The organism is Pseudomonas sp. GM49, from assembly GCF_000282355.1.
GTDB lineage: Bacteria > Pseudomonadota > Gammaproteobacteria > Pseudomonadales > Pseudomonadaceae > Aquipseudomonas.
This window is the reverse complement of record NZ_AKJL01000225.1, coordinates 1-55277: the sequence shown is the minus strand read 5'-3', so window position 1 is coordinate 55277 and position 55277 is coordinate 1. Positions and strand designations below refer to the sequence as shown.

Genomic DNA, 55277 nt, shown 5'->3' with positions numbered 1-55277 from the left:
CGTCAGCAGCGCCAGGGTAGCGGTCAGGATCGGGAACGAAGCCACGATCAGGACGTTGGCCCAGGTGCAGGTCCAGGTGAAGATCGGCATGTCCATCAGCTTCATGCCAGGGGTACGCATTTTCAGCACGGTGGCCAGGAAGTTGACCCCCGTCAGCGTCGTACCCAGACCCGATAGCTGTAGCGCCCAGATGTAGTAGTCCATCCCCACGCCAGGGCTGTATTGCAGGCCCGACAGTGGTGGGTAAGCAACCCAGCCGGTCTTGGCGAATTCGCCGACGCCCAGGGACAGGTTGATCAGTACCACACCGGAAACCAGCAGCCAGAAGCTCAGGGAGTTCAGGAACGGGAAGGCAACGTCACGCGCGCCGATCTGCAGCGGCACTGCAAGGTTCATCAGGCCGGTGAAGAATGGCATCGCCATGAAGATGATCATGATCACACCGTGAGCGGTGAAGATCTGGTCATAGTGTTCAGGTGGCAGGTAGCCAGGCGAACCCTCGGTGGCCATGGCCAACTGGGTACGCATCATGATGGCGTCGGCAAAGCCGCGCAGCAGCATGACCATGGCGACGATGATGTACATCACGCCGATTTTCTTGTGGTCGACCGACGTCAGCCACTCGGTCCACAGGTAGGTCCACTTCTTGAAGTAGGTGATTGCAGCGAACAACGCCAGACCACCGAGCGCGATCATGGAGATGGTCACCATGACAATCGGCTCGTGGAACGGGATCGCTTCCCAACTTAATTTACCAAACATCGTTTACTCCTCTGCCCCGGCAGCTGAATGCGAGTTCATGTCCGTAGCGGCCACTTCTTTCTCTTTCTTCTCGTGGTGCACCTTAGGACCCGGTTTCATGCCTTCGTACTTGTCAACGATGGTCTGGAACAGGTTCGGCGTCACCGAGGAGTAGAGCTCGACTGGGTTGTTCTGGCTTGGCTTGGAAAGGGCTGCGTATTCAGCTTGTTCAAGCTGTTTAGGTGCCTTTTTGACTTCGCTTACCCAGGCGTCGAATTCTTCCTGAGTCGTTGCGATCGCTTTGAATTTCATGCCGGTGAAACCAGCGCCGCTGTAGTTGGCGGAGATACCGTCCATTTCAGCGTTCTCGTTGGCGATCAGGTGCAGCTTGGTCTGCATGCCCGCCATCGCGTAGATCTGGCCGCCCAGAGCAGGGATGAAGAACGAGTTCATCACGGCGTCGGAAGTGATCTTGAAGTTGACCGGGGTGTGTGCCGGGAACACGATCTTGTTGACCGTGGCGATGCCTTGTTCCGGGTAGATGAACAGCCACTTCCAGTCCAGCGCGACCACTTCGATGGTCACCGGCTTCACGTCGGATTCCAGCGGCTTGTACGGGTCAAGGGCGTGGGTCGACTTGTAGGTGACGTAACCCAGGGCAATGATGATCAGCACTGGAACGGCCCACACCGCGATCTCGATCTTGGTGGAGTGGTTCCATTTCGGGGTGTAGGTGGCGTTGGTGTTGGACGCGCGGTATTTCCAGGCGAACAGGAAGGTCATGACGATGACCGGAACCACGACCAACAGCATCAGCAGCGTTGCGGTGATGATCAGGTTTCGCTCGTCCAGACCAACCTGGCCCTTGGGATTGAGCAAGGTCATGTTGCAGCCTGACAGCAACAACGTGCCGATCAGCGGCAATAAGCCTAGTAGTCTGGGGTACCTGTTTTTACTCATCTCACGACCTCTAAAGCAGCTTGCGCAATGCAGTTGGGTTTTGATCGCCAACACTTCACCCTGCCAAGGGTTGGCATTTTTCTTGGATTGAATAAGGGCATGCCCGTCGTGCGTCAGACGCTTTACGACAAATCCCGGGCCTGCGGTGAGTTCTTATTCGAATTCGTGGTCAAAGGCCTTGTTACAGACCAATTCCATTTGGTGCGGGTAGTTGGAGGCTCCGACACCTGGGCATCGCATGAAGCCACCAGACCTCTCGACACCCTGTTTCTGCTCACGCCTGGTTAAGATTTGAGCAGTGCCGGGAATTCAGTGCGGGCGATTGTAGATATGTAACGTTTTATAAACCATGTCTCATCCCGAAATAATTTTTATCCGTACCGGCAACAATCATTAACCGTTTTCGCAAAAGTGGCGCATCTTATCGAAATTCATTCTCAACAAAAACACCAAAATAAGTAGGTCTTCCACCCACAGTTCAGACAGTATCGGGTCCCTCTTCACCGCCCTTGAGCGTGCCCGAGGCCCGATATGACGGGGGCTCTGGCTATTCGCCAGACCGTGTTAAAACTGCCTGCTTGTGCTCGGAACGGAAAAAACCGGAAGCCTGCAAAACAGCCCAATTTCGTTACGTTTCCATGCACCAATCCGGCCTCCTCGAACGCCCTGCGACACCGACTCTGTGACAACATGTCGCACATGTGTCGCACCCTTGGCTGTCGCACATCACGGTCATTTTACCTGGCCCCTGAAATGCGCTCCGCAAGACAAAAAAAGCCCCGGTCCTCTCTGCGAGGACCGGGGCTTTTTTGTCCGACAATGCGTGGCGGCAGATGACCTCAGCGCAGCGCTTTGCGGTTACGCGACGTCAGCAAAGGCACCAGCACCACGATCAGCACGAAGGCGACCAGCGCCCACTGCGCCAGCGACAGGCCGAGGATCGGCGGATACGGCGTGGAGCAGAAACCATCGACCTGGAAGCCCAGCGGGAAGATCTTCGCCAGCGGCAGACCATCGACAATCGGTTGCAGCACATCGATGCCGCAGCTGACCGCCGGGTAGAACTGCGTATAGACGTGATGCCCGGCAACGCCGACGCCGGCCAGTGCGCAGATCACCACCAGGGTTTCGAACACTGTGATGCTGCGACGGTTGCGCATGGCCGCGCCGATGAAGGCGAAGATCGCGATCAGCAGCAACGCATATCGTTGCAGGATGCACAGCGGGCAAGGCGCCTCACCCAGGACAATTTGCATGTACAGCGCACCGCCGATCAGCGCCAGGCAAATGATGCCCAGCAACACCAGATAGCGCCGCTCACGCCCCAACCGCATGGTTTCCTCGCTCATCGCGTTTCCCTTCAAAATATCGATTGCCCGCCAGTCTACACGCTGACCCGAACCTTTGAGAGTCTGGAGCATGTCAGGGGGATTCGGGGGGAATAGACGACAGGGCGGTTAAGAAGGGATTAACTTTCCAGTCTTTTTCAAGAATTGAAACCGGGGTGCGCCCATCGCGAGCAAGCTCGCTCCCACATTGGCCCGTGTCGTTCACAGATCAAATGTGGGAGCGAGCTTGCTCGCGATGAAGGCGACTCGGTCTCCAGTACTGTTTATTCCAGCGCCGCTGCCGGCCCGAAGAACTCATAGCGGCTTTGCTTCTCCGGCACGCCCAGTGCCTTGAGGTGACGCTTGATGGATGCCATGAAACCTTTCGGCCCCAGGAAATAAACATCCAGGTCACGCTGCTCCGGCAGCCATGCATGCAACTGCTGTTGGCTCAACAAGCCGATCTTGTGTGCCGCCGGGCTCACGCCGTCGTCCTCGGAATAGCAGTAAAAGCGCTTGAGTTGCGGGTGACGCTCGGCCAGGCCGTCGATCCAGTCGCGGAAGGCGTGAACGCTGCCGTTGCGCGCGCAGTGGATGAAATGCACCGGCCGCCGGGTTTCCAGTGCCGCTTCGAGCATCGCCAGGGTCGGGGTAATACCGACGCCGCCACTGATCAGCACCAGCGGTTTGTCGCTGGCGGTCAGGGTGAACTCGCCCGATGGCGGGAACAACTGGATGCTGGCGCCGACATGCATCTGGTCATGCAGGTAGTTGGACGCGCGACCACCGGCTTCACGCTTGACGCTGATGCGGTACCGGCCTTTGTTCGCCAGCGCCGACAGCGAGTAGTTGCGACGGATCTCTTCACCGTCGAGGATCAGTTTCATGCCGATGTACTGGCCGGGTTCTGCCGCCAGGATCGGGCCTTTGTCGGCGGGTTCGAAGTAGAACGACGTGATCTCGGCGCTCTCCTCGACCTTGTCCACCACGATGAACTCCCGCGCCCCGCGCCAGCCGCCGTGGGCCTGTTCTTTTTGGTCGTAGACGCTGGCTTCGGCACCGATCAGGATGTCCGCCAGTTGCCCGTAAGCCGCGCCCCAGGCCGCGATCACTTCAGGAGTGGCGATCTCCTCGCCCAGAACTTCGGCGATGGCCCGCAGCAGGCAGGTACCGACAATCGGATAGTGTTCCGGCAGAATCTGCAGGGCCACGTGCTTGTTGATGATCTTGGCCACCAGGTCGCCCAACTGGTCGAGTTGGTCGATATGGCGCGCATACATCAAAACGCCGTTGGCCAAGGCACGCGGCTGGTCACCGCTGGCCTGGTGGGCCTGGTTGAACAACGGGCGAACTTGCGGGTATTCCGAGAGCATCATGCGGTAGAAGTGCGTGATCAGCGCTTCACCACCGCTTTCGAGCAGCGGTACGGTGGATTTGACGATGGCACGGTCTTGAGCGCTCAGCATAAGGTAACTCCTGGTCTTCTTGAGTTGCTAACGGACTACCCTATGCTTATCAGCTTCCATGCCAACTAATTAATCGTTATAAATCAATATGTTAATAACAAGATAGTCATTTAGACACTACCTGATTTATAGTCATATCGACTACACGGAGTCACTATGACTGCAAAACCCCTGCTCACCGCCCTGCTGCCCCTGGTCGCCGATCTGTCCCGCGAACTGCCCGAGGGCGAGCGATATCGCCGCCTGCTGGAAGCCATGCGCGCCCTGCTCCCGTGCGATGCCGCCGCCCTGCTACGCCTCGATGGCGAATGGCTGGTGCCGCTGGCCGTCGACGGCTTGAGTACCGACACCCTCGGTCGGCGCTTCAAGGTCAGTGAGCACCCGCGTTTCGAAGCGCTGCTCAGCAGCCCCGGTCCGACCCGTTTCGCTGTCGACTGCGACTTGCCTGATCCCTATGACGGTCTGGTCGATGGCCTGGATGATCATCTGGAAGTCCACGACTGCATGGGTTGCCCGTTGTTCATCGACGAGCGTCCATGGGGTCTGCTGACCCTCGACGCCCTCGATCCGGAGCGCTTCGAACCGATCGAACTGGATGCCCTGCAAGCCTTCGCCAGCCTCGCCGCCGCCACGGTCAACGCCGCCGAACGCATCGAGCGGTTGAACAACCGGGTCGAAGATGAACATCAACGCGCCGAAGTCTACCGCCAGGCCAGCGGCCAGCAGAATCGCGAGATGATTGGCCAGAGCAAGGCCCACAAGCGTCTGGTCGAAGAAATCAGTCTGGTGGGCGGCAGCGACCTGACCGTGTTGATCACCGGCGAAACCGGGGTCGGCAAGGAGTTGGTGGCCCAGGCCATCCATGCCGCCTCGCCCCGCGCCGACAAACCGATCATCAGCCTCAACTGCGCCGCGTTGCCCGATACCTTGGTGGAAAGCGAGTTGTTCGGCCATGTCCGCGGCGCCTTCACCGGGGCGATGAACGACCGCCGTGGCAAGTTCGAGCTGGCCAATGGCGGCACGCTGTTTCTCGATGAGGTCGGTGAGCTGTCGTTGACGGTGCAGGCCAAGTTGCTGCGGGTGTTGCAGAGCGGTCAATTGCAGCGACTGGGGTCGGACCAGGAGCATCAGGTCGACGTGCGCCTGATCGCGGCGACGAACCGCGACCTCGCCGAAGAAGTGCGCAGCGGTCGTTACCGTGCCGACTTCTACCATCGCCTCAGCGTTTATCCGCTGCTGGTGCCGGCCCTGCGCGATCGCGGGCGCGACGTGCTGCTGCTCAGCGGTTACTTCCTGGAGCAGAACCGCTCGCGCATGGGCCTCAACAGCCTGCGCCTGAACAGCGACGCCCAGGCCGCGCTATTGGCCTACGACTGGCCCGGCAATGTGCGCGAACTTGAGCATTTGATCGGCCGCAGCGCCTTGAAAGCGCTGGGCAATTGCAAGGAACGGCCAAAGATACTCAGCTTGAGCGCGGCTGATCTGGACCTGCCCAACGCCAGCGCTGAATCCGTCGTGGAGCAACCCGCAGTCGTCGCGACAGAATTGGTGACGGGCGATTTGCGCGAGGCCACCGAGCGCTATCAGCGTCAATTGATCGGTGCCTGCCTGGAGCGGCATAACAACAACTGGGCCAGCGCGGCGCGTGAGCTAGGCCTGGATCGGGCGAACCTGGGGCGGATGGCCAAAAGGCTCGGCATGAAGTGATGGCCCCTTCGTCGGAACGCCGCCCGGAGCAAGCTCGCTCCCACAAAGGCAGCGACAATCCCTGTGGGAGCGAGCTTGCTCGCGATGGCGTCTTACTGTTCGCCGCTATAGTTAAAGCCTGCTGCAAACAAGTCGATAACCCGGCATCGAAGTCATGGCGATCCCGAGATTGCCGTCACCTTTTTCCAGAGAAGGTTCATATGTCCTCCAACAAAGCCCGCGCAGACTCACTTTCGCTTCTGCTGTTTACCTTGCGCAGCGGCAAGCTGATGGCGATCAACCTGCTCAAGGTCAGTGAAATCATTCCCTGCCCGCCGCTGACCAGGCTGCCGGAGTCACACCCTCACGTAAAAGGCATCGCCACCCTGCGCGGGGCCTCGCTGTCGGTGATCGACCTCAGCCGTGCCATTGGCGAGCGCCCGCTGGAAGATCCGAACGGCGGCTGCCTGATCGTCACCGACGTCAGCCGTTCCAAGCAGGGCCTGCACGTGCAGGCCGTGAGCAAGATCGTCCATTGCCTGACCACCGACATCCGCCCGCCGCCCTTCGGCTCCGGTGGTTTGCGCGCCTACATTACCGGCGTGACTTCGGTCGATGGCACCCTGGTGCAAGTGCTGGACATCGAAAAAGTGATTCACGGCATCGCCCCGGCACAAATCGAAATGGCGCCGACCGAACTGAGCATGGAAGACGCCGAATTGCTCGGCAACGCGCGCATTCTGGTGGTCGATGACAGCCAGGTCGCCTTGCAGCAATCGGTGCACACCCTGCGTAACCTTGGCCTGCAATGCCATACGGCCCGCAGCGCCAAGGAAGCCATCGACTGCCTGCTGGACCTGCAAGGCACCGCGCAGCAGATCAACCTGATTGTCTCGGACATCGAGATGTCGGAAATGGACGGCTACGCCTTCACCCGCACCCTGCGGGAAACCCCGGATTTCGCGCATCTTTATGTACTGCTGCACACGTCGCTGGACAGTGCGATGAACGCTGAAAAAGCACAACTCGCGGGAGCGAACGCGGTGCTGACCAAATTCTCTTCGCCTGAATTGACCCAGTGTCTGATCACCGCCGCCAAGGCTGTCGCCGAACAGGGTTACTGAGTGTTGACCGGAGAATTCTGCTGGCTGATGCGGCGCGACCTATCCATCGTCCTGCCGTCTCCCGAATGGCCAGCCGGCCTGCAACTGTGTGAATACCGTCCCGAACTGGGTGCCGCCGTGCACCGGCTGATGGAGCTCGGTTATCTCGACGGCGGCGGTCGCGTCGCCGCGCTGGACATGTGGCAACGGCAGTTCGAAACCGACCCGGAATATGACCCGGCCCTGTGCTTGATTGCCCTGGATGCCGGAGAAGTGGTGGGCGTATGTCAGTGCTGGACCAGTGCCTATATCAAGAACCTGGTGGTGCATCCGCGGTTTCAAGGCCGTGGATTGGGGCGTGCCTTGTTGTTGCAGGCATTCAAGGTGTTCCAGCAACGGCGTGAAGGCTTCGTGGACCTGAAGGTACTGGAGGACAACCTTCGGGCGCGGCGGCTGTATGAAAGCGTCGGGATGCGCGCAGTCCGCCGGGAGCCGGTTCCGCTCTGATACGCCGCCTTCGCGGGCAAGCCCGCTCCCACAGTGACCGAGTACGACCACAAACTCTGTGCACGATACATAACCTGTGGGAGCGGCGGTGCGGCGATCCGACTTGCCCGCGAAAGGGCCGGCACAACCGCCCCAAATCCTTCAGGCATACTCCACCCTTGGCCACTGCATATCCAAGGACGCCTGACCAATGAAAGCCACAACCCTGACCCTCCTCTGCCTCACCGCCCTCACCTCTCAGGCCCACGCCTCAAGCCCTGACGCCTGGGCCGCCTACGACAAAGCCGTACTCGCCAGTTGCACCAAAGCCAGCGGCCTGAAAGACGCCAAACCAGTGAGCAACGCCGCGCAGTTCGATGACCGGGTCGGCTACACCGCGTTACTGCTGCAAGGCCAGTACCCGCAAAAGCACATGAAAGGTGCGCAAGGCACCGAGCTGTGCCTCTACAACAAAAAGAGCAAAACCGCGTACGTCAGCGAATGGGACTCCATCCGCCCGGTCGGCAAGACAAACTGAGTGGCACATAACTTGCCTCGGTAGCGGCCTTTGCGGCGGCATTCTGTCGCTGCTTCATGCCCTGTGATGCGAGTGAACGCTCAATGAATACGACGTTTTCCTGCGTAGGCTGCGGCAAATGCTGCAACGACCACCATGTACCCCTGACCCTGAGCGAAACCCGGATGTGGGCAGCCGATGGCGGTCAGGTGATCGTGCTGGTGGAGGCGTTTCTGGACAACGGCCTGGGTCTGCCGGTGCAACAACGGGAACACGCAGAACGCCGTTCGGCGGCCGTGCGCAGCGGCGAATCCGAGGCGTACGTGGCCATCACCTTCGCCGCCTACAATGCCGGCCCCTGCCGGAATCTTGACGAAGACAACCTCTGCCGCATCTACGAACGCCGGCCGCTGGTGTGCCGTATCTATCCGATGGAAATCAATCCGCACATTCCCCTGAACATCACTCTGAAGGAATGTCCGCCCGAGTCGTGGGAAAAAGGACCGGATCTGATTGTAGGCGGTGAACTGGTAGACCGGGAGCTATCGGAATTGATCCAGCGTTCCCGTCAGGCCGATCGCAATGACATTCACATGAAGGATGCGATTTGCGCGTTGCTGGGGATTCGGACAACCGCGCTGAAGGGCGATGGCTTCACCGCTTATCTGCCGGACATGAACGAGTTCGCCACGATCGTCGATGAATTGACCGGGCAGGCCCTGCCGCAATGGAGCAGCGAATGGCTGTTCCATGTCTCGACTGAGGATGTCGCCGGGCAGGTACTTGCGGCCGGTGCGCAAGTGGCGACGGATACGCCGGCGAACTATGCGTTTATTTCATTACGCACGGCCTGAACGCCTGACTCTGACGCAAACCCGATCTGCGTCAGAGCGATTCCAGCGTTATGTCAGCGGGTAGCAACCGCCATGCATTCGACTTCCACCCGCGCATTCATTACCAGTTTTTTCGCACCGAACGTTGTCCGGGCAGGCAGTCGATCTGTCGGGAAGTAACGCTTGTAGACTTCGTTCATCGCACCAAAGTCCTTCATGTCCGCAAGAATGACCGTGCATTTGGCAACGTTCTCCAAAGACGAACCACTGCGTTGCAGGGCGCTGCTCAGATTCTCCATGGTTTGGACCATCTGCGGGCCGAAGCCACCCTTGACGAGTTCGTCACCGGCGCTGACGCCAATCACACCTGACAGATGGATCATCTCGCCGACCTGTACCGCATCGGCAAACGGCAGGCCTTCTCCACCTGGGAAGTACCGAGGGAAATCGGGGGCTGTTGCTGGCAAGTACCGCTGGGTAATCGCCTGATACCGGCCATCTTGCTTCAGCCGCTCAAGGGCCAGATTCAGGTTGTCGCGCAATTGGGTATCGGTTTTGCGCAAGGCCATGGCCACGCTGCTGCCCAGCATGGGGTCCTCGAGGGCCGGACCGGAAAAATCGAACGCCTTACCTTGGGGCTGGCTGAGTAATGCGTAAGTGATTTCGATGGAGTCTTGCAGGGTGGCATCGATCCCCCCCGCAAGCAGGCTCTCGATCAATTGTTGGTTGAAATCGAAACTGCGTACCGTTACCCCGGCCGGAGCCCAACGGGCCTTGGCGAACGCCTCGCGGCTGGTACCCGCGAGGACGCCGACTGTTTTCCCCTTGAGCGATTGCGCATCCGCTTGCAGATTCGCCCCTTTGCGCGCCACAAGGCGGCTGCTCAGGGGGTAGAGATCGTTGGTGAAATCAACCCGTTCTTTACGCGCCGATGTGGCGGTCATCGGCAGGATCACATCAAAGCGGCCAGCTTCAAGGGCTTGAATATTGGAGGCGTAATCCTGATCTATCCAGACACAGCGGGTGTTGAGTTCGGCGCAGAGCGCATGAACCAACTCAACGTTCAATCCCACCAACTCACCCTTGTCGTCACGGCTTTCAAACGGTGGAACAATGGCTTCGATACCGAAACGAATCTGTGGCTCTGGTGCGGACGACACGCAACCAGCGGTCATGACCAGTAGCGACAGTAGCGAAAAAGATTTCACCAGAGACATATTGACGGCCTTCATCAGGAATTCATGAGCCTGGAATGCTCAACGAATAGCCATTGCATTTCCCAGCAGCGTAATCGCCAACTCTTGTGGGAAACATCTTGATGAATGAGAGAAAAAAACCGCCAGCAATCTCGGAGGGTCAGCGCTTGCCCATCGAACGACGAGTCCCCGGCGGCGCCATGCCTGGGGTTTTGGTGTGGCCGTTCTTGGCGCCATTCTTATACCACGGCTGGTTGGAGCCCTTGGCTGACGCCAGTTCGCCCGGCTTGAACGGGAACTTGAAAGCCGGAATCTCGGCTTTGGTTTCGCCTTCGGCACTGGACTCGAGACTGTCTGGCAGTGCGGCCGGCTCGTCGCGCATGGCGTCGGCGACCGGCGGTTGTTTCGGGGAAGTCATGAAAGCTCCGGGTGATGCATGAAGTGTCGGGCCCGGTGAGCGAGCCGCATGCCACAGTATAAGAAGTGCGGCAGTATAGCGGAACGGCACCTACAAGCTTCAAGCGGCTAGCTTCAAGTTAAAAACGATGGGGGCGACTTTTAAACTTGCAGCTTGCCTCTTGAAACTTGTAGCTTGCTAAGCATTCTTCACCGCCCGACGAGCCCGCCTCTCATGAAAAAGACTGTCCTGGCTTTCAGCCGCGTCACCCCGGCAATGGTCGAACGCCTGCAACAGGATTTCGATGTCATCGTGCCGAATCCGAAAAACGGCGACATCAACGCCCAGTTCAACGAAGCCCTGCCCCATGCCCACGGCCTGATCGGCGTCGGTCGCAAACTCGGCCGCGCCCAATTGGAAAACGCTGCCAGGCTGGAAGTGGTGTCCAGCGTCTCGGTGGGCTACGACAACTATGACCTCGGCTACTTCAACGAACGCGGGATCATGCTGACCAACACGCCGGATGTGCTCACCGAAAGCACCGCCGACCTGGCGTTTGCGCTGTTGATGAGCAGCGCGCGCCGCGTTGCCGAACTGGATGCCTGGACCAAGGCCGGACAATGGCAAGCGACCGTCGGTGCGCCGTTGTTCGGTTGCGATGTCCACGGCAAGACCCTGGGCATCGTCGGCATGGGCAACATCGGTGCCGCCATCGCCCGCCGTGGTCGCCTGGGGTTCAACATGCCGGTCATCTACAGCGGTAACAGCCGCAAGACCGAGCTGGAACAGGAACTCGGCGCACAGTTGCGCAGCCTGGATGAATTGCTGGCCGAAGCCGACTTCGTCTGTCTGGTGGTGCCGCTCAGCGAAAAAACCAGGCACCTGATCAGTCATCGCGAACTGGCGCTGATGAAGCCAAGCGCCATCCTGGTGAACATTGCTCGCGGCCCGGTGGTGGATGAACCGGCGCTGATCGAAGCACTGCAAAACAACCGCATTCGCGGTGCCGGGCTGGACGTATACGAAAAAGAGCCGCTGGCCGAATCGCCACTGTTCCAGCTGAAAAACGCCGTGACCTTGCCGCACATCGGCTCGGCCACCCATGAGACCCGCGATGCCATGGCCAACCGTGCCCTGGCCAACTTGCGTAGTGCCCTGTTGGGCGAACGACCGCAGGACCTGGTCAACCCGCAAGTCTGGAAGGGTTAAAAAAAACGGGCAGGTGCCAAAAGCGCCTGCCCGTTTAATACAAAAAAGTCACTCTCAACGTCTTAAACAGCTCTCTGAATACACACCCTGCAATTCAGTCAACAACCAAATAACAAAACCACTCGATAGACTCTCCTTCCTACCCAGACACTAAGGGAACAGCAACGGAGATCACCAGCTTGAGCCAACTCACAACAAGTCGAGTCATTCGATTCAGCAAAGCCACATTGATGTTATTTGTCAGCTTCTTTGGATTGCTGATGCTATACAACAACTTCACGGACTACTCGACAAGCTATGAATACATCAGCCACATCCTGAGCATGGACACCACCAATGGTCGCAAAAAATACAGCTACAGGGCTATTACTTCTGCCATGCTGCACCACCGTATTTACTGGCTGATCATTACACTTGAAGTGGTTTACACCATATGTTGCCTACTCGGAACCTATTACCTTTACAAAAATATCAACACCAGCCCCGAACAATTTCACGAAGCCAAGAAACCTGCACTTATAGGATTACTGATCGCCCTGTTTCTTTATTACGTTGGTTTTCAAGTGATCGGCATCGAATGGTTCAACATGGACGAATCGAAAACTTGGAGTTACAAGGACAGGTCTCAACATATTATTGATTTCATCTTTCCGCTATTGATATACATCGCGATAAAAATCGAGCACTGAATCACTCAGCACTCGACGCCCCCCTCAGGCCAGCTTGCCGTTGCCCAGCACCTGCGGCACTTTGGGTTTGCGAAACACCAGTACGTTCCCCGACATCACCAACACCAGCCCCAACAGGGCCGGCATCGTCCACTGATAACCCTCGGCGAACGCCGATACGTTGAGCGCCACCACCGGAAACAGCACTGTGCAGTACGCTGCCCGCTCAGGCCCCATGCGGCCGACCAGGGTCAGGTAGGCGGTGAAACCGATCACCGATCCCGGAATCACCAGGTACAGCAGCGACCCGATGTAACGCGCGCTCATTTCCATCTCGAAGGGAATGCCTTTGACCAGACACCACACCGAGAGCATCGCCGCACCGTAAGCCATGCCCCAGGCATTGGTGGTCAGCGGCTTGAGGCCGGCCTTCTGTTGCAGGCTTGAGAGCATGTTGCCCGCCGAGAAGCACAAGGTGCCGCACAGGGCCAGACCAAGACCGAGCAAGGTTTCCGGGCTGGCGGTATGCCCGGCCAGTTCCGGCCAGAACAGCAGCCCCAGCCCAAGCAGGCCCAGCGCACCGCCCATCAGCACGTTGCGGGCGATTTTCTGACCGAAGAACACCCGCGCATTGAGGGCATTCCACAGGGTGGCGGTGGAAAACACCACGGCCACCAGACCGCTGGGGATCCATTGGCTCGCGGTGAGGAAGCACATGAAGTTGACACAGAACAGACACAAACCTTGAGCCAGGCAGATCAGGTGCCCGCGACGGTTCATCACTTGCAGGCGTCGGCTGAGCAGCAGGATCACGAACAGCACCAGCGCGGCGAGGCCGAAGCGGTAGACGATCGATACGGGAATGGCCACCACGCCCAGTTGCCATTTCAAGGCTATCCAGGTGGTGCCCCAGATCAGCACGGTCAGCAGGTACAAAGAAAGGTTCATGACTAAGGCTCCTCGATAGGTGCCCAGTGTCCGGCGCCACGCCTGGACGCACTTGCATAAACTTGCGCTTTTGTCTGGCGACAGGCTGGCATACGCACGTCTACGGAGTAGGATGCAGGGCGTTGGATGCAGGTGTTAGAGAGCAACAATCATGGCTGCACTGGATTCCCTACAAGTCTTTCAAGCCCTCAACCGCTCGCCGAATGCTCGCCTAGAGCACAGTGCCGAGCTCGGTGACGGCTTGTCCGCAGCCTTGTGGAGCAATCACCACGACGCCCAGGAATACGAAGCGCCCAGCCACCACACGTTGTCCTGCTACATAGCCGGCGGCACCGGCACCTTCCGTCGCGAACAGCCCGGCAACAAGGGCGGCCCGGACAAACTGTGCATCCTGCCGGCCGACCACCAGTCAGGCTGGGTGATCAATGGCAGCATTCGCCTGGCACACCTGTATTTCAGCCCCGAACAATTTGCCCTCGGCTGCGTCACCCTGCTCGATCGCGAACCACGGGAAATGCAGCTGCGCGAGCAAACCTTTCTCGATGATCCGCAGCAGGCGCTGCGCTTTCGGCAGTTGATCACCTTGAACTGGGACGAGCCGGGCGAGCGCCTGCTCACCAGCAGCCTGGCCCACGAACTGCTCAGCCATGCCCTGCTCAGCCAGGTCAACGCCCGGCAAGGACTGCGCCTTAAAGGTGGATTGGCCGCGCATCAGCGTCGGCATCTGGTGGAGTTCATCGACAGCCATCTGGACGACGCCATCAGCCTGGGTCAACTGGCGGCGTTGTGTGCATTGTCGGAATACCACTTCGCGCGGATGTTCCGCGAAAGCTTCGGCTTGCCGCCCCACCAGTACGTGCTGGCGCGACGCCTGAACCGGGCGCGGGAATTGCTGCGCACGACCTCGCAGCCTCTGGGCGAGATTGCACTGGCCTGTGGCTTTTCCAGTGCCAGCCACTTCACCAACCGATTTCGCCAGGCCCTGGGGGGAACGCCCGGCGAGTATCGCCAGGCGTTTTTGCGCTAGTTCCGAGCTTTTTCGGCGCCTTTCAGGCCGCCATCGCGAGCAAGCTCGCTCCCACAAGGTTTGGCGGTGCTCACCTGTTTTGTAATCACCCTATTCCCCTGCGGGAGCGGGCTTGCTCCGGGCGGCGTTCCGACGAAGAACGATGACGCGGTCTGTCCTCAGAACTCCAGCGTGCTGGACAGCGAAATCTGCCGCGAGTCACCCATCGACACAAAGAAGCGGCTCGCCGCCGAGGTGTAGTAAGTGCGGTCGAACAGGTTCTTCACGTTGAGCTGGAACTTGACCTTCTGCCTTTCGACCTTGGTGTCGTAGGTGGCGAATGCATCGGCCACGGTGTAGCCCGGCAGGTCGAAATCGTTCACCGCGTTACCCGCGCGCTCTCCCACATAACGCGCGCCGGCGCCGACCCGCAGCTGATCACCGCCAATAACGGTGCCGAAGTCATAAACGGCCGACAACGAGCCGCTGTTCTTCGCCACGTTTTGCAGTTGATTGCCTTTGTAAACCGGGTCTTCGGTGACTTCGGCATCGGTATAGGCGTAGCTGCCGATCATGCTCCAGCGATCGCTGAGCTGACCGCTCAAGTCCACTTCCAGGCCACGGGAACGCACTTCGCCGGCGGCACTGTAAATAGTGGTCGGGCCTTCGGCGTTGGCCACCAGCACGTTGCGTTTCTTGATGTCGAACAGCGCGATGTTACCGGTGACGCGGCCCGGCAGATCAAGCTTGGCACCCAGCTCCCAGGACTTGGCTTCTTCCGGCGCGATGCCGCCGTCAAGCACGGTGCTGCTGCCGCTCAACGGCGCGATGGTCGAGTTGGGTTTGAACGACTCGGTGTAGCTGCCGTAGAACGACAAGGCATCGGTGTATTTGTAAACCAGGCCAGCGCGCGGCACCCATTTCTGCCCATTGCTGTCGGTGTTGGCGTGGAACGGCACGCCTTTGCCAGCATATTGGTCGTACACCTGGAAGCGCGCGCCGGCCACCAGAATCCACTGGTCGGTGAGGTGGATGGAGTCTTGCAGGAACACCGAATCGCTGCGCAGTTCATCGGTCTGCGCGCTGTCGGGCGCACTGACGGTGGTGCCCGCCACTTCCCGACCATAGACCGGATTGACGTAACTGAACGTGGTCAGGCTTTTCTGGCGGATCAGGTCTTCGCGGAAGATCTTGCGGTATTCGTCGTCGATGCCGAACAGCAGGTCGTGCTGCATGCCGAGCACGTTCACATTGCCTTCAAGGCTGGCGGTGGTGAAACGGTCGGTGCTGATCGCATTCCGGGTACCGTCCATGCTGCGGGTCAGGGTGCCCTTCTGGGTGTCGATGGCGGTCACGCGCACCTGGCTGGCGTCGTAGGTTTCGCGGTTCCAGCTGTAGCCGAAATGGCCTTTCCAGTTGTCGTTGAGTTGGTGATCGGCTTCGAAGTGATAGAGGTCCGAACGCCCTTGCATGTTGTTGAACGGCTCATCAAGGCGCTCGTTGCGCGAGATATCCAGCGGATGGTTGGTCCGTGGATCGATCAGCGTGCCGCGGTCGAACGGCGTGAGGAATTCGCGGTGCTCATAGGCGAACAGCAGCTTGGTGCTTTCGCCGTACCAGGCCAGAGATGGCGCGATCAGGCTCTCGCGATGCACGCCGAAATTGCGCCAGTAATCTTCGTCTTCGTGGTCAAGCACCATGCGGTAGGCCAGCCCGGAATCGCCGAGGGCGCCGGTGCTGTCGAGACCGCCGCCGCTGCCATTCTTGCCGTCGCCATAGCTCGAACCGCGCAAGTTCAAGGCGTTGTACTGCTCAAGCTCGGGCTTCTTGCTGACCATATTGACCACACCGCCCGGATCCTGAATGCCGTAGAGCAACGAGGCCGGCCCCTTGAGCACTTCAACCCGGTCGACGCTGGCGTTGAGGCCACGGCCCTGCACGATCGGCATGCCGTCGCGCATGATCGAGCCGTTACGGTTGTCGCCGAAGCCGCGAACCATCACCGAGTCCTGGGTGCTGCCCAGAGTGTTGGCCTGGGTGATGCCGCTGACATTGGCCAGGGCGTCATCAAGATTGCGCGGTGCCTGGTCGCGGATGACCTGGGCCGGGACGACATTGATGGTCTGCGGGATCTCCTGAACCGGGGCCGAGGAGCGCATCACCGAAGAGGTGGGTGGCGGCTGGTAGCTCATGGAGTCATCCATCACCGAGGTGATGGTGGTCGCGCCCAGGTTCAACGCACCTTCAGTCGGCCGTGGTTCCAGGGCAATGGTGTGGCCGTCGGTGCGGCGGAAGGTCAAACCCGAACCGGTGAGCAGACGTTGCAGGGCCTGTTCGGCGCTCATCTGGCCATTGATGGCCGGCGCATTGAGGCCGTACGGCGCTTCATCGGTGTAGACGACGCTGATGCCGGTCACCCGGCTGAAATCACTCAGGGCCTGGGGCAGCGGTTTGGCAGCCAGCGAAAAACTGAACTGCTCACGCGACTGACTGCCGCCTGTCTCAGCGGCCAGCGCCACGCTCAGCGGCAACAACGCCAAAACCGAAAAGCTCAACGCAGACACACTCAACCATTGTTTGACCGAACCCGATTTTGCCCTGGACTTCATTACTCACGACCTGTGTAGAACCGCTACGGATGCGAATGACTCGCAGTTTCAGTCACTACACGGATGGCAATCGGGTTTACCTCAGCAAAAATTTGAAAATATTTTTATTCAGGGTGATGTGGTGTTTGAACTGGCCCCATCGCGAGCAAGCTCGCTCCCACAGGTTTTGAGTCGGTCACCAAATTGGGGACAACATAGAACCTTGTGGGAGCGAGCTTGCTCGCGATGGGGCCGGCAGCTTCAACGCAAAATAATCAGATGCCCCAGCACCTGATGCTGCTCAAACCCCATCACCCCCTGCAAAGAACTCAACACCGCCTGCGGGTTCTTGCTCGGGAAGCTGCCACTGACCCGACGTGCCGCCAGTTCATCGTCGAGCAACACGATCCGGCCGGGGTAATAGCGCGCCAAATCCTGTACCACGTCGGCCAACGTCGCCTTGTAGTAATTGAGCCAGCCCTGGCGCCAGGCCAAATGCGCTTCGCTGTCCACCGAGTGGAGTTTTTCCATCGAGCCTTCGCCGTAGGCCACTTGCTGGCCGGCGGTGAGAATTTGCTGTTCGGCGTTCTTGTCCGTCGACACGCCAACCCGCCCCGACAACACCGTGACCTGCGCGCCATGGGGCTGCAAACGGACTTCGAACTGCGTGCCCAGGACCCGCGTCAAGCCTTTCTCGGCGTCCACCACAAACGGTTCACCGGTGTGGGTGACGTTGAAAAACCCGGCGCCGCGGCGCAACTGCACATGGCGCTCACCACGGCTGAAGTCCACCGCGATGGCACTGTCGGCATCCAGGGTGACTTGCGATTGATCGGCCAGGGTCACGGTGCGAATTTCCCCTGGCGCCGAGACGTAATCGGCCCCCAGGTCGTCGATCCAGCGCATCGGCTGCCAACCCGTGCCGAGGCTGATCATCAGCAGCAGGCAAGCGGCCATGGCCAAGGCACCGGACCAGCGCCCGACGGTGCTGCGCCGCGAGCGATTCATCGCATTGAGGTACCCCTGCAAGGCAAAGGCGTCTTCTTGGGCGAGAGTGCGCGCCGGCACTTCGCTCAACTCCCACAGCACTAGCGCCTGGGCATACGCCTCGGCATGGGCGGGGTCGGCCTGCAACCATTGGCTGAACGTAGCCTGGTCACCGCTGCCTGGCTGGTCATGCAACAGGCTCAACCAGGCCAGCGCGGCCTGCTCCTGCGCGGGCGTCGGAATGACGCGTTCGAAGTGGTTCACGGTGCTTTCCCTGGCATACGCGTTTCGGGTTCCCGAAGGCTGGCCTTGCAGGCTTCGAGGGCGCGCATCATATGTTTTTCCACGGCACTTTGGGACAAACCCATGGCCTTGGCGATCTCGGCGTACTTACGGCCGTGAATGCGATTGAGCAAAAAGATCTGCCGCGTACGCTCCGGCAAGGCGCGCAACGCCGCTTCGACATGGAGCAAATCGTTGCCCGCCTCCAGTGCCGCTTGCGGTCCGCTGCCATGGCTGTCCGGCGGCTCGACCATCAAGCCTTCGCTGGCCCGGACTCGTGTGCCTTCACTGCGCAAATGGTCGATGGCGATGTTGCCGGCGCAGCGCAACAGGTAGGTGCTGAGTTCCTCGACCTGCACCAGCGGCCGCCGCCAGAAACGCAGGAACAAATCCTGTACCAGGTCAGCCGCCGTCGCCCGACAACCGACGCGACGACTCACCAACGCCTCCATTTGCGAACGCTGGGAAAGAAACACCTGGAGAAAATGCGCACGGTCGCCGCGCTGTTCGTCGTGCTCGATATCGCGGGGGTCGGGTGGGAGAGTGATCATCGTTCATGTTTCGACCTGAAAACCGGTGAGGCCACGACAGCGTCAGGGGGCCGGTAAGGCCGCAATATTAATGATAAATATTCTCATATGCAAAAGGATCGGGGGCAGCCCTCTCTTACGCCCGTTGGTTGCACCGCAAAGCTGGCTGTCCCCGCAGCCATGCCAATGGCCACGGAATCCAAAAGTCACCGAAACGAAAACGGGCCTGCAATGCAGGCCCGTTTTCATGGGAAGGTAAAAAGTGAATCAGGTGTCAGCCGTTAAGCGCCGCCTGTTCGTTTTCCAGAAACTCTTCTTCCAGCAGCTGGTCGGCATGGGCGCCACTCTCGATGGGCACCACATTGGCTCGTTTGCCGCGTAATTTGCCGAACATATGCTCCAGCGCATGTTCAAGTTTGGTGGCCGCTCCGTCGATCGCCTGCTCCATGGTGGAGGCTTTATGAGTGACGGAAACCGGTTGATGGCCTTTTGGCCGCGCCTCCAGCTGGCAGCGCATGTCGTGGGGACCCGGCTTGTCGCCGTTCTCGTCCCGCAGGTGAACCTCGACTCGTGTCAGGTCCTCTTCGTAGCGTTCGAGCGTGCTCTCAATGGTCGTACGTACCCACTCCTCCAGTCGTTTACTGCCTTGAATATGGTTATCGCTATTGACTTGGATTTGCATAGTTCATCCCTTATTTCAGCTAGCTCGCGAGAGGCCGGTCAGCTAAGCCCTTGGGCGTCATCACCGTGACCTCTTGGTTACACAATCGGTCTGTACGCTGAACAATTCAACCCCCTAAAAAAGATAAATTTTCAATCGCAAAAAAAGCCGGACAACCGGTAAAAGCGCTGTTAAGGTCGGGAGTTGGGTCGCCCTGCTCTTACGTAATATTTGCTCACATTTGCCGCTCCCCCAACGGGTGCAAGCTGCGAAAAATCCCCGCTTCTTCCACCAGCCAGTCATGCACCGCACGTACGCCGGGATGGCTCAGCGCCCCCGGTGCATAGAGCAGCATGTAGCGTTTGTGGTTAGGCACCGCCAGACCAAAAGGCACGATCAACGCCCCACGCTCCAGTTCATCGTTGAGCAGCGTTCGTCGGGCAATCGCCACCCCCATCCCGGCGATGGCCGCTTCGATCGTCAGGTGGTTGCGATTGAAGGTATGCCCGCGTCGCACATCCGCCCCCTCGAAGCCGATGGCATTGAGATAAAACTCCCATTCCGCGTACTCGTAGCTGCCACGCCAGGCGGTGATGTCGTGCAGCAAGGGAAAGTGCATCAGGTCTGCCGGACCGTGCAGCGGCGGACGACCACGCAACAGGCTCGGCGCGCACACCGGAAAAATCTGTTCATCGAGCAAGGCTGTGGATAACAGCCCCGGGTAGCTGCCGTCATTCAGATCGATCGCCAGGTCGAAGTCACCTTCATGCAAGGGCACGCTGCTGTCCTCGGCCACCAGACGCAACTGAATGTCCGGAAAACGCTGCTGCAAACGCGGCAGGCGCGGCGTCAGCCATTTGCTCAGGAATGACGGAATCGAACGCACCCGCAGAATCCCGCTGATCATGCCTGCATCCAGTCGCCTCAATTCGGCGTCGATGCTGCCAAAAGCCTCGTTGACGGTAACGGCCAGGCGCTGGCCCTCAGCGCTCAGTTCCACTCCGCGGGCGCGGCGGTGAAACAGGCGAAAGCCCAGGCGTTCTTCCAACTGGCGAATCTGCTGGCTGACGGCGCCCGGTGTGATGTGCAGTTCTTCGGCGCATCGGGTGAACGACAGGTGCCGCGCGGCACAGGCAAACACGTTCAGCCAGACGTATGTCTGGCCGTGCAATTGACGACTCATCGTTTAGTCCCGCTAAAGGATGTCTTAGGAATTTTCGTTGGTCACGTAGGACCTTGACGGGCAGTATCGCCGACATTGCGCTTGTCCTACAAAAATGGCGGCGATTTCCCTTCCATTGCATGTACAGGCTTTAGCATGGCTATCAGCGTTTTCGATCTCTTCAAAGTCGGCATCGGCCCGTCCAGCTCCCATACCGTCGGTCCGATGCGCGCCGCCGCGACCTTTGCCCGGCAGTTGGTCGAACAGGGTTTTCTGGCTGACGTGCGACGAGTGGAGATTCGCCTTTACGGTTCTCTTTCGGCGACCGGCGTCGGCCACGCAACGGACCGTGCCTGCGTCATGGGTCTGATGGGCGAATGGCCCGACAGCATCGACCCCACTACCATTGACAGCCGAATCAACACCCTGCGCGAAACCGGTCAGTTGCCTCTGGCAGGCATTGCCGACATTGCCTTCGACTGGCAACGCGATCTCCTGCTGCTCAACGAGAGTCTGCCCTACCACCCCAATGCCATGTCCCTGACAGCCTTCGGTGAAACCGGCGAACTGTTCGAGCAAACCTATTACTCGGTGGGCGGCGGTTTCATCATCGAAGCGGCCGAAGCCGAATCCGGGATCGCACCGACCGGCGATGTGGTGCTGCCTTACGACTTTTCCAGTGCCGCCGAACTGCTCAAACTCTGCAACGAGCACGGGCTGCGGGTGGGCGAACTGATGATGGCCAACGAACGGGCATGGCGCACTGACGCGCAGATCCGCGAGGGCCTGTTGCATATCTGGTCGGTGATGCGCGAATGCGTCGAACAGGGCTTGCGCCACGAAGGCATTCTGCCCGGCGGGCTGAATGTTCCGCGTCGAGCTGCGAAACTGCATCGCAGCCTGCAGGAAATCGGCAAGCCGAATGTCATCACCTCCACGTTGTCAGCGATGGAATGGGTCAACCTGTACGCCCTTGCCGTGAACGAAGAAAACGCGGCCGGCGGGCGCATGGTCACGGCACCGACCAACGGCGCGGCGGGGATCATTCCGGCGGTACTGCACTACTACATGAAATTCAATGCCGACGCGTCTGACGACGATGTGGTCGCGTTCTTCCTGGGCGCAGCTGCCGTCGGCATCCTGTGCAAGAAAAACGCTTCGATCTCCGGGGCCGAAGTCGGCTGCCAGGGCGAAGTCGGTTCCGCCTGTGCCATGGCCGCCGCGGGCCTGGCAGAGGTGCTTGGCGCCACCCCGGAACAGCTGGAAAACGCTGCCGAAATCGGCCTGGAACACAACCTCGGCCTCACCTGCGACCCGGTTGGCGGACTGGTGCAAGTGCCGTGTATCGAGCGCAATGCGATCGCAGCGGTGAAGGCCATCAACGCCACGCAAATGGCCCTGCGCGGCGACGGCAAACACTTCATTTCCCTGGACCGGGTGATCCGCACCATGCGCGACACTGGGGCGGACATGCACGACAAGTACAAAGAGACGTCGCGGGGCGGACTGGCGGTGAACTGGGTGGAATGTTGATCGCTTTGGAGGCACGTCGAGGTTTATTGCCCTGAAACGTGCAGAAAACGCGCCCCCCTGTAGGAGCGAGCTTGCTCGCGAAAAACCAAAAGGCACCGTGGGGTGTCTGGGTTTACGCATTATCGTTGACGACCATCGCGAGCAAGCTCGCTCCTACAGAACCTGTTTTTTGTCCGACAATTTTGTCGGCATGCCCCTTGCTACATCCTGATTGGAACAATGATGGCGAGATGGCCGGTGGTCTGACATTGCGAACCAACCCGATCACGGCCGGTCAACAACTGCACGTTCAATCAGGCGGTGACGCATCATGGACAACCCTTTCCAGCTCATTACCGATGCCTTTGCAGCGGATTATCAGATCAACCTGAGCATTCAGGGACTGGACGGCAGCATCATGCTGACCCTCTCCAACAGTGGCCGCGTGGTGGCCAAACGCATGATCAGCGCCGAACAACGCAATGACCCCCAACGCCTCAAGCGTCTGGTTCAAAGCATTCAATTCGGCATTGCCATCGAACAAGGCCACAGTGCCGTGGCCATCCTCGAATCCATGACCGATGACGGCACGCGCAGCCTGCCGCCACCACCCGCCAACGGCCGGCCCCGACCCGCCATGGGGCTTTAAAGCTCGCCCTTTTCTACTTCCGGATGTTCACTGGAGCCCGCACCTGTTTTGCGGTGTGGGTTTTCAATCTTCACCGAAGGAAATTGCGACGAAGCGTAACGCACCACCAGAATCGCAAACGCCAGCAGCAGAATCCCGCCGCACAGGTAAATAATTCCCAGGTCCGGCGGGTTGTGGTGCGAAACGTTGGAAATCAGCAGCCGCGTCAGCGCGGTGATCGCCACGTAGATCAGGAAGCGCACGGGCATGTGGTTGGTCTTGAAGTAAATCCCGACCATCGCCCCCAGTTCCAGGTAGATGAACAGCAGCAAGATGTCATCGATCTTGATGTGTCCCTCTTCGATCATTCCGAGAAACTCCATCACCGCCGCCCACGCGGTCACCGCACCAATGGCGAACAGCGCCAGGTAGTGAAAGGTTTCAACGAACAGATTGCCCAGGGACTCGGCCAGCTCATGGACGTTCTGCCGCAATTTTTCGGCCCAGTTGATTTTCACGATGCTGCTTCCTTAGGTCGGTTCGAACGGATGATGCGGGTTGGACGTGAAGGTTTTTCTGCATGCAGAAAAAAGGCCAGCACATGATGGCGAGACGCTCTGGATTGCGCGCCGTGGCGTTTGGTCGCACCTGCTCAGCGCCTCACCTGACAAATGTCGAAACCGGTCTACATTAAAAAGCCACTACCCAAAAGGCAGGGATTCGCTTATCCTTTTCGCTGTATATAGATACAGTAGTCGAAACCGACAACCAATGTGAAGGCATGTGAGGTGGTGAATGGCCGTCGAAGTGGTATACCGCAGCAGCCGAGATCTGGAGCGCTTGTTCATGGATAAAGCCGAAGCTGACCGTCATGACAAAATGCTCGAACTGGCCGAATTGCTGGCTGAAGTGTTGCAGAAAGCCGTTCCGTCGCTGACCGAGCAGCAAGTGGAAGAAGCCGGGATCTACATGGCGAAGAATCGCGATGTGTTCGCCAAGGCGTTCAAGAGCCAGCCGGACGCCCTGTCCGAACTGCTCAGCGCACCGTTTGAAGTCGCAGAACCGGTTGCAACGGTCGAGGTCGTTGAAGCCGCTGAGCCGATCACCCCGGCCAAGCCTGCCAAGGTCCCCAAAGCCGCCAAGTAAGCAAAGCCCAAATTGAACAGGCCCTGAGTCGAATGGCTCAGGGCCTTTTTCATGCCTGTGGAAAACTCATGCCTGATTCACCGGTACAACACTTTCTCCGCCAACTCGTCGGCCACCCGTGCGGGGGAGCGTTTTTCCGCCTGGGCGTGGGCGAACACTTCGGTCAGGCGCGAGCTGATTTTCGACAGATGTGCGGTGATGGTCGGCAGTTCTTCGCCGCGGTGCTTGAGCGACACGTAAATCAGCCCACCGGCGTTGATCACGTAATCCGGTGCGTACAGGATGCCCCGCCGCTCCAGTTGGTCGGCGACGTCCAGATGCGTCAACTGATTGTTCGCCGAACCGGCCACCGCCGAGCAGCGCAATTGCGCCACGGTATGGCTGTTGAGTACACCGCCCAGCCCGCAGGGCGCGAGGATGTCGCAAGGTGTGCTGAGCAGCGCGTCGTTGGCAATCGGGTGCGCACCGAGTTGCTCCATGGCCAGTTGCACCTTGCCGTGATCGATGTCGCTGACCAGCAGTTCGGCACCGGCGGCGTGCAACTGTTCTGCCAGGGCATAACCGACATTGCCCAGGCCTTGAATGGCAACGCGCAGGCCTTCGAGGTTATCGCTGCCCAGTCGCGCCATCGCAGTGGCGCGAATGCCGGTGAACACGCCCATCGCCGCGTGTGGCGCGGGATCGCCCGCCGAGGTGGTGCTGGTGACGTGCTGGGTCTGCTGGGCGATGCAATCCATGTCCGCCACTGAAGTGCCGCTGTCGATGGCGGTGATGTAACGGCCTTCGAGCTGTTCGATGCAGCGTCCGAAGGCTTCAAATAGCGCTGCACGGTTTTCCACATGGGCCGGGCGCACGATCACCGCTACGCCGCCGCCCTGGGCCAGGCCGGCCAGCGCTGCCTTGTAGCTCATGCCCTGGGCCAGGCGCACAGCGTCCTCGACCGCGGACTCGTCGCTGGGGTAGGCAAGGTAACGACAACCACCCAGGGCGGGCCCCAGCCGGCTGTTATGAATGGCAATGACCGCCTTCAACCCGGTGACCGAGTCAACGCTCAGATGCAGCGATTCAAGGCGAGTGCTTTGCATGAGAGCGAACATCGTAAGGCTCCCGAATCACTTCTTGTAGTCGCCAGTATAGGCTTGCGCCCAAAAAATGCAGAAGCGCACAGGAATAAGCACGGCCTCCATGCTAGCTTTCGGAAATAACCTGTATTCGCCCTGGTGCGGCACTGGACGAATGCCGGAGAGGGGGCTAAAACGAGGCATTGCCCGGAGATTCTGATGACCCCGCGCCAATCGTTTTTCGCCTGCCTGCAACGTTCACCGCCCGCGCTGTTCGAGGCGGCACTGTGGATTGCGGTCGAGCACGACAGCGAGGTGAACCCGCAAGCACTGCTGGCCGATTTCCAGACGTTGCAACAACGGGTCAGTGGTGGCTTGCCGATGTTACCGGTCAGTGAACTGGCCCAGCCGTTGCTGCGGCGCATGAACGACCTTGGTTTTGCCCAGGACGATTTCACGCCATTGCGCCCGCAAGTGGCACTGCTTGACAAGGTTCTGGAACTCCGGCGAGGGCAACCCTTGACGCTGGGGCTGATTGCACTGGAGTTGGCCAGGGGCCTGGAGATTCCCATGGTCGGGGTCAACTTCCCCGGACATTTCCTGCTGCGGGTGCCGGGCGCCGATCATTTGCTCGACCCCTGCGGCGGCCGTCGCCTTTATCCGAACGATTGCCGGGAATTACTGAACCGCCAGTACGGCCCGAACATCAAGCTCGGCGCCGAGCACCTGGAGACCGCTGAACCGGTGCAGATGCTTCAACGGCTGTCGCGCAACCTGCGCCAGTTGTACCTGTCCCACGACGATGTCATCAATGCCTTGATCGACGCCGATCGCGTCCTGGAACTGGGCAACGCCAGTGCCACAGACTATCTGTCCCGGGCCAGCCTGTATCAACGACTGGAATGTCCGAATGCCGAACGTTTTGACCTGGAGCATGCGCTGCTGCTCAGCGACGACCCAATCCAGCGGATTCGCCTGACGGAGCGGCTGGGGCATTTGCCGCCGAACGCCATCGTTCACTGATCACTGCCCCCCCTGTAGGAGCGAGCTTGCTCGCGAAATCGGTGTGTCAGCCACCAATGAAGTGATTGCCAGACCGCTATCGCGAGCAGGCTCGCTCCCACCTTTGTTTTGCGCTGTGGCGAGCATTTGTATACACCACCGAAGCCTGTGGGAGCGGCGGTGCGGCGGTCCGACTTGCTCGCGAAATCGGTGTGTCAGCCACATTATTGTTGACTGACACGCCTTCTTCGCGAGCAAGCTCGCCCCCACATTGGAACGGTGTGAGGCATCAAGGCGTGTCTGGCTGGTTCGCCGGATGCGCCTTGATGAACGCCGGATGCGTTGCCGCCAACGCCGCCACTCGACGAATCCGCGGGTAAGCCTCAAGGGAAACATTGAAGCGCTCGGCCGCATACAACTGCGGGATCAGGTAGACGTCCGCCAGCCCTGGTTCGGGGCCGAAACAGTAACCGTCATCACCGATCAACTGCTCCACCGTGGCCAACCCCTGGCCGACCCAGTGACCGATCCACTCCACCACTTGCGGTTCGTCGTGGCCCAACTGGCGCAGACGATTGAGCACGCTGACGTTATGCAACGGGTGCACATCGCAGCCGATCACTGCCGACACACCGCGTTCATGGGCGCGGGTGGCGAGGTCCCTGGACAGCAGTGGCACCTGTGGATAACGTTCCTCCAGGTATTCGATGATGGCGGGAGACTGGATCAGCAACTCGCCTTCATCAGTGCGCAAGGCCGGCACCCGGCCTTGCGGGTTGACGCTCAGATAAGGCGGCTGCCGATGCTCGCCCCCCTGCGGTGCGATCAGGTTGACCGGCAAGGACTGATAATCCAGGCCCTTGAGCGCCAATGCGATACGCACCCGGTACGACGAAGTCGATCGGTAGTAGGTATAGAGTTCCATGCCCCGCTCCTGTTAACGCGCCGGCAGCACTTTGCCGCGGCACTCACCGAATCCGATGGAAGCGAAACCGTCACGACGGCAACGGCCGCGCAGGATGATTTCGTCACCGTCCTCAAGGAATTTACGCACTTCGCCCGACGCCAGTTCGATCGGTTTTTTACCACCCTCGGTAATTTCCAGCAGGCTGCCGAACTGACCGCTCTCAGGGCCCGACAACGTGCCCGAGCCAAACAGATCACCGGCCTGCAATTGGCAACCATTGACGCTGTGGTGCGCGACCATTTGCGCCACGGTCCAGTACATGTGCCGGGTGTTGCTCAAGGTCAGGCGATGGGCTGGCAGGTTCTGTTCACGCATGGCTTCGGTGAGCAGCAACACTTCCAGTTCGATGTCGAACCCGCCAGCGGCCTGATCGCGCTTGTCGAGCAGGTACGGCAGCGGCTGCGGATCGCCTTGCGGACGCGCAGGCTGGGCGCGACGGAATGGCTCCAGCGCCTCGGCGGTAACAACCCACGGCGAGATGCTGGTGATGAAGCTTTTCGACAGGAATGGTCCCAGCGGCTGGTATTCCCAGGCCTGGATGTCCCGTGCCGACCAGTCATTGAGCAGGCAGAAGCCGGCGATGTGATCAGCGGCGTCGCCAATGGCAATCGAGTCGCCCATGTCGTTGCCCTGGCCGATCCAGATACCCAGTTCCAGTTCGTAGTCCAGGCGTGCACAAGGACCAAAGGTCGGCTCGGTTTGACCGGCCGGCAAGGTCTGGCCTTTCGGACGGCGTACATCGGTACCGGACGGGCGAATGGTCGATGCGCGACCGTGGTAGCCGATTGGCACGTACTTGTAGTTCGGCAGCAGCGGGTTGTCGGGACGGAACAGCTTGCCGACGTTCTGCGCGTGCTCGATACCGACGTAGAAGTCGGTGTAATCATTGATTTTCGCCGGCAGGTGCATCTCGCAATCCGCCGCCAGTGGCAGCAGTTTCGCACCCTGGGCTTCGATCTTGCCATGCAGGGTGCTGCCTTCGGCGAACAGTTCCAGCAAGCGTTCACGCAGGGCCACACGGGCCTCGCGGCCCAGTTCGAAGAAGGCATTCAACTGGCCGCCACGGGTGGCCTCGACAGCAGCCTTCGCGGCGCCATCGAACAACCCGGCCTCCAGGGCCGCTTGCAGATCAAAGATATGCTCGCCAATGGCCACGCCGCTACGCGGTGCCGAGCCGTTGAGGCTGAACACGCCCAACGGCAGGTTTTGCAGTGGGAAATCAGCATGGCCGTTGGCGGATGCAACCCAGCTGCGAGTGATGGAAGTCTGCGTCATGGGTTATCTCCGGGTCGGGTCGAAAGTGGCGGGCAGCGTAGCCCAGCAGGCATCGTAAGTGTTTTGCAATTGCGGGCAATCGAGGGCGAAACGGCTTGGGCGCAACACCTGGCTGGTTTCGAACATGAACGCCATAGTGTTGTCGATTTTCGCCGGCTTGAGGTCCGCGTTGATCGCTTTGGTACAGGTCTCACCGTCCGGACCGTGGGCACTCATGCAGCTGTGCAGCGAAGCACCACCGGGCACGAAGCCTTCAGCCTTGGCGTCGTATTCGCCCTGGATCAAGCCCATGAATTCGTTCATCAGGTTGCGATGGAACCAAGGTGGACGGAAGGTTTTCTCGGCCACCATCCAGCGCGGCGGGAAGATCACGAAGTCGAGGTTGGCCAGGCCGTGGACGCTGGTTGGCGAGGTCAACACTGTGAAGATCGACGGATCAGGGTGATCGAAACTGACGGTGCCGATGGTGTTGAAACGGCGCAGGTCATATTTGTACGGCACATTATTACCGTGCCAGGCGACCACGTTGAGCGGCGAATGATTGAGTTCGCACGCCCACAACTGGCCGAGGAATTTTTGCACCAGCGTGGTGGGTTGTTGCAGGTTCTCGTAGGCGGCCACCGGGGTCAGGAAGTCCCGCGGGTTGGCCAGGCCATTGCTGCCAATCGGCCCCAGGTCCGGAAGACGCAGCGGCGCACCATGGTTTTCGGCGACATAACCGCGGGCTTGCGGGTCAATGAGTTCGATACGGAATTTAAGACCGCGTGGCAGTACGGCAATTTCCAGCGGTTCCAGTTCAAGCACGCCGAGTTCGGTGGCAATGCGCAGGCGCCCCAGTTCAGGCACCAGCAACATCTCGCCGTCAGCATTGAAGAACACACGCTCCATGGAACGGTTGGCGCGGTAGTTGTAGATGCTGATCCCGGCCGGTTTTTCTGCGCCCGAGTTGGCGGCCATGCTCACCAGACCGTCGATGAAATCGGTCGGCTCGGCGGGAATCTCCAGCGGGTTCCAGCGCAGGCGATTGGGGGTCACGTCACCCAGTGGACCGCCGGCCAGTTGCCGATCGAGTTTGACGAACGCCGGATGATTGGCCGATGGCTGAATGCGATACATCCAGGTACGACGCGCCTCGCTGCGCGCCATGGTGAACGCTGTGCCGGAGAACAGTTCGGTGTAAAGGCCGTACGGGGCTTTTTGCGGGGAGTTCTGGCCGACAGGCAGTGCGCCGGGCAACGCTTCGCTGCTGAATTCGTTGCCGAAGCCTGACAGGTAAGCCCGCGCTGGCGTCGTTGAATCGGGGTTCATGGAGCCTCCTGAACAGGGAGTCGGCAATGGCCGGTCGCTCTGTTGCAGAGTTCGTGGCATGCCTGGGTTATTTTTATCGTAATTCAATTACGCATAACGTAATTTGATTGGTATTGACCGTCAAGCTATAAAGACGCCCATTCGTCCCGGGATCCCAGCCACCATGGAAAAAACCAGCGACAACAACGGTAAACAGAAAGTCCGCTCGGCCGAGGTTGGCACCGACATCCTCAAGGCTCTGGCCGAGTTGTCGCCTTCGACTTCGCTGTCGCGCCTGGCCGAACACGTGCAGATGCCGGCGAGCAAGGTTCATCGCTATTTGCAGGCCTTGATCGCCAGCGGATTCGCCGAACAGAACGCCGCGACCAACCATTACGGGCTCGGCCGCGAAGCCCTGCGCGTCGGCCTGGCGGCACTCAACAGTATGGACGTGCTGAAAGTCGCCGCCCTGCCCCTGGCTGAATTGCGCGATGACTTGAACGAAACCTGTTTTCTGGCGGTGTGGGGCAATCAGGGCGCGACCGTGGTGCATATCGAACCGGCGGTGCGTGCGGTGACGGTGGTGACACAACTGGGCTCGGTGTTGCCGCTGCTCAGTTCCTCCACCGGACTGGTCTTCGGCGCTTACCTGCCTGCGCGTGAAACCGTGGACCTGCGCGATCAGGAATTGCAGAACAGCACCGCCCACGCCTTGGCCGATCAGCAGGCGTACACGACGATGTGCGAACAGATCCGCCAACGGGGCCTGCATCATGTGCATGGATTGTTGATGCCCGGTGTGGATGCCTTGTCGGCGCCGGTCTTCAACGCGATGGGCAAGATTGCGGCAGTGCTGACGGTGGTGGGGCCGACGTCGCTGTTTCATGCCGACGAAAATGGCCCGGCGGCGCAGCGATTACTGGCTGCGACACGGGCCATCAGTTGGCGGATGGGCTACGAAAGTCCTTCCGTATCAGATCAGGAACTGCGGAGCAATTTCGATCACTAGGTCACTGATATCCTTGATCGTAAGTTGCGGATGCAAATGAAATTCCCGGGAACTGTAGGCGACCGAATAAACACCAACGCCTTCGCCGTGATAGTAAGGAATTTCATTCTGTTGGAAATGAGCAAAGATATCTTCGGCCAGGCTTCGGGATTGAAGTATCTTTCGCCCGTCCGCTTGCGTGACAAAGCTGGTCAAGTACAGGTTATCGATATTGATTTCCGGGAGCCGATACTTCAACGCAGCATGGACCTCCTCGATGCCAGATACCTTGATCGAGCGTTTTGAAAGATTGATTGAGGGCGCATCGGTTAACCAACGGACGATATCAATTATAAGCCGTTCAAACTCTATCAGGTTCAGCCCTTTAACCCGATATTCCGGTTTGAAAGAATACTGCCGATTGAAAACCCCATTGATACCCTGGACATAATCAGGCAGTGTCTCTTTCTCAACCCACTCCAGTGTCTCATCGAATAACGTCCTGGATTCGCTGACGTCAGTGCCAATAATATCAAGCAGCGTATTCAGATAGGTCTTGTGCGGGTTGATTCCGAGTTTCCCCAGGCGTTCAGCCAACAGCACCTCGACGGCGAAATCCGCACGAATACGCTTCAATAGCAAAATCTTACTGTTAGAAAAAAAACTGTCACTCATACAGACTTCCTGTCACGTTAAAGAGCCGAGCATCCTGCTCGAACTGTCGGCCAATATACTGACAATGCAATAAATTGCTTATTTATCAGCGCCGACGCCCATATTAATCAATACGGTTATTTATGCACGCACCGTATGCTTTAATTCATTTCAAAACTTAAAATAAACCATTACCAAACCTGCATTATCAACCCCAACTTCTTCGCCATGGCAACTGCCTGTGTGCGTCGTTCCACACCCAACTTGCTGTGAATACGCCGGGCATGGGTTTTCACCGTATGCAACGAAATGAACAGTCGTTCGGCGATTTGCTGATTGGAGTTGCCTTGTGCAATCAGGTCCAGTACTTCAAGCTCTCGCCCGCTCAGCAAACTGACATCGGTGCCCATATCGACCACTGGCGCCGTTCCCTGTAGACGACAGATCAGACTCGGCTGGCGCAAATTCAAATCACGCAATGCCTGTTGCCCCTGACAACGCTTCACCAACGCCAGCCCGGCCTCCAGTGCTGCGTGGGCAATGTCCGTCTCACCCGTCAGGTCCGCCACTTCGCAGATTGCCAATTGCAACTCCGTTTCCAGCGCCGGCATGGCCTGTTGTTGCGCATGCTTGAGTAACGCCTTGAGACGATCCAATGGACATTGCGCCAATTGAAGTTGAGTCTCGGCCAACACCAACTGGTATTCGATACGCGCAATCAGTTGCAGCGTGGCGGGTGGTGCCTGGCGTGCATGGGCTGCGCGATAATGACGCAAGACTCGGGTCAGCGCTTCCCGGGCCAACTCCGGACGCCCTTGTTGCAGCCAGAAATGACTGCTTGTTTGCAGCAGTACGCCGCGATAAACCGTATCGGGAATCTGCCGCTGCTGCATCACGCGCTCGGCCTCGCGCAGACGATCAAACGCAAGGGCGTAATCGCGCTGGTTGGCGGCCATCTGCGCCTGCCCGAGAAAGCCATACAGCGCGTGCTTGTCCTGGCTTTGCAGGCAGTCCTCCAGGCCGGACTGGAAGAAACCGGCGGCCAACTCATCTTGTCCCTGACAAAGGGCCAACCGTCCTCGCCGCAGGGCAATTCGCCCCAATAACGGCGTCGGTCGATCAGCCTCTCGAGACAACAGCGTAAAAATATCAGCCAACAAGCTCTCGGCGCGTCGGGGCGCTCCGCGCATCTCCAGTAACTGCGCGTGATCGAGCTCAAGCAGCCCTTCGAACAATAGCGAGCCTTGGGCGCGCGCCAGACACAGCGCCTCACGATTGAACGTCTGCGCCGCATCGAGTTCGGCGTTGAGCAATGCCTGTTGGGTCAGACCCGACAGGCACAACAATCGCGTCGGCCAGGCGTCGACGCTCAACTCGGCCAGCGCATCGAGAAAGTGCGCGCGGGCCGCCTCCATACGGCCTTGCAAATGCAGCAACCAGCCCTGTTGCGCCTGCCAGCGTGCCAGCAATTGCCGTTGCAGCGCCTGCGTAGGCTGCGGGGCAAATCGTGCCAGTTGCTCGATGCACGATGCGGCATGATCGAAACGTCCGGCAAACAGCAACGCCGCACTAACCAGTCCCACCAATTGCGGTGTAACGAGGGTTAGCTCAGCATGTTGACGCTCGTGGAGTTTCAACAACAGGCAGACATTTTCGCGCCGGAACAAATGTTCGAGGCTGAAGTGCTGCAACAGACTGACCGCCACTTCGAGCTCCTGCGCCAACAGCGCCTGCTCGAACGCCCCCTGCCAGTCCTCATTGGCGCTGAACCATTGGCAGGCGCGGCGATGCCAGGATCGCCCGGCCGGGCTCGGCTCTTCACGCATCGCCCGGGCCAGTGGCTCGAAGATCCGCAGCCATTCGACGGAGTCCTCCCAGGGTTCAATGAAGCAACCCATTTCCTGCAACGCGTGCAGCCACTGCGCACCCTCACCCGTACCGAAAAGATGCTCGCACAAGCTGGCGTTGAAGCGCGGCAGATGAACCAACACCTGCCAGACCTCGACCAACTCCGACGGCAGGGTATTGAACAATTCGTGTTGCAGATAATCGAGCAGCGTCGCCGAACGCCCCTGCTCACCCGACCACGGACAACCATTGAGTAACGCGATCCGCACGCCAGCACACCAGCCACCGCTGCGCTCAACCACCCTTTTGGCGGTTTGTGCCGCCAGGGTCGGCTCGACATGAGCGAGCAACTGCACGACTTCAGCCTCGGTGAACGCCAGTGCCCGGCCTTCGCACTCGTACAACTCATCATCCAGCAGCAGCCGTGGCCAGTTGCAGGGTGGTCGCCGCCGGGAGCCCACCCACCAGGTCAGCGCCGGACTGGCAACGGCCAACAGGCGATCGAGCATCCGGTCGAGCTCCGGGTTGGGTGCGCGGCAATAATCATCGAGAAACAGCCAGGTCGGCGTCTGCAATAGCGCCAGATGCGCCAGCAGCCCCGGCTCATCCGCCGAGGGCAGACCCAGCGCTTGCGTCAGGCGCAACAGAAAATCGGCTGCACTCAACGACTCCCCCGCCAGCGGCAGCCAACAGACCCGAGTACGCTCCGGTGCCCGCAACAGGCATTCGGTGAGCAACGCACTCTTGCCACTACCGGCCGGTGCGCAAAGCAACTTCACCCGTGCAGTCGAGACCAGCATGGGCTCAATCAGCCGCTCGCGGGACAGATGATGGGACGACAGTCGGGGCAGGAAGCCAGGGCGGTCCAGGCAGTGCGTCATTGCAGTCATAGTGGTGCGCCTTTTTTATAATTCTGGCGCCACCCTAGACCCCTCCCGAGCGCTTGTTGAAGAAGTATTCAACACACTGATCGACACCTATAAAAAAGGTGACCGTGAAGTCACCCTTTTGTGTAATAGCCTGTAGGAAACCTACCTGACCCCCGTGCTACGTAAAGCCGCTGGTGTGTAGTCCCCGGCTTTTGCATCGATGTTGAATTCGAAGCTGCGCTTCTCTTCGTTCTTCATCCCCAGGGCGATATAGCGACCGGCAATCAGGTCATACAGCGCTTCGACGGTGTAGGCCGGCACCTGGTGATCGTAGTAGAACTGGGCATGCCCTTCGGCGACGCGCCAGAGCTGGCCACGCCCGTCGTAGTGATCGGCCAGCGCCACTTGCCAGCTGTCTTCATCGATGTACATGTGGCGCTTGGCGTACACGTGCCGCTCGCTCGGCTTGACCGTGGCGACGACTTCCCAGACCCGGTGCAACTCATAGCGCGTCAGGTCCTGATTGATGTGCCCGGCCTTGATCACATCGGTGTACTTGAGGTCTGGCGAGTCGAGCTTGTAGCTGTTGTAGGGGATGTACATCTCCTTTTTGCCGATCAGTTTCCAGTCGTAGCGATCCGGTGCGCCGGAAAACATGTCGAAGTTGTCGGTGGTGCGCAGGCCGTCGGATGAGGTGCCGACGCCGTCATAAGCGACCTGTGGCGCACGCCGTACTCGACGCTGACCAGCGTTGTAGATCCAGGCCTTGCGCGGTTCCTTGACCTGGTCGAGGGTCTCGTGAACCAGCAACACGTTGCCCGCCAGCCGCGCCGGCGCAGTCACTTCCTGCTTGAAATAGTTGAGGACGTTATCGTCACTGCCCGGCTTCAGATCACCGAGCAACGACGGCACGGCGACTTCGTCCTTGAAGCGGATCACGGTGAAATCGCCATTGGACTGCGGTGTCGCCTGGGTAATGGTGCGGCGCAGATTGCCGCCGTGGTAACGGGTGACATGGTTCCAGATCACTTCCACGCCATTCTTTGGAATCGGGAACGCGTAGTAGCGATTGCCGGTGAAGTTGGCCAGACCGTTACCGTCGTTGATCGGTGTTACGTTCAGTGCGCTGCGTTTGGCCGACTCATATATCTCGGCCGGTAACGCCACGGTGCGGTGGCTGGGATAGACCGGAATTTTGTAAGTCTCGGGATAGCGTTTGAACATCGCGATCTGGCCGTCGGAGAGCTTGTCCTTGTACTTGTCGACGGTCGCTGCGGTGATCACGAACAACGGCTTTTCGTTGGCGAACGGGTCAGCCAGGAAACCTTTGCTGTCCACCGCGCCAGCATTTTTCGGGATGCCGCCGGTCCAGGCTGGAATCGAGCCATCGGCATTGCCGGCCTTCTCGGCACCGAGCGGTGTAAGACTGGTGCCGAGCTTGTTGGCCTCTTCCGGCAGCACCGCAGCCATCACGTTGGCGGTCAGCAACCCGAGGGTCAGCGCGCCTAATTGCAGAATCATCTTGCGCATTGAAATCATCCTTTTCAGCCAGATCAGAAATTCACGCCAAAGCTCAACGCCACGAAGTCACGGTCGGTGAGGACGTTGAAGTCCCCACCGAAAAAGTCGGTGTAACTGAGGCTCGCTGTGTAGGTGTTGCGATAGTCCGCATCGACACCGAGGCTGACGGCCTTGGCGCCTTCGTTGAACAGACCGTTGGGGCCAAAGCCGGAGACATCGTGGGACCACGAGAGGTTGGGTCTGAAATTGATCCCGGCGATCAGGTTGTTGTAATCGAGGATGGCCCTGGCGCGATAACCCCATGAAGTCGAGGTCACGAAACCGTCGGTATTGCCGCCGAAACCATACTGGCCATACACCGAGTCGCGGCCGTAGCGCAGTTTGGTACGTGCTTCCAGACCACCGACCCGAACCACCGCCGCCTCGCCCACCAGGGTCAGGCGATCCGCACCCGCGACCTGATCGATGAAGTGCGTCAGGGTGCTCTGGATCTGCGTCACTTCCTTGCGGCGATAACCTTTGTTGTCAGCCCCCGGTGACGTGGCGATGGGCGATGCTGCGCCGCCTGCAATCGGATTGAGCATGGCCAGGGTCAGGTCATTGGTGTTGACCTGCACCGGGAGGTTGGGGCGGTAGCTGATTTCCCCGTTCCACGCGGTGCCGGTAGACAAGGTGGTGGAGAAGCTGGCGCCGTAGAGGCGGATGTCCTCCGGGTACTCGAGGTAATACTGGCCGCGACCGAGCATCACACTTTGGGCCAGGCCTGAACCGGTGCCGGGGGCGATTCGGTTGGCAGCGGCTACGATTCCCGGAATGCTTGCCAGCGTACTGAGCCCGGCGGTGGTGGTCCCGACGTTGGGGCTGCGGCTGTGGTAGTTCAGGAAGTACAGGCCGTACTCGGTGTCGTCCCCCAGCCAGCGCAACGCCGTACCCCACTGTCCGGAGTCCCGGGCATCACGGTCGCCGCCACGGGGAACGATCACGCCCTCTTTGCTGACCTCGAAGCCCTGGCCAAAGGCTGCAGCAATCGGCTGCAGCGGTGCAATCGCCGGGCTGGCGACGGTGTAGCCCTTGTTGCAGCCATCCGCCACCACATCGACACCAAAGAAGGTGCCACAGTTATCGACGACCGTCTGGTCCCATTCCAGTTGATAGAAGCCCTCCACGGTCAACTTCTCCGTCAGGCCCTGGGAGGCGAACAGCATGTTGACCGGGATCAGGCCCTCCTTGATCTCGGCTCCTGGGCGACGGAACGCGGACACGTCGACCGGATTGATGCTGTTGATCGAGTTGCCGATGAAGGTGCTCTCACCCCAACTGACCACCTGCTTGCCGGCACGCACCGTGCCCGGCAAATCGGCTAGGGAGTAGTTGTGATAGACGAATGCGTCGAGGATTTGTCCGCCTGAAGACTTGGCGCCTTCTTTGCGATTGTGATCGCTGATGTCCTTGAATGGGCGGCTTTCATCCTTCAGTTCAAAGTCGTACCAGTACTTGCCACGCACAAACGCACCGGTGTCGCCGTACTTCAGTTCGAGGTCATGAATCCCCTTGAAGATCTTCGAGAAGGTTTCACCCTTCTTGAAGTTCAGTCGCCCGTCGTCACCGGTCGAAGACTGGCCGGAACCGCCATTGACGATGCCCACCAGGTCGTTATCCGCATCACGCATGCCCCAGCTCGCGCCGACCGACAGCGAGGAATCGAACGTCCCCTCGATTTCCCCGATGTTGAACGAAATGGCCTGTGCCTGGGCACAGCAGCCTAATGCAACCGCAGCCGCCAGCGCCTGCGGTTTGAAGATGGCGCGCATTGTTGTTTTTGTCATGCGTCTTCCCCGGTGAGTGACAGAAGGCCTCACCCTACTGCCGGGCATCGGGGTCGATAAGCGCACCAAGGAGGTATTCGTGGTGTACCTCTTAAGGATGACTGGCACAGGGTCATCACCCGGACGAGTACCCGATTCCTGACTGTTGCCGGGGCTGCAACAGTGCATGTCCGTAATTGGTATTTTTCCTGCGACACTAAGGGCTTACTCTTGCCTGGCTGCCACGGTAAACCGCCGCAAGGCACGATGTACCGGCCTGCGCCGTGACTGAAAGATTTCAGATGAATTGAGGATTCGGTTCATCGCCCCGCGCTCACTGACGTTGATTTGTAGCTCCTGATCCAACGTCTTACCTTGGCCGCTGCGTTTGCAGCGGCCTTTTTTATGGGCGATGGTTTTTGATCAGTAACGGCTGCCTGTCAGTACCCCCTGACCATCCAGGCAAAACTTCGCATGCCTACCTTTCTTTCAGAAAGCACCTACAAGCCTAGGTAAACACCTAGAGCACTCCAGCCATTAAGTTGACCAGCAAGTCGGCGAACAACTTTTGACTTCGTCCGACTTCAAACTTACTTATAGCGAGTGCAACGATGAAACCAATCAACTACAACCAATATCGCTCAATCCGAAGTGTCAACAGTCGAGTACGCTTTCTGATTTTTCACTACACGGCCGCTAACTTTTCAAGTTCTGTCAGTGCCCTGACCGGCCCGAATGTCAGCGCTCACTATCTGATTCCGGATATCACTGATCCCGGTTACCTGAAAGCCGGTTATACCGGGCAGGAAACTTTCAACCTGGTGAATGAAACCCACCGCGCGTGGCACGCGGGTGTCAGTCAGTGGGGTAACCGCAGCAATCTGAATGACACGTCCATCGGCATTGAAATCGTCAACCTGGCGACTGACAACAAAGGCGAGTTCACCTTCCCGCCCTATCACCCTGAGCAGATTGCCGCGATTGAACAACTGGCGCTGAACATCCTCAAGCGTTACCCGGATATCACTCCGACCCAGGTTTTGGGCCACTCCGATGTTTCAATCGGCCGCAAAAGTGACCCGGGGCCGATGTTTCCCTGGCAGGCGCTGTACTTGAAAGGCGTCGGCGCCTGGTTCGATGCAACCACTCGGGACGAGTATCTGTGCCAATACAACACATCGGGCGTACCAGTCCGAAGTGAATTGCTGGGGCTGTTCAAATCCTATGGATATGATGTGTCGGGCGCGTCAACGGAAGGCGGTTTCCAACAGTTGGTGCGGGCATTCCAGATGCATTTTCGCCCGGAAAAATTCGATGGAAAAATGGACGCGCAAACAGCCGCCAATCTGAAGGCACTGGTAGTCAAATACTTTCCCGGCTGATCGGTAGCAAACGGCTCCCGGCCGAAAAATGCAACAACCGGCAAGGTCAGTCAATGCGACCTTGCCAGCGCTATCAGAGCGTATACCTCTGCAAATTCCCCATCATTTCCTTCAGCGCTTCGATGTTGTCTTTCGGATGCGCCGCGCCTTCGAAGTCGCAAATCTGTTGCCAGTGCGCGGCCACGTCTTCCGGGGAGAAACCCGCCCGTGGATCGAACCCGGCACCGAGACTGCGCTCCCAGCGGACCTTGCCCATCCAGCCGCCGCCGACTTCAAACAGACCGGAGGTTTCCTGGCAGTTCTCACTGGCCAGGTACACCACCAGCGGGCTGACCAGTTCCGGCTTGAGCTGCTCGAAGACTTGCGGCGGGATCAGGCCTTCGGTCATGCGCGTGCCGCCGGTGGGGGCGATGGCGTTGACCAGGATGTTGTTCTTGCGGCCTTCGATGGCCAGGGTGCGGGTCAGGCCATAGAGACCGAGCTTGGCCATGCCGTAGTTGGACTGGCCGAAGTTGCCATAGATACCCGAGGTCGACGCGGTGAAAATCACCCGGCCGTAGTTCTGCTCGCGCATGTGCGACCAGGCGGCGCGGGTGACTTTGTAGGCACCTTCGACATGGACGCGGTAAACCAGGTCCCAGTCGGCGTCATCCATTTTGTGGAAGGTCTTGTCACGCAGGATCCCGGCGTTGTTGACCACCACGTCGACGCGACCGAAGACGTCCAGGGCGTGCTGGACCAGTTTGTCACCGTCAGTGACCGAGTCGTGGTTGGCCTCGGCGATGCCGCCGGCCTCGCGAATGTCCGCTACCACGCGGTCAGCGGCCGAAGCGTTGGCACCTTCGCCCTGGGTCGAGCCGCCGAGATCGTTGACCAGCACCTTGGCGCCCTGTTTGGCGAACAGCAGTGCATGCGCCCGTCCCAGGCCGCCACCGGCACCGGTGATGATCACGACTTTATCTTCGAAGCGCACAGACTCATTCATGGGGGACTCCAGCAGGCCAAGGGACTATGAGTCCGAGTTTCAGGCACGGCGAAGCGGGTCACAATGAACACGGGGTAGGCTGAATGGTGTGCGATAAGGCTGGGGGATGATTGAAAGAGAAATAGACATGAACCCTGTGGCGGGGGGGAACACGGTTCAGTTAAGGGTTCTGTAGGAGCAAGCTCGCTCCTACAGGGTTCAGGAACACGCCACCTTGCGCGGTGGCAAGAGCAGTTGATCGCGAAACGCCAGGTAGTGCTTGAGCACCTCGCCGGGAGCCTCGATTTGCGGGTAGTGGCCGATGTCGGGCAATACGACCGTGTCCGCCTCCGGGATCAGCTCCCGGTAACGCTCGACCATGTGCACGCCGGAGACCGGATCGACCCCGCCATCGATTACCCGCAGCGGCACTTCACCGCGTTGCATCGCGCTCACCCAGCGGTTGCGCCAGACGCGTCGCTCCGGGATGTAGGCAATCAATTTATGCATGATCCGTGGCCCGCGATGGCTTTCCACCAGACTCCAGAAATCATCCATCTGGCTTTCACTGGGACGGGTTTGCGGACCGAATATCTGCCGAAAGCCTCTCACCAGGCCATCACGACTGAAGGCGCGGCCAATCATCCAGCCCAAAGGGCTGAGCAAGAGTTTTTGCATCAGTACCGGGCGATGGGTTTCCGGAAACAACCCGCCGTTGAGAAACACGCAACTGGCCAGCTTCACTCGTGACTCGTAGTGCCGGGCCAGCAGTTCCTGGGCCACGCTGTCGCCGTAATCGTGGGCGAGCAGGTGCACCGGCTGCTCGACATTCAGGTGTTCAAGCAATGCCTGTTGCAGATCCGCTTGCTCCAGCAGGCTGTACTCATGATTTGTCGGTTTGGCCGAATCGCCGAAGCCCAGCATGTCGCAAGCGATCACGCGAAAACGCTGGGTCAATGGCTGCCACAGGTAATGCCAGTCCCAACTGGCAGACGGAAAGCCGTGAATGAGCAACAGCGGCTCACCCTGCCCTGCTGCCCAGTAACGGATGCTCTGGCCATGGAACTCGAACGTCTGACTGCGTTTGCGCCAGACACACAGGGGGATCTCGGCGAGCACCATCAGAGTTTATAACCCGGATCCAGCTTATCGAGTTTGCGCAGCAGCGCCGGCCAGGCCAGCGCTCCGCCCATGCCTTGAGCACTTCGGGTGACACCCGCGATCATGGCTTTGGCGCCGGCGAGAATCTGCGGATCGATGGTGATCAGTTCAGCGGCACCGTTCTGCGCCATGACCTGAATGTCGCAGGCTCGCTGAAAGGTAAGCATCATCAGGAACGTATCGGCGATGGTGCTGCCACAAGTCAGCAGACCGTGGTTATGCAGCATCAGAAAATTGTTTTCACCGAGGTCGGCTTGCAGCCGCACTTTCTCCTCATGGTTGAGCGCCACGCCTTCGTAGGCGTGGTAGGCCAGGCTGGAAAGCACGAACAACGACTGCTGGCTGATCGGTAAAACACCCTGCTTCTGCGCCGACACCGCAACCCCCGAGGCCATGTGGGTGTGGAGCACGCAAACGACATCGTGACGGACTTCATGCACGGCGCTGTGGATGGTGTAGCCCGCCGGATTGATCTCGTAAGGACTGTCCATCAGCTTGTTGCCGGCCTGATCCACCTTGACCAGGCTTGACGCGGTAATTTCGTGAAACATCAACCCGAACGGGTTGATCAGGAAATCTTCGGTGCCGGGCACCTTGGCGGAGATATGGGTGAAGATCAGGTCATCCCAACCATGTTGAGCGACCAGGCGATAACAGGCCGCCAGATCGACGCGGGTCTGCCACTCGGCGGCACTGACCTGGTCTTGGACACTGTGTGGCGATTGGACGGGAGCGACAGTCACGGCAAGGAGCCTCGGTGTTTTTATGATGGAGTGTTTCCAATGCTTACCGAGTCTAGTCAGCCCTTGAGGTTCGTGTAGTTGCATTGGCAGCCAGCTTTATGGCCCAGCGAGTCAGCCGCCCTGCCGCCTTGGATCCATCTCAAATGACCGGCGACGGCAAGGGTCTGACAGGCAGGTTTTACCGCACTGGCAGAACCCTGACTGGCATGGATGGCGGGGTGACGGTCAGGTGCGCAGTGCGCTGATCAGGTCCGCCAGCCAAGGCTCGGCGTCCGTCTCGGGGGTCACGGTTTCGCTGGCATCCAGGCGCAGCATCGGCAGTACTTCGCGAATGCCCAGCTCACCGAACAATTCGCGCATCTGCTCACCGCCGCCACAAAAAGTATCGCCATAGCTCGCATCGCCCAAACCGATCACCGCACCTGGCAAACCGCGCCAGGCCGCTGGCAATTGGTCGCGGATGGTCGAATACAGCGGTTGCAGGTTGTCCGGCAACTCGCCCATGCCGGTGGTCGATGTCACCGCCAGAAAGGCTTCAGGGCCAAACGCCTGGACATCGGCGAGAGTCGCACGCGGGTTGTGCCAGGTTTCGAAACCGGCGGCTTTCAACAGGCTGGCGGCGTGGCGGGCAACTTCTTCGGCCGTGCCGTACACCGAGCCGGAAATGATGGCGACTTTCATCTATCTGATCCTGAATCCGAGTAAAAGACCCGGATATTAACAGCACGGTCGTGATTGTTCTTTTAGAATGCAATCGACAATCAATCAGGAAAGGATACTCCGATGATTAATGCACAGCTGCTGCAAATGGTGATCAACGCCTCCAACGACGGTATCGTGATTGCCGAAAAGGAAGGCGATCAGGACAAAATCCTCATTTACGTCAACCCCGCGTTCGAACGCCTGACGGGGTACTCCAGCGAAGAAATCCTCTATCAGGATTGCCGCTTCCTGCAGTCGGGGGACCGCGACCAGGAAGCCTTGCCGTTGATTCGCGACGCCTTGAACCGAGAAGGTTCCTGCCGGGAAATATTGCGAAACTACCGCAAGGACGGCACACCGTTCTGGAATGAATTGTCCCTTTCAACGGTGAAAAACCCGGCAGATGGGCAAACCTATTTTATCGGTGTGCAGAAAGACGTCACCGTGCAGGTCAAGGCGCAACAGCGTGTGGCGCAGCTAGAGGGGCAGTTGGCTGAACTCCAGGCTGAGCTTGCTGCGCTCAAAGCGACGAACGGCATAAACCAAACCCTGAATTAATGGTCAGTAACTAGAATCACCACTGACTTTGTAACTATATCTTTCGAGCTGGCCATGCAACGCGACGCACTCCTGACCCAGGATGAGCTGGATTTCATCCAGACCATGCAACACAACCCGCAACTCAATGTGCGGGACGCAACGTCGAGCCTGGTCGTCAATGGTGGGTCGCAAATCCGTGACCTGCTCACCCGCCTGGTGGCCCATGAGCAGGTCACCATTCAAGCCAGTTTCGAAAACCAGCAAATGACCTTCCCCCTGCACCTGGTGGAAGACGAGTTTCATGCGCTGCATTTGCGCCTCGGTGTGCCGAGCATCTATGAAGACGGGCCGATGGTCAGGCCCTGGCGCCTGGTACTGGAAGAACCGGTAGCGCTGGAAAACGCCAAGGGTCAACCCGGCACCCTGTGGGTACACGAAGTGTCGTGCAAAGGAGTTTTGCTGGAGGTTCGCAACAAGACCAAGCCGCCAAAGCAATTCGCCTTGTGGTTCAGCCCGTCAGGCTATGAGCGGATTGCCTTGCGTGGCACTTTCGAGAAAGAAAACGAACAGGGCTTCTACGCCTATCAGCTGAGCCAGAGCGATACGGACGAAACCGAGCGTCTGCGCCAGTTCATCCTGCAACAGCATCGGTTGACGCATCCCGCGCTGCATCTCTGAACCTCAAGTATCCAGATTGCCCGCCAGGAACTGCTTCAGACGCTGGCTCATGACCTCCCCTTCATTGCCCAGGCAACCGATCGATGAGCCGGCCAGACTCTCCTGCGCCAGGTCAGCAGCATCGCCCGCCAGTAACAACTGACAATTGAGGCTTAAGGCCAGGCGATTTAAACGCCGGGGCAATTCGGCCACCGGTACCTGATTGGAAAACAGCACCAGCGCCTGGGGTTTGATCCGTTCACAGACCAGGTTCAACTCATCGAACGGCTGACCAATGGGCAGCACTCGAACCCTCGTTTGCGGGCAGCCCAGGAACAGTGCGGCGATCAGTAATTCGAGTTCCCGGCAATGGCCAGCCAGGGCACCGATGACCACTCGCTGTGGCCGGGAATCGCGCATCAACAGCAGGCGTTGCAACACCCGCGAACGCAGGAATCCATCAAGGAATATCCATTCGCTGGTCCCGCCGAATTGATCCTGGCGTTGCAGCAATTGCCTCCATACCGGGAGCAGAATGTCTTGAAACACCACCGCCAGGGAGTAGCTGGAAAAAACCTGTCCGTACACCTGCTCCAGCTGAACATCGTCAAACGCGCTGACGGCTACCCGGATCTGCTGTTGCCATTGCGCGCAGTCGGCCAGCACGAGGTCGTTGGGAATGATCTGGGACAGCGCTTGAAGCGGTGCCGCCCTGGCCAGCAACTTGCCGATCTTGCTGACGGCAGCACCACGCTCGATCCAGCCGAGAATTTTGCGGACACGCTCGATATCGGACATCGAGTACAGACGATGCCCACTTTCGGTGCGTGTTGGAACAATCAGGCCGTAGCGTCGTTCCCAGGCTCGAAGCGTGACCGGGTTGACGCCTGTCAGGCGCGCCACCTCGCGAATCGGAAAGAGCTGTTCCTGTTCAAGGGAGACTGCCTGCGGTACGCCTGAAGCTACGTCAGTAATGACAGGCATCTAAGGTTGTACGTCCATGTGCAGATGGGAACTCATTCTAACTCCGCTGCCCCATCGTGATTCAAGTTCATAATCGAAGAAAAGCGCTCAAAGACGAAGCCGGCAGAATCAGGAATAATCCTTGCTTGTTTCAAGCCGCAGCCCGACACCCCGGCGCTGCTGCCCCGCGTGTTCATCAGTACCCTGTGCCTGACGCCGCTGATGGTCTATTTCTTCATTCCCCTGTCGACCCGCCTGCTGGCCAATTGGCTGAACAGCACGCCGGTACGCCGTTTGCCCACCGAACCCGCCCCCCAAAACCACTGATAACCTTTGTGGGAGCGGGCCCGATTTGCATAATAGGTAGAGCGCTGCCGTCGCTGGTATAGTTTTGCTCTCACCGCGACGCGAGCCATTCATGACCTCTTCCGCAGCTCCAATCCTCATTACCGGCGCCGGCCAGCGTGTCGGCCTGCACTGCGCCCGGCGATTGCTGGAAGATGGCCATCGTGTGATTTTCAGCTACCGCAGCGAGCGGCCCGGCGTACAAACCCTGCGCGATCTGGGTGCGACGGCGGTGTTCGCGGACTTCTCCACCGAGACCGGAATCCTCGCCTTCATCAGCGAACTGAAAACCCATACCGACTGTTTACGGGCGATTGTCCACAACGCCTCCGAATGGCTGGCCGAAACACCGGACACCAACGCCGCAGCATTTACCCGCATGTTCAGCGTGCACATGCTGGCGCCCTACCTGATCAACCTGCATTGCGCCGACCTGCTGCAACGCTCGAGCCCTGCCGACATCGTGCACATCAGCGATGACGTGACCCGCAAGGGCAGCAGCAAGCACATTGGCTATTGCGCCAGCAAAGCCGGGCTCGACAGCCTGACCCTGTCCTTCGCCGCCAGGTACGCGCCGGCCATCAAGGTCAACGGGATCGCGCCAGCCCTGCTACTGTTCAACCCTGAAGACGACGCGGCCTACCGCGCCAAGGTGCTGGCCAAATCCGCACTGGGCATCGAACCCGGTTGCGAAGTGGTCTACCAGAGCCTGCGCTATCTGCTCGACAACCCTTATGTCACCGGCACCACCCTGACCGTCAACGGCGGAAGGCACATCAAATAAGTGTCCCGCGAGGATTTTCCATGACGTTATCCCTGCCCCAGAATTATCGAGAGATCCTCATCGGCCTCGGTGAAAATCCAGACCGCGAAGGCCTGCTCGACACCCCGGTGCGCGCAGCCAAAGCCATGCAGTACCTTTGCCATGGTTACGAGCAAAGTGTCGAAGAGATCGTCAATGGCGCGCTGTTCGCCTCCGACAACGATGAAATGGTGATCGTCGACAACATCGAGCTGTACTCGCTTTGCGAACACCACATCCTGCCCTTCATCGGCAAGGCGCATGTGGCTTATATTCCAACCGGCAAGGTGCTGGGCCTGTCGAAGATTGCGCGGCTGGTGGACATGTTCGCCCGGCGCCTGCAGATCCAGGAAAACCTCACCCGGCAAATCGCCGACGCGGTGCAACAGGTGACCGGCGCGGCCGGCGTCGCAGTGGTCATCGAGGCGCAGCACATGTGCATGATGATGCGCGGCATCGAGAAACAGAATTCAACCATGAACACCTCGGTGATGCTCGGTGCCTTCCGCGAGTCGAGCAACACCCGCCAGGAGTTCCTGCAATTGATTGGACGGAGCAAGTAGCAATGCCACAACTTCAGCCAGGCATGGCACGCATCCGGGTCAAAGACCTGTGCCTGCGTACCTTCATCGGTATCAACGAGGATGAAATCCTCAACAAGCAGGATGTGTTGATCAACCTGACCATTCTGTACGCGGCCCAGGAAGCGGTGCGTGACAACGACATCGACCACGCGTTGAACTACCGCACGATCACCAAGGCGATCATCGCCCATGTGGAAGGCAACCGCTTTGCGCTGCTCGAACGCCTGACCCAGGAAATTCTCGACCTGGTGATGGCCAACACCTCGGTGCTCTACGCCGAGGTCGAGGTCGACAAGCCCCACGCGCTGCGATTCGCCGAGTCGGTGTCGATAACACTCGCGGCAAGCCGCTAAGCTTCAAGCTTCAAGCTTCAAGCGGTAAGCTAGAAGCCACCGCAATCCATCTTGCAGCTTGAAGCTTGTCGCTCAAAGCTGTCTCGCAGAGACCCCCATGACCGATCAACAACGCCTGGAACTCGAAGCCGCCGCCTTTCGCCGGCTGGTGGCCCACCTGGACAGCCGCAAGGATGTACAGAACATCGACCTGATGAACCTCTCGGGTTTTTGCCGCAACTGCCTGTCCAAGTGGTACAAGGCCGCGGCCGACGAACGCCAGATCGAGGTCAGCCTCGACGAAGCCCGCGAAGTGGTTTACGGCATGCCGTACGCCGAATGGAAAGCCCAATACCAGCAAGAAGCCAGCGCCGACCAGCAAGCGGCTTTCGCCAAAGGAAAACCCAATGAGTGATTTGAACACCCTGCGCGCCAGCCTCGAGACCGGCGAACATGCCTTCGCCGACACCCTGGCTTTCATCGCCGCCGGTTACGACTATCTGCCTCAGGCCTTCAACAATGGCGGCGTGGAAAACGCGGCCGGGCAGAACGAAGGTTCGTGCAAGACCCTGGGTCTGGCGCTGCTCGAAGGTTTGAGCGATGAAGAAGCCCTGTTGGCGTTCGGCGAGCATTACCGTTCGGTTGTTGCCACACCTGAAGGCAGCGATCACGGCAACATCCGCGCGTTGATTGCCCATGGCCTGGCCGGTGTGAAATTTGCTCAGCAGCCGCTGACCCGCCGATAAATCTGTAGGAGCGAGCTTGCTCGCGAAAAACCCAAGAGCACCGCTGGGCATCTGGTTTTACGCGTAATCGTTCACCACCTTCGCGAGCAAGCTCGCTCCTACAGACGACCAACAGCACATCCTGACTTTTAAGATTGACCCGGCAACTTTATTTCGTTTGCCCCCTGCCACCGCTCCCGGCTTAGATAAAAAGAAGTCCTCCTTCTTCCGAGCCGGTCATTCATGCGCAGCGAAACCATCAGCCAGTCGATCAACATCGTTCACCCTGTCACGCTCAGCCACGGCAAGAATGCCGAGGTCTGGGACACCGATGGCAAACGCTACATCGACTTTGTCGGCGGCATCGGCGTATTGAACCTCGGCCATTGCCATCCGCGCATCGTCGAGGCCATTCGCGAACAAGCCACCCGACTGACCCACTACGCGTTCAACGCTGCGCCCCATGTGCCTTACCTCGAACTGATGGATCGCCTCAGCGCGTTCATGCCGGTGGGTTACCCGGTCAGCGGCATGCTCACCAACAGCGGCGCGGAAGCGGCGGAGAACGCCCTGAAGATCGTCCGTGGCGCCACCGGCCGCAGCGCGGTCATCGCCTTCGACGGCGCATTCCACGGCCGCACACTGGCCACACTCAACCTCAATGGCAAAGTCGCGCCGTACAAACAGAAAGTCGGCGTGCTACCGGGGCCGGTGTATCACCTGCCCTTCCCCAGCCAGGACAACGGCGTCACCTGCGCCGAAGCCCTCAAAGCCATGGAGCGCCTGTTCAGCGTCGAGATTGATGTCGAAGACGTCGCCTGCTTTATCGTCGAACCGGTGCAGGGCGAAGCAGGTTTCCTGGCCATGGACGTCGAATTCGCCCAGGCACTGCGCAAGTTCTGCGACGACAAGGGCATCGTGCTGATCGCCGATGAAATCCAGTCCGGCTTCGGCCGTACCGGCCAGCGCTTCGCGTTCTCGCGGCTGGGTATCGAACCGGATCTGATCCTGCTCGGCAAAAGCATCGCCGGCGGCGTTCCGCTGGGGGCGGTGGTCGGGCGCAAATCGCTGCTGGACAACCTGCCCAAGGGCGGACTCGGTGGCACCTATTCCGGCAATCCCATCGCCTGTGCAGCGGCACTGGCAACCCTCGATGAAATGACCGATGCCAACCTGCATGCCTGGGGCACACAACAGGAAGAAGCGATTGTCGGCCGCCATGCAACCTGGCGCGCGAACAAACTGACACCGTATCTGGGTCGCCTGACCGGTGTCGGCGCGATGCGCGGTATCGAGCTGATCAATGCCGATGGCTCGCCTGCGCCGGCTCAATTGACCCAACTGCTGGCCTTGGCGCGGGACGCGGGTCTGCTGCTGATGCCCAGCGGCAAATCTCGTCATATCGTCCGCCTGTTGGCGCCATTGACCATCGAAGCTGCGGTGCTGGAAGAAGGGCTGGATATTCTTGAAGCGTGCCTGGCAAAACTGGCTTGAAAGCAAATCCCACAAGGGATTTGCGGCCAGCACAACATTTGTGGGCGACATCAATTAATTGTGGGAGCGGGCTTGCTCGCGAAAGCGGTGGATCAGCCAGCATCAATGTTGAATGACACACCGCCTTCGCGAGCAAGCCCGCTCCCACACCGCAGTGTTATCAAGCATTAAATCGTGGGCATGAAAAAACCGGCCGAAGCCGGTTTTTTCATTTCGACGAAAGCAGAATCAAGCGTTCTGCAGATTGTCGAGATAACGCTCGGCATCCAGTGCCGCCATGCAACCAGCGCCGGCCGAGGTAATGGCCTGGCGGTAAACGTGGTCAGCCACGTCACCAGCAGCGAAGATACCTTCGAGGTTGGTGGCAGTGGCGTTGCCGTCACGGCCGCCCTGCACCACCAGGTAACCGTCTTTCAACGTCAGCTGACCTTCGAACAACGAAGTGTTCGGGGTGTGGCCGATGGCGATGAACACGCCGTCGACTTTCACTTCGTCGAAGCTGCCGTCGTTGTTCTTCAGGCGGGCACCAGTCACGCCCATGTTGTCGCCCAGTACTTCGTCCAGGGTCGCGTTCAGCTTCAGCTCGATCTTGCCTTCGGCTACACGGGCATTCAGCTTGTCGATCAGGATCTTCTCGGCGCGGAAGGTTTCGCGACGGTGGATCAGCGTGACTTTGCTGGCGATGTTGGCCAGGTACAGGGCTTCTTCAACAGCGGTGTTGCCGCCGCCGACCACAGCAACCGGCTTGTTGCGATAGAAGAATCCGTCGCAGGTTGCGCAGGCGGAGACGCCTTTGCCCATGAACGCTTCTTCCGATGGCAGGCCCAGGTAACGGGCGCTGGCGCCGGTGGCGATGATCAGGGCGTCGCAGGTGTAAGTCGCGCTGTCACCGGTCAGGGTGTAAGGCTTGGCGGCGAAGTCGACGGCATTGATGTGATCGAAAACGATCTCGGTTTCAAAACGTTCGGCGTGCTCGCGCATCCGCTCCATCAGCGCCGGGCCGGTCAGGCCGTGGACGTCGCCCGGCCAGTTGTCGACTTCGGTGGTGGTGGTCAGTTGACCGCCGGCCTGCATGCCGGTGATCAGCAGAGGCTTGAGGTTGGCACGGGCGGCATAGACCGCTGCGCTGTAACCGGCAGGGCCGGAACCGAGAATAATCACTCGCGAATGACGAACTTCAGACATGACCTGCTCCTGTTGACCGGCCCGGAACACCTGGCGCGGAACGCCGGATTGCCGGCGGGAATAAAAAAGAACGGTTGAAAGCACTTGGGGAAGGCTTGAACCCGACCGTCCTGTAAAAAGATTGGGTGCAGCGTATCGAGGGGGCGAAGATTAAGGAAATACGGTTTAACAATCCAGCTCATAGGTGGTCTCTATCCTGTAACCGTGATTATCAGGACGCCTTTGTTACAGTTAATGTCGATGCCGCTACCGCGCTTTCGTCCGTCAGGCAAAGCCGGTAAGGTCGGCGCGTTTTCCCTCTGCTCGGAGCACGTTATGCCCGCCCCTGTTCTGTCCGGCCCGCAATACCTGCGCGAAGGCCTCAAGCTGGTATTGAGCCCAAGCCTGCGTTTGTTTGTGCTGTTGCCGTTGGCAATCAACCTGGTGCTGTTCGTCGGATTGATTTACCTGGCCGGCCACCAATTCAGTCTGTGGGTCGATACGCTGATGCCGTCCCTGCCCGACTGGCTGAGTTTTCTCAGCTACATCCTCTGGCCGCTGTTCGTGGTGCTCGTCGTGCTGATGGTGTTTTTCACCTTTACCATGCTCGCCAACGTCATTGCCGCGCCATTCAACGGCTTCCTCGCGGAGAAAGTCGAAGTGGTGGTGCGCGGCACCGATGACTTTCCGGCGTTCAGCTGGGGCGAACTGATTGCGATGATCCCACGCACCCTGGCCCGGGAAATGCGCAAGCTCGGCTACTTTCTGCCCCGGGCGATCGGGCTGTTCATCCTCTCGTTCATCCCGGTGGTAAACATCATCGCCGCGCCGCTGTGGCTGTTGTTCGGGGTGTGGATGATGGCGATCCAGTACATCGACTACCCGGCGGACAACCACAAGCTGGGCTGGAACGAGATGCTTGGCTGGCTGCGCGAAAAGCGCTGGCAGAGCATGAGTTTTGGCGGGATTGTTTATCTGGTGTTGCTGATTCCGGTGGTCAACATCCTGATGATGCCGGCGGCGGTGGCGGGTGCGACGCTGTTCTGGGTGCGTGAGCGCGGCGCGGAAAACCTGGTGGCCCAGCGCTGAGCCATCACCGCCGGCACCTCGGTCACAAATCCATCATCCCGACGTCACACTGACGACATGGCCTCAGCCGACACTGAGGTCATGACGACAGCTCTGCATATCACCCTGATCACCGAAACCTTCCCTCCCGAAATCAATGGCGTGGCCAATACCCTTGGTCGCTTGTGCGACGGCTTGCGCGCGCGCGGGCACCAGGTGGAACTGGTGCGACCACGTCAAGGCTGTGACCAGCAGCTGGGCAGCGACGATGAATTGCTGCTGTGCCGTGGCTGGCCGCTTCCGGGTTACCCCGGCTTGCAGTGGGGGCAGTCGTCGATGCACAAGCTGCTGCGGCGCTGGACTCGTCACCGCCCGGACGTGCTCTACATCGCCACCGAGGGTCCGCTGGGCTTGTCGGCCTTGCGTGCGGCACGGCGACTGGGGATTTCCGTGGTCAGCGGGTTTCACACCAATTTCCAGCAGTACTCCAACCAGTACGGGCTTGGTTTGCTCACGCGCCTGCTGACTCACTACCTGCGCTGGTTCCACAACCGCTCGACCATGACCCTGGTGCCCAGCGTCAGCCAGCGCATGGAACTGGAGCGACGTCATTTCGAACGACTGGCGTTGCTGTCCCGAGGGGTCGACAGCGAATTGTTTCACCCGGCCAAACGCTTGAATGCCCTGCGCGAGCAATGGGGACTGACCGAGGAGGACATCGCGGTCATTCATGTCGGGCGTCTGGCCCCGGAAAAAAACCTTGGCCTGCTCAAACGTACTTTCACTACCCTCAAGGCGAGTTATCCCCAGCGCACGCTGAAACTGATCGTGGTCGGTGACGGCCCGAAGCGCCAGGAATTTGAAAACGAAATGCCCGAGGCGATTTTCTGCGGCACGCAACGAGGTGAGGCACTGGCTTGTCACTATGCCTCGGGGGATGTGTTTCTGTTTCCGAGCCTGACCGAAACCTTTGGCAATGTGGTGCTTGAGGCACTTGCCTCGGGGCTCGGCGTAGTGGCCTACGACCAGGCGGCGGCCGCCCAGCATATTCGTCATGGCTACAACGGCGTATTGGCGATGCCGGCGGATGAAGAAGCGTTCTGCGATGCAGCGGCATGGCTGCTGGAGGACAGGGAAACCTTGCGCAATGTGCGCCTCAATGCGCGCCAGCATGCCAGTCGGCAGGGTTGGGCGACGATCATCGAGCAGTTCGAGGGGCAGTTGCGCGGGGCATGTGCCGGGGAGATGGTGGTGCCGAATGCACCGATTGTTCCCTGATTTTGTAGTGCTCTTTAGTCAGCCATCGCGAGCAAGCTCGCTCCCACAGGGGATTTGTGTACGACACAGAACCAATGTGGGAGCGAGCTTGCTCGCGATGAGGCCTTCCCGGTCGCCGCTTAAACCAGCGTCATCAACGCCTCACGGCTGAACGGCAGAATGTCTTCCTCACGACCATCGCGCACTTTCTGCGCCCAGTCCGGATCCACCAGCAAGGCACGACCGACCGCCACCAGGTCGAACTCATCGTTGTTCAAACGCTCCAGCAGTTTTTCCAGACTGGCCGGTTGCGCAACCTTGTCGGTGTTGACCATGAATTGCAGGAATTCGCCATCCAGGCCGACACTGCCCACGGTGATGGTCGGCTTGCCGGTGAGTTGGCGGGTCCAGCCGGCCAGGTTCAGTTCGGAACCGTCGAACTCCGGCTCCCAGAAGCGGCGGGTCGAGCAGTGGAAAATATCCACACCCGCATCGGCCAACGGCTTGAGGAACTCGCCCAGGGCCTCCGGGGTTAGCACCAGACGTGCGGTGTAGTCCTGCTGCTTCCATTGCGAGAAACGGAAGATGATCGGGAAACCTTCACCGACCGCGGCGCGCACGGCCTGAATCAATTCAATGGCGAACCGCGAACGGTTGGCCAGGCTACCGCCGTATTCGTCGGTACGCTGGTTGCTGCCTTCCCAGAAGAACTGGTCGATCAGGTAACCGTGGGCACCGTGAATTTCCACGCCGTCCATGCCAATGCTCTGGGCATCCTTGGCGGCCTGGGCGAACGCGGCGATCACGTCCTGGATATCCTCCCTGGTCATACCGTGCACCACGACCTGACCTTCCTTCACTTTTTCCGACGGGCCATAGCCCGGTACGCTCGCGTCCGGCTCGGTGCCGATACGGCGGACGCTGCCCACATGCCACAACTGCGGAACGATCTTGCCGCCTTCAGCGTGCACGGCGTCGACGACTTTTTTCCAGCCGGCCAGTGCCGCCTCACCATAGAAGTGCGGAACGTTCGGATAGCCGTTGGAAGCCTTGTGACCGACGGTGGTGCCTTCGGTGATGATCAGGCCGACGCCCGCAGCGGCGCGGCGACGATAGTATTCGATCACTTTGGAGTTCGGCACGCCGCCCGGAGAAAACGAGCGGGTCATCGGCGCCATGACGACGCGGGTCGGCAGTTCGAGGGTGCCGAGGTGGAACGGTTTGAACAGGGCTTTGACGGGCATGGGACGCTCCACAGGGAATGACTTTATGACGGCGATAATATGGAGGTTCGCGCGTACTGAACAGCACTATTGATTTAGGTGATGTAGGAGCGAGCTTGCTCGCGATGGTGGTCAACGATAACGCTGGCGGTCTGATGCCCCGCGGTGTTCCTATAACCATCGCGAGCGAGCTCGCTCCTACAGAGGGAGAGGAGAATTTCAGCGAAGCGCTTTTTCAATCGCGTGAACGATGGTCGGATCATCCGGCGCCGTGCGTGGCGAGAATCTCGCCAGTACGCGGCCATCCTTGCCGAGCAGGAACTTCTCGAAGTTCCAGGTGATGTCGCCGGGGAATTCCGCGCCCTCGCCCGCCAGCAAGCGGTACAACTGATGACGGTCATGCCCGTTGACTTCCAGCTTGCTGGACAACGGAAAGGTCACGCCATAGTTGAGGCTGCAGAAATCCTTGATCTCCTGCTCGCTCCCCGGTTCCTGTCCGGCAAACTGGTTGCACGGCAAGCCCAGCACACTGAAGCCTTTGCCCTTGTATTGCTGATAGAGGTTTTCCAGCGCCGCGTACTGCGGGGTCAAACCGCATTTGGAGGCGACGTTGACCACCAGTACAACTTGGCCTTTGAAAGGCGCCAGAGGTAGCTCCTGTCCATCCAGGGCTGTCAATTTAAGGTCGTGAAAAGCACTCATGACGTACTCCAGATTCCCGTGTTCTTCTCGAAACAGCCACTTGGCGGTGTCGTCAGGGACAGCCGCAGACTAAAAAGGCGCCCTCGGGGCGCCTCTCCAGTTATCTGAGCTTAGCGCAGAAATCAGTGGTGATGGCCACCTTCGCCATGGACGTGACCATGAGCGATTTCTTCCTGGCTGGCGTCACGGATAGCGACGATCTTGACCTGGAAATTCAGGCGCTGACCGGCCAACGGATGGTTGCCGTCAACGGTGACATCGTCGCCGTCCAGATCACGGATGGTCACGATCTGCATCTGGCCGTCCGGAGCGGAAGCGTGGAACTGCATGCCCACTTCCAGCTCGTCGACGCCTTCGAACATGCTGCGGCTCAGGGTGCTGACCAGTTCGGCCGCGTATTCGCCGTAAGCGTCTTCCGGTTCAACGGCTACAGTCAGCTCGTCGCCGACGGTCTTGCCTTCCAGAGCCTTTTCCAGGCCCGGGATGATGTTGCCTGCGCCTTGCAGGTAGACCAGCGGTGCGCCGCCGGCGGAGCTGTCGATGACCTCACCAGCGTCATTGGTCAGGGTATAGTCGATGGAGACAGCCTTATTGGCGGCGATCAGCATGGGGCGAGACCTTTTGCATAAGAAGATTGAAAGGCCAAGTTTAGCGAAGCAATCGTCCGAAAGCGAACACAACCCGGACAGACGGGATTCGACGATCACAGGCTTCCATCAGGACGAGGACGGACACTGGGTAGCCGAGCTTTCCTGCGGCCACACCCAACACCTGCGGCACCAGCCGCCATGGCAATCCCGGGCCTGGGTCATGGACCCTGCGCAGCGCCAGGAAAAAATAGGCCAACCCTTTGCCTGCGGTTGGTGCGCACAAGGCACGGTTAGCGATAACCTTGGCGACTGAATTTCGGTATTCGGCCAGCCATAGGTCGTAACCATTGCCATGCACCTTCCAGAGAATCCGCATGCAAACTTTTTTTATCGCACCCACCGATTTTGGCGTGGGCCTGACCTCCATCAGCCTCGGGCTGGTACGCACCCTTGAGCGCGCCGGGCTCAAGGTCGGCTTTTTCAAACCGATTGCCCAGCCACATCCGGGCGACACGGGCCCGGAACGTTCCACCGAACTGGTGGCGCGTACCCATGGCTTGAA

Annotated in this window: 56 protein-coding genes and 2 pseudogenes (1 of these 58 running past the window's edge); 28 read left to right on the top strand and 30 right to left on the bottom strand. The window is 59.3% G+C overall.

Features of this window, described 5'->3' with window-relative positions:
• Together cyoB and cyoA are read right to left on the bottom strand one after the other, a co-directional pair.
• On the bottom strand, positions 1-762 hold the 5' end (the start) of the coding sequence (gene cyoB / locus PMI29_RS09370; protein WP_008000699.1) for a cytochrome o ubiquinol oxidase subunit I. It extends 1269 nt beyond the left edge of the window; 762 of the gene's 2031 nt are visible here — the first part of the coding sequence; the start codon lies at positions 760-762; its stop codon lies beyond the left edge, outside the window.
• Between the two features lie 3 nt (positions 763-765).
• The gene (gene cyoA, locus PMI29_RS09375) at positions 766-1701 is read right to left on the bottom strand and encodes a ubiquinol oxidase subunit II (protein WP_008000697.1); all 936 of its coding nucleotides are present in this window, start codon (positions 1699-1701) and stop codon (positions 766-768) included.
• A gap of 27 nt (positions 1702-1728) precedes the next feature.
• On the opposite strand from cyoA, the gene PMI29_RS09380 reads away from it, so the two are divergent.
• Positions 1729-1989 carry a hypothetical protein gene (locus PMI29_RS09380; RefSeq protein WP_007970369.1) on the top strand — a complete coding sequence of 87 codons (261 nt, stop codon included), beginning with the start codon at positions 1729-1731 and terminating at the stop codon, positions 1987-1989.
• A gap of 551 nt (positions 1990-2540) precedes the next feature.
• Here PMI29_RS09380 and PMI29_RS09385 read toward each other — a convergent pair.
• Together PMI29_RS09385 and hmpA are read right to left on the bottom strand one after the other, a co-directional pair.
• Positions 2541-3050 (bottom strand): disulfide bond formation protein B, encoded by a 510-nt coding sequence (locus PMI29_RS09385; protein WP_033052550.1) that lies wholly within the window; start codon positions 3048-3050, stop codon positions 2541-2543.
• A gap of 263 nt (positions 3051-3313) precedes the next feature.
• A complete protein-coding gene (gene hmpA / locus PMI29_RS09390; RefSeq protein WP_008000694.1) occupies positions 3314-4495 on the bottom strand; it encodes an NO-inducible flavohemoprotein in 1182 nt (393 codons plus the stop codon).
• Between the two features lie 156 nt (positions 4496-4651).
• Here hmpA and norR point away from each other — a divergent pair, with 156 nt between their 5' ends.
• The 5 genes from norR (at position 4652) to PMI29_RS09415 (ending at position 9141) form a co-directional block, all read left to right on the top strand.
• Positions 4652-6202: a nitric oxide reductase transcriptional regulator NorR gene (gene norR, locus PMI29_RS09395; protein WP_008000692.1), complete on the top strand. Its 1551-nt coding sequence runs from the start codon at positions 4652-4654 to the stop codon at positions 6200-6202.
• Positions 6203-6402: 200 nt separating this feature from the next.
• Positions 6403-7305: a chemotaxis protein CheV gene (locus PMI29_RS09400; protein WP_008000691.1), complete on the top strand. Its 903-nt coding sequence runs from the start codon at positions 6403-6405 to the stop codon at positions 7303-7305.
• Positions 7306-7332: 27 nt separating this feature from the next.
• Entirely contained in the window at positions 7333-7791 is a 459-nt protein-coding gene (locus tag PMI29_RS09405; RefSeq protein ID WP_033052551.1) for a GNAT family N-acetyltransferase, read from the top strand.
• Positions 7792-7981: 190 nt separating this feature from the next.
• Positions 7982-8308 (top strand): hypothetical protein, encoded by a 327-nt coding sequence (locus tag PMI29_RS09410; protein WP_008000687.1) that lies wholly within the window; start codon positions 7982-7984, stop codon positions 8306-8308.
• A gap of 83 nt (positions 8309-8391) precedes the next feature.
• Positions 8392-9141, top strand: coding sequence for a YkgJ family cysteine cluster protein (locus tag PMI29_RS09415; protein WP_008000678.1), 750 nt, complete (start codon positions 8392-8394; stop codon positions 9139-9141).
• A gap of 53 nt (positions 9142-9194) precedes the next feature.
• Here PMI29_RS09415 and PMI29_RS09420 read toward each other — a convergent pair whose 3' ends face one another.
• Positions 9195-10337 (bottom strand): transporter substrate-binding domain-containing protein, encoded by a 1143-nt coding sequence (locus PMI29_RS09420; RefSeq protein ID WP_008000677.1) that lies wholly within the window; start codon positions 10335-10337, stop codon positions 9195-9197.
• A 139-nt stretch (positions 10338-10476) separates the two neighbouring features.
• Positions 10477-10734 (bottom strand): hypothetical protein, encoded by a 258-nt coding sequence (locus PMI29_RS09425; protein ID WP_008000676.1) that lies wholly within the window; start codon positions 10732-10734, stop codon positions 10477-10479.
• A 213-nt stretch (positions 10735-10947) separates the two neighbouring features.
• Between PMI29_RS09425 and PMI29_RS09430 the strand changes: the two genes are divergently transcribed.
• On the top strand, positions 10948-11922 hold the full coding sequence (locus PMI29_RS09430; RefSeq protein ID WP_008000675.1) for a 2-hydroxyacid dehydrogenase: 975 nt from the start codon (positions 10948-10950) through the stop codon (positions 11920-11922).
• A 179-nt stretch (positions 11923-12101) separates the two neighbouring features.
• Positions 12102-12611 carry a DUF2165 domain-containing protein gene (locus tag PMI29_RS09435; RefSeq protein WP_033052548.1) on the top strand — a complete coding sequence of 170 codons (510 nt, stop codon included), beginning with the start codon at positions 12102-12104 and terminating at the stop codon, positions 12609-12611.
• Positions 12612-12635: 24 nt separating this feature from the next.
• Here the strand turns inward: PMI29_RS09435 and PMI29_RS09440 are convergent, their stop codons facing one another.
• Positions 12636-13538 (bottom strand): DMT family transporter, encoded by a 903-nt coding sequence (locus PMI29_RS09440; RefSeq protein WP_008000673.1) that lies wholly within the window; start codon positions 13536-13538, stop codon positions 12636-12638.
• 151 nt (positions 13539-13689) lie between these two features.
• Here PMI29_RS09440 and PMI29_RS09445 point away from each other — a divergent pair, with 151 nt between their 5' ends.
• The gene (locus tag PMI29_RS09445; RefSeq protein WP_008000672.1) at positions 13690-14565 is read left to right on the top strand and encodes a helix-turn-helix domain-containing protein; all 876 of its coding nucleotides are present in this window, start codon (positions 13690-13692) and stop codon (positions 14563-14565) included.
• 158 nt (positions 14566-14723) lie between these two features.
• Here PMI29_RS09445 and PMI29_RS09450 read toward each other — a convergent pair whose 3' ends face one another.
• The 5 genes from PMI29_RS09450 to PMI29_RS09470 all read right to left on the bottom strand — a co-directional run bounded on the left by PMI29_RS09450 (position 14724) and on the right by PMI29_RS09470 (position 20775).
• Positions 14724-17153 carry a TonB-dependent siderophore receptor gene (locus tag PMI29_RS09450; RefSeq protein ID WP_008000670.1) on the bottom strand — a complete coding sequence of 810 codons (2430 nt, stop codon included), beginning with the start codon at positions 17151-17153 and terminating at the stop codon, positions 14724-14726.
• 240 nt (positions 17154-17393) lie between these two features.
• Positions 17394-18383, bottom strand: a complete 990-nt coding sequence (locus tag PMI29_RS09455) for a FecR family protein (protein WP_008000668.1) — start codon at positions 18381-18383, stop codon at positions 17394-17396.
• Positions 18380-18952 carry an RNA polymerase sigma factor gene (locus PMI29_RS09460; protein WP_008000666.1) on the bottom strand — a complete coding sequence of 191 codons (573 nt, stop codon included), beginning with the start codon at positions 18950-18952 and terminating at the stop codon, positions 18380-18382. The genes PMI29_RS09455 and PMI29_RS09460 overlap by 4 nt, the downstream gene beginning before the upstream one ends.
• Positions 18953-19205: 253 nt before the next feature.
• Positions 19206-19613 carry an HPF/RaiA family ribosome-associated protein gene (locus PMI29_RS09465; protein ID WP_007970346.1) on the bottom strand — a complete coding sequence of 136 codons (408 nt, stop codon included), beginning with the start codon at positions 19611-19613 and terminating at the stop codon, positions 19206-19208.
• Between the two features lie 214 nt (positions 19614-19827).
• The gene (locus PMI29_RS09470) at positions 19828-20775 is read right to left on the bottom strand and encodes a LysR substrate-binding domain-containing protein (protein WP_008000657.1); all 948 of its coding nucleotides are present in this window, start codon (positions 20773-20775) and stop codon (positions 19828-19830) included.
• Between the two features lie 135 nt (positions 20776-20910).
• Between PMI29_RS09470 and PMI29_RS09475 the strand changes: the two genes are divergently transcribed.
• Both PMI29_RS09475 and PMI29_RS09480 read left to right on the top strand, forming a co-directional pair.
• Positions 20911-22287 carry an L-serine ammonia-lyase gene (locus PMI29_RS09475; RefSeq protein WP_008000655.1) on the top strand — a complete coding sequence of 459 codons (1377 nt, stop codon included), beginning with the start codon at positions 20911-20913 and terminating at the stop codon, positions 22285-22287.
• 310 nt (positions 22288-22597) lie between these two features.
• Positions 22598-22915 carry a DUF3509 domain-containing protein gene (locus PMI29_RS09480; RefSeq protein ID WP_008000652.1) on the top strand — a complete coding sequence of 106 codons (318 nt, stop codon included), beginning with the start codon at positions 22598-22600 and terminating at the stop codon, positions 22913-22915.
• On the opposite strand, the gene PMI29_RS09485 is transcribed toward PMI29_RS09480, so the two are convergent.
• Positions 22912-23412 (bottom strand): phosphate-starvation-inducible protein PsiE, encoded by a 501-nt coding sequence (locus tag PMI29_RS09485; RefSeq protein ID WP_008000650.1) that lies wholly within the window; start codon positions 23410-23412, stop codon positions 22912-22914. The two genes, PMI29_RS09480 and PMI29_RS09485, sit on opposite strands and share 4 nt — an antisense overlap.
• Positions 23413-23689: 277 nt before the next feature.
• Between PMI29_RS09485 and PMI29_RS09490 the strand changes: the two are divergent.
• Positions 23690-23929, top strand: a pseudogene (locus PMI29_RS09490) (YebG family protein); the annotation flags it as partial.
• A gap of 188 nt (positions 23930-24117) precedes the next feature.
• Here the strand turns inward: PMI29_RS09490 and PMI29_RS09495 are convergent.
• On the bottom strand, positions 24118-25137 hold the full coding sequence (locus PMI29_RS09495) for a Glu/Leu/Phe/Val dehydrogenase family protein (RefSeq protein ID WP_008000646.1): 1020 nt from the start codon (positions 25135-25137) through the stop codon (positions 24118-24120).
• Between the two features lie 183 nt (positions 25138-25320).
• Between PMI29_RS09495 and PMI29_RS09500 the strand changes: the two genes are divergently transcribed.
• Complete coding sequence (locus tag PMI29_RS09500; RefSeq protein WP_008000644.1) at positions 25321-26124, top strand: SirB1 family protein; 804 nt, start codon at positions 25321-25323, stop codon at positions 26122-26124.
• Between the two features lie 268 nt (positions 26125-26392).
• On the opposite strand, the gene maiA is transcribed toward PMI29_RS09500, so the two are convergent.
• From maiA to hmgA, 3 genes are read right to left on the bottom strand one after another with little or no spacing between them, the layout of a single operon-like run.
• The gene (gene maiA, locus PMI29_RS09505) at positions 26393-27028 is read right to left on the bottom strand and encodes a maleylacetoacetate isomerase (RefSeq protein ID WP_008000634.1); all 636 of its coding nucleotides are present in this window, start codon (positions 27026-27028) and stop codon (positions 26393-26395) included.
• 12 nt (positions 27029-27040) lie between these two features.
• A complete protein-coding gene (gene fahA, locus PMI29_RS09510) occupies positions 27041-28345 on the bottom strand; it encodes a fumarylacetoacetase (protein WP_008000631.1) in 1305 nt (434 codons plus the stop codon).
• Between the two features lie 3 nt (positions 28346-28348).
• Positions 28349-29653: a homogentisate 1,2-dioxygenase gene (gene hmgA / locus PMI29_RS09515; RefSeq protein WP_008000629.1), complete on the bottom strand. Its 1305-nt coding sequence runs from the start codon at positions 29651-29653 to the stop codon at positions 28349-28351.
• Positions 29654-29816: 163 nt separating this feature from the next.
• Between hmgA and PMI29_RS09520 the strand changes: the two genes are divergently transcribed.
• Positions 29817-30641, top strand: a complete 825-nt coding sequence (locus tag PMI29_RS09520) for an IclR family transcriptional regulator (protein WP_008000627.1) — start codon at positions 29817-29819, stop codon at positions 30639-30641.
• Here the strand turns inward: PMI29_RS09520 and PMI29_RS09525 are convergent.
• From PMI29_RS09525 to PMI29_RS09540, 4 genes are all read right to left on the bottom strand, one after another.
• Positions 30606-31295 (bottom strand): hypothetical protein, encoded by a 690-nt coding sequence (locus tag PMI29_RS09525; protein WP_008000625.1) that lies wholly within the window; start codon positions 31293-31295, stop codon positions 30606-30608. The genes PMI29_RS09520 and PMI29_RS09525 overlap by 36 nt on opposite strands.
• Positions 31296-31465: 170 nt before the next feature.
• On the bottom strand, positions 31466-34012 hold the full coding sequence (locus PMI29_RS09530) for a LuxR C-terminal-related transcriptional regulator (protein WP_008000623.1): 2547 nt from the start codon (positions 34010-34012) through the stop codon (positions 31466-31468).
• A 141-nt stretch (positions 34013-34153) separates the two neighbouring features.
• Complete coding sequence (locus PMI29_RS09535) at positions 34154-35521, bottom strand: DUF1329 domain-containing protein (RefSeq protein WP_008000622.1); 1368 nt, start codon at positions 35519-35521, stop codon at positions 34154-34156.
• Between the two features lie 23 nt (positions 35522-35544).
• On the bottom strand, positions 35545-37338 hold the full coding sequence (locus PMI29_RS09540; RefSeq protein ID WP_008000620.1) for a DUF1302 domain-containing protein: 1794 nt from the start codon (positions 37336-37338) through the stop codon (positions 35545-35547).
• 590 nt (positions 37339-37928) lie between these two features.
• Between PMI29_RS09540 and PMI29_RS09545 the strand changes: the two genes are divergently transcribed.
• The gene (locus PMI29_RS09545) at positions 37929-38699 is read left to right on the top strand and encodes an N-acetylmuramoyl-L-alanine amidase (protein WP_008000618.1); all 771 of its coding nucleotides are present in this window, start codon (positions 37929-37931) and stop codon (positions 38697-38699) included.
• A 73-nt stretch (positions 38700-38772) separates the two neighbouring features.
• Here PMI29_RS09545 and PMI29_RS09550 read toward each other — a convergent pair whose 3' ends face one another.
• The 4 genes from PMI29_RS09550 to PMI29_RS09565 form a co-directional block, all read right to left on the bottom strand.
• The gene (locus tag PMI29_RS09550; RefSeq protein ID WP_008000616.1) at positions 38773-39684 is read right to left on the bottom strand and encodes an SDR family oxidoreductase; all 912 of its coding nucleotides are present in this window, start codon (positions 39682-39684) and stop codon (positions 38773-38775) included.
• A gap of 198 nt (positions 39685-39882) precedes the next feature.
• Complete coding sequence (locus PMI29_RS09555) at positions 39883-40785, bottom strand: alpha/beta fold hydrolase (protein WP_008000614.1); 903 nt, start codon at positions 40783-40785, stop codon at positions 39883-39885.
• Complete coding sequence (locus tag PMI29_RS09560) at positions 40785-41567, bottom strand: class II aldolase/adducin family protein (protein WP_008000612.1); 783 nt, start codon at positions 41565-41567, stop codon at positions 40785-40787. Before PMI29_RS09560 ends, PMI29_RS09555 begins: the two co-directional genes overlap by 1 nt.
• A gap of 225 nt (positions 41568-41792) precedes the next feature.
• Positions 41793-42248, bottom strand: a complete 456-nt coding sequence (locus tag PMI29_RS09565; RefSeq protein WP_008000606.1) for a flavodoxin — start codon at positions 42246-42248, stop codon at positions 41793-41795.
• 102 nt (positions 42249-42350) lie between these two features.
• Here PMI29_RS09565 and PMI29_RS09570 point away from each other — a divergent pair, with 102 nt between their 5' ends.
• Both PMI29_RS09570 and PMI29_RS09575 read left to right on the top strand, forming a co-directional pair.
• Positions 42351-42827 (top strand): PAS domain-containing protein, encoded by a 477-nt coding sequence (locus PMI29_RS09570; protein ID WP_008000603.1) that lies wholly within the window; start codon positions 42351-42353, stop codon positions 42825-42827.
• Positions 42828-42881: 54 nt separating this feature from the next.
• Complete coding sequence (locus PMI29_RS09575; RefSeq protein ID WP_008000601.1) at positions 42882-43487, top strand: hypothetical protein; 606 nt, start codon at positions 42882-42884, stop codon at positions 43485-43487.
• 3 nt (positions 43488-43490) lie between these two features.
• Here PMI29_RS09575 and PMI29_RS09580 read toward each other — a convergent pair whose 3' ends face one another.
• Entirely contained in the window at positions 43491-44450 is a 960-nt protein-coding gene (locus PMI29_RS09580) for a MerR family transcriptional regulator (protein WP_008000599.1), read from the bottom strand.
• A gap of 153 nt (positions 44451-44603) precedes the next feature.
• Here PMI29_RS09580 and PMI29_RS31320 point away from each other — a divergent pair.
• From PMI29_RS31320 to PMI29_RS09610, 7 genes and pseudogenes are all read left to right on the top strand, one after another.
• Positions 44604-44756: pseudogene (locus tag PMI29_RS31320) on the top strand (antibiotic biosynthesis monooxygenase); the annotation flags it as partial.
• 91 nt (positions 44757-44847) lie between these two features.
• Positions 44848-45558, top strand: a complete 711-nt coding sequence (gene folM, locus PMI29_RS09585; RefSeq protein ID WP_008000594.1) for a dihydromonapterin reductase — start codon at positions 44848-44850, stop codon at positions 45556-45558.
• Between the two features lie 20 nt (positions 45559-45578).
• Positions 45579-46139: a GTP cyclohydrolase I FolE gene (gene folE / locus PMI29_RS09590; RefSeq protein WP_008000593.1), complete on the top strand. Its 561-nt coding sequence runs from the start codon at positions 45579-45581 to the stop codon at positions 46137-46139.
• A 2-nt stretch (positions 46140-46141) separates the two neighbouring features.
• Positions 46142-46513, top strand: a complete 372-nt coding sequence (gene folX, locus PMI29_RS09595; protein WP_008000591.1) for a dihydroneopterin triphosphate 2'-epimerase — start codon at positions 46142-46144, stop codon at positions 46511-46513.
• A gap of 97 nt (positions 46514-46610) precedes the next feature.
• Positions 46611-46907, top strand: a complete 297-nt coding sequence (locus PMI29_RS09600; protein WP_008000589.1) for a DUF1244 domain-containing protein — start codon at positions 46611-46613, stop codon at positions 46905-46907.
• Positions 46900-47238 (top strand): HopJ type III effector protein, encoded by a 339-nt coding sequence (locus PMI29_RS09605; protein WP_008000588.1) that lies wholly within the window; start codon positions 46900-46902, stop codon positions 47236-47238. Before PMI29_RS09600 ends, PMI29_RS09605 begins: the two co-directional genes overlap by 8 nt.
• 222 nt (positions 47239-47460) lie before the next feature.
• Positions 47461-48711, top strand: coding sequence for a 2-aminoadipate transaminase (locus tag PMI29_RS09610; RefSeq protein WP_008000586.1), 1251 nt, complete (start codon positions 47461-47463; stop codon positions 48709-48711).
• A 228-nt stretch (positions 48712-48939) separates the two neighbouring features.
• On the opposite strand, the gene trxB is transcribed toward PMI29_RS09610, so the two are convergent.
• Positions 48940-49896, bottom strand: coding sequence for a thioredoxin-disulfide reductase (gene trxB, locus PMI29_RS09615; protein ID WP_007970300.1), 957 nt, complete (start codon positions 49894-49896; stop codon positions 48940-48942).
• A gap of 315 nt (positions 49897-50211) precedes the next feature.
• Between trxB and cysZ the strand changes: the two genes are divergently transcribed.
• Positions 50212-50964: a sulfate transporter CysZ gene (gene cysZ / locus PMI29_RS09620; protein ID WP_008000581.1), complete on the top strand. Its 753-nt coding sequence runs from the start codon at positions 50212-50214 to the stop codon at positions 50962-50964.
• Between the two features lie 57 nt (positions 50965-51021).
• Complete coding sequence (locus PMI29_RS09625) at positions 51022-52221, top strand: glycosyltransferase family 4 protein (RefSeq protein WP_008000579.1); 1200 nt, start codon at positions 51022-51024, stop codon at positions 52219-52221.
• Positions 52222-52340: 119 nt separating this feature from the next.
• On the opposite strand, the gene PMI29_RS09630 is transcribed toward PMI29_RS09625, so the two are convergent.
• From PMI29_RS09630 to PMI29_RS09640, 3 genes are all read right to left on the bottom strand, one after another.
• Positions 52341-53444: an NADH:flavin oxidoreductase gene (locus PMI29_RS09630; protein WP_008000578.1), complete on the bottom strand. Its 1104-nt coding sequence runs from the start codon at positions 53442-53444 to the stop codon at positions 52341-52343.
• Between the two features lie 198 nt (positions 53445-53642).
• Positions 53643-54125, bottom strand: a complete 483-nt coding sequence (locus PMI29_RS09635) for a glutathione peroxidase (protein WP_008000576.1) — start codon at positions 54123-54125, stop codon at positions 53643-53645.
• A 122-nt stretch (positions 54126-54247) separates the two neighbouring features.
• Positions 54248-54733, bottom strand: a complete 486-nt coding sequence (locus tag PMI29_RS09640; RefSeq protein ID WP_008000574.1) for an FKBP-type peptidyl-prolyl cis-trans isomerase — start codon at positions 54731-54733, stop codon at positions 54248-54250.
• Here PMI29_RS09640 and PMI29_RS0130320 point away from each other — a divergent pair.
• Both PMI29_RS0130320 and PMI29_RS09645 read left to right on the top strand, forming a co-directional pair.
• On the top strand, positions 54702-55028 hold the full coding sequence (locus PMI29_RS0130320; protein WP_033052545.1) for a DUF3565 domain-containing protein: 327 nt from the start codon (positions 54702-54704) through the stop codon (positions 55026-55028). The genes PMI29_RS09640 and PMI29_RS0130320 overlap by 32 nt on opposite strands.
• A 61-nt stretch (positions 55029-55089) precedes the next feature.
• On the top strand, positions 55090-55277 hold a 188-nt coding region (locus PMI29_RS09645), incomplete at its 3' end, for an AAA family ATPase (RefSeq protein ID WP_008000572.1).

What these genes read in the sequence shown, in the direction of transcription:
- PMI29_RS09565 (WP_008000606.1), bottom strand. Translation starts at nt 42,248, where the DNA reads ATGAAAGTCGCCATCATTTCCGGCTCGGTGTACGGCACGGCCGAAGAA.
- PMI29_RS09535 (WP_008000622.1), bottom strand. Translation starts at nt 35,521, where the DNA reads ATGCGCAAGATGATTCTGCAATTAGGCGCGCTGACCCTCGGGTTGCTG.
- PMI29_RS09520 (WP_008000627.1), top strand. Translation starts at nt 29,817, where the DNA reads ATGGAAAAAACCAGCGACAACAACGGTAAACAGAAAGTCCGCTCGGCC.
- PMI29_RS09460 (WP_008000666.1), bottom strand. Translation starts at nt 18,952, where the DNA reads ATGATCACTCTCCCACCCGACCCCCGCGATATCGAGCACGACGAACAG.
- PMI29_RS09555 (WP_008000614.1), bottom strand. Translation starts at nt 40,785, where the DNA reads ATGGTGCTCGCCGAGATCCCCCTGTGTGTCTGGCGCAAACGCAGTCAG.
- PMI29_RS09385 (WP_033052550.1), bottom strand. Translation starts at nt 3,050, where the DNA reads ATGAGCGAGGAAACCATGCGGTTGGGGCGTGAGCGGCGCTATCTGGTG.
- PMI29_RS09625 (WP_008000579.1), top strand. Translation starts at nt 51,022, where the DNA reads ATGGCCTCAGCCGACACTGAGGTCATGACGACAGCTCTGCATATCACC.
- PMI29_RS09545 (WP_008000618.1), top strand. Translation starts at nt 37,929, where the DNA reads ATGAAACCAATCAACTACAACCAATATCGCTCAATCCGAAGTGTCAAC.
- PMI29_RS09405 (WP_033052551.1), top strand. Translation starts at nt 7,333, where the DNA reads ATGCGGCGCGACCTATCCATCGTCCTGCCGTCTCCCGAATGGCCAGCC.
- hmpA (WP_008000694.1), bottom strand. Translation starts at nt 4,495, where the DNA reads ATGCTGAGCGCTCAAGACCGTGCCATCGTCAAATCCACCGTACCGCTG.
- PMI29_RS09635 (WP_008000576.1), bottom strand. Translation starts at nt 54,125, where the DNA reads ATGAGTGCTTTTCACGACCTTAAATTGACAGCCCTGGATGGACAGGAG.
- PMI29_RS09445 (WP_008000672.1), top strand. Translation starts at nt 13,690, where the DNA reads ATGGCTGCACTGGATTCCCTACAAGTCTTTCAAGCCCTCAACCGCTCG.
- PMI29_RS09480 (WP_008000652.1), top strand. Translation starts at nt 22,598, where the DNA reads ATGGACAACCCTTTCCAGCTCATTACCGATGCCTTTGCAGCGGATTAT.
- PMI29_RS09425 (WP_008000676.1), bottom strand. Translation starts at nt 10,734, where the DNA reads ATGACTTCCCCGAAACAACCGCCGGTCGCCGACGCCATGCGCGACGAG.
- folE (WP_008000593.1), top strand. Translation starts at nt 45,579, where the DNA reads ATGACGTTATCCCTGCCCCAGAATTATCGAGAGATCCTCATCGGCCTC.
- PMI29_RS09430 (WP_008000675.1), top strand. Translation starts at nt 10,948, where the DNA reads ATGAAAAAGACTGTCCTGGCTTTCAGCCGCGTCACCCCGGCAATGGTC.
- PMI29_RS09640 (WP_008000574.1), bottom strand. Translation starts at nt 54,733, where the DNA reads ATGCTGATCGCCGCCAATAAGGCTGTCTCCATCGACTATACCCTGACC.
- fahA (WP_008000631.1), bottom strand. Translation starts at nt 28,345, where the DNA reads ATGACGCAGACTTCCATCACTCGCAGCTGGGTTGCATCCGCCAACGGC.
- PMI29_RS09630 (WP_008000578.1), bottom strand. Translation starts at nt 53,444, where the DNA reads ATGCCCGTCAAAGCCCTGTTCAAACCGTTCCACCTCGGCACCCTCGAA.
- PMI29_RS09475 (WP_008000655.1), top strand. Translation starts at nt 20,911, where the DNA reads ATGGCTATCAGCGTTTTCGATCTCTTCAAAGTCGGCATCGGCCCGTCC.
- PMI29_RS09580 (WP_008000599.1), bottom strand. Translation starts at nt 44,450, where the DNA reads ATGCCTGTCATTACTGACGTAGCTTCAGGCGTACCGCAGGCAGTCTCC.
- folM (WP_008000594.1), top strand. Translation starts at nt 44,848, where the DNA reads ATGACCTCTTCCGCAGCTCCAATCCTCATTACCGGCGCCGGCCAGCGT.
- PMI29_RS09415 (WP_008000678.1), top strand. Translation starts at nt 8,392, where the DNA reads ATGAATACGACGTTTTCCTGCGTAGGCTGCGGCAAATGCTGCAACGAC.
- PMI29_RS09540 (WP_008000620.1), bottom strand. Translation starts at nt 37,338, where the DNA reads ATGACAAAAACAACAATGCGCGCCATCTTCAAACCGCAGGCGCTGGCG.
- PMI29_RS09610 (WP_008000586.1), top strand. Translation starts at nt 47,461, where the DNA reads ATGCGCAGCGAAACCATCAGCCAGTCGATCAACATCGTTCACCCTGTC.
- PMI29_RS09380 (WP_007970369.1), top strand. Translation starts at nt 1,729, where the DNA reads ATGCAGTTGGGTTTTGATCGCCAACACTTCACCCTGCCAAGGGTTGGC.
- PMI29_RS09410 (WP_008000687.1), top strand. Translation starts at nt 7,982, where the DNA reads ATGAAAGCCACAACCCTGACCCTCCTCTGCCTCACCGCCCTCACCTCT.
- PMI29_RS09525 (WP_008000625.1), bottom strand. Translation starts at nt 31,295, where the DNA reads ATGAGTGACAGTTTTTTTTCTAACAGTAAGATTTTGCTATTGAAGCGT.
- hmgA (WP_008000629.1), bottom strand. Translation starts at nt 29,653, where the DNA reads ATGAACCCCGATTCAACGACGCCAGCGCGGGCTTACCTGTCAGGCTTC.
- PMI29_RS09470 (WP_008000657.1), bottom strand. Translation starts at nt 20,775, where the DNA reads ATGAGTCGTCAATTGCACGGCCAGACATACGTCTGGCTGAACGTGTTT.
- PMI29_RS09400 (WP_008000691.1), top strand. Translation starts at nt 6,403, where the DNA reads ATGTCCTCCAACAAAGCCCGCGCAGACTCACTTTCGCTTCTGCTGTTT.
- PMI29_RS0130320 (WP_033052545.1), top strand. Translation starts at nt 54,702, where the DNA reads ATGGAGACAGCCTTATTGGCGGCGATCAGCATGGGGCGAGACCTTTTG.
- trxB (WP_007970300.1), bottom strand. Translation starts at nt 49,896, where the DNA reads ATGTCTGAAGTTCGTCATTCGCGAGTGATTATTCTCGGTTCCGGCCCT.
- PMI29_RS09465 (WP_007970346.1), bottom strand. Translation starts at nt 19,613, where the DNA reads ATGCAAATCCAAGTCAATAGCGATAACCATATTCAAGGCAGTAAACGA.
- cyoA (WP_008000697.1), bottom strand. Translation starts at nt 1,701, where the DNA reads ATGAGTAAAAACAGGTACCCCAGACTACTAGGCTTATTGCCGCTGATC.
- PMI29_RS09530 (WP_008000623.1), bottom strand. Translation starts at nt 34,012, where the DNA reads ATGACTGCAATGACGCACTGCCTGGACCGCCCTGGCTTCCTGCCCCGA.
- PMI29_RS09450 (WP_008000670.1), bottom strand. Translation starts at nt 17,153, where the DNA reads ATGAAGTCCAGGGCAAAATCGGGTTCGGTCAAACAATGGTTGAGTGTG.
- PMI29_RS09600 (WP_008000589.1), top strand. Translation starts at nt 46,611, where the DNA reads ATGACCGATCAACAACGCCTGGAACTCGAAGCCGCCGCCTTTCGCCGG.
- maiA (WP_008000634.1), bottom strand. Translation starts at nt 27,028, where the DNA reads ATGGAACTCTATACCTACTACCGATCGACTTCGTCGTACCGGGTGCGT.
- norR (WP_008000692.1), top strand. Translation starts at nt 4,652, where the DNA reads ATGACTGCAAAACCCCTGCTCACCGCCCTGCTGCCCCTGGTCGCCGAT.
- PMI29_RS09570 (WP_008000603.1), top strand. Translation starts at nt 42,351, where the DNA reads ATGATTAATGCACAGCTGCTGCAAATGGTGATCAACGCCTCCAACGAC.
- folX (WP_008000591.1), top strand. Translation starts at nt 46,142, where the DNA reads ATGCCACAACTTCAGCCAGGCATGGCACGCATCCGGGTCAAAGACCTG.
- PMI29_RS09495 (WP_008000646.1), bottom strand. Translation starts at nt 25,137, where the DNA reads ATGTTCGCTCTCATGCAAAGCACTCGCCTTGAATCGCTGCATCTGAGC.
- cysZ (WP_008000581.1), top strand. Translation starts at nt 50,212, where the DNA reads ATGCCCGCCCCTGTTCTGTCCGGCCCGCAATACCTGCGCGAAGGCCTC.
- PMI29_RS09605 (WP_008000588.1), top strand. Translation starts at nt 46,900, where the DNA reads ATGAGTGATTTGAACACCCTGCGCGCCAGCCTCGAGACCGGCGAACAT.
- PMI29_RS09420 (WP_008000677.1), bottom strand. Translation starts at nt 10,337, where the DNA reads ATGTCTCTGGTGAAATCTTTTTCGCTACTGTCGCTACTGGTCATGACC.
- PMI29_RS09550 (WP_008000616.1), bottom strand. Translation starts at nt 39,684, where the DNA reads ATGAATGAGTCTGTGCGCTTCGAAGATAAAGTCGTGATCATCACCGGT.
- PMI29_RS09440 (WP_008000673.1), bottom strand. Translation starts at nt 13,538, where the DNA reads ATGAACCTTTCTTTGTACCTGCTGACCGTGCTGATCTGGGGCACCACC.
- PMI29_RS09500 (WP_008000644.1), top strand. Translation starts at nt 25,321, where the DNA reads ATGACCCCGCGCCAATCGTTTTTCGCCTGCCTGCAACGTTCACCGCCC.
- PMI29_RS09575 (WP_008000601.1), top strand. Translation starts at nt 42,882, where the DNA reads ATGCAACGCGACGCACTCCTGACCCAGGATGAGCTGGATTTCATCCAG.